Source organism: Gracilimonas sp. B-17 (genome assembly GCF_056857935.1).
The window spans coordinates 634,387-690,486 of sequence record NZ_JBSXOA010000011.1 but is presented as its reverse complement, the minus strand read 5'-3'; the positions used below and the strand labels follow the sequence as shown (position 1 = coordinate 690,486).

The window sequence follows — 56,100 nt, the reverse complement described above, 5'->3', positions numbered from 1 at the left end:
TCCCAGTTATTTTCCAGTGCATGATCTGCAGCAGCTGCCAGAAGGCCTACCTGCCGCATACCTCCCCCCCACATTTTTCGATAACGCCGGGCTTTGGTAATTTGATCTTTAGAGGACAGGAGCATGGAACCAACCGGAGCACCCAAGCCTTTAGAAAAACAAACAGAAATGGTATCCGCAATTTTCCCAAAGAATTCAGGCTCAATTTCAGTAGCTGTGATCGCATTCCAGATCCGGGCTCCATCCAGGTGGATATGAAGATCTTCTTCATCAGCAAATGCTTTGATCTCGCTCAATTCTTCTTTGGTATAGCAAACTCCTCCCCCTTTATTAGTAGTGTTTTCAAGACAAATGACCTTTGTTCTGGGCTCCCAATCAAAATGACCTCTTTTAGTGTGTTCCAGAAGAGAGGTATTCAGCTTTCCGTGTCTTCCCTGCAAAGTACGAACCTGAACGCCGGACAAAGCGGATGCAGCCCCTGTTTCATAATTGAAAACATGTCCCTTTTCATCGATCAGAATCTCGTCACCGGGCTCAGTTAATATCTTGATACCCAGCTGGTTACTCATAGTACCACTCGGAACGAATAAACCCGCTTCCATACCGAACATGCGGGCTACCTTTTCCTGAAATGCGTTGACTGTCACATCCTCACCGAATACATCATCCCCCACCTCCGCTTTCATTATTGCATCAAGCATATCAGGAGTTGGTCGTGTAATGGTATCGCTTCTCAGATCTATCATATTCTTATTTTGCTTTTTCAAATTGTTGAAATATAATCAATACCTATTGTTTTAATAAAAATTGCTCACCGCTGAAACGATAAAAAAAGCAAAACTCTTTACTTTCAGCCATTGCATTTTAAAATCAGAATAACCCGATCTTGAACATAGAAGCGAAATACGACATCATTATAGCGGGCGGTGGTTTGTCAGGGTTAAGCCTTGCCTGGTACCTTGCCCAGGGAGGTTACAGTGGTGAGGTTCTTATTGTCGACTCTACCTTCGCTCCAACCAACGACAAGACCTGGTGCTTCTGGACCCAAAAAGAACCCCCATTCAAGGAGATCATATACAAGAAGTGGAATAAAAGCTGGGTATCTGTACTAGACTATAGCACTTTTAGATACATGCATTCGTTTTCGTACTACTGTATACGCAGTGGTGATTTCAGGGAATATGTACTTAGAAAAATAAAGAAGCTTAAAAACTTTACGCTTCTGGAAGAGGACATTCTGGATCTGTCATCCAATAAGAGCAAAGCTTCATTGATCACTAAAAATGGTGACACCTATCTGGCCAATTATATTTTTCAAAGTATTTTGAAACCCAGAGACCTAAAAGATGAGGATATCAAATACCCTCTAAAACAACATTTTCTGGGGTGGGAGATCAAATCGATTGAGAATACATTCGACCCGGAAACTTTTACGATCATGGATTTTGATGATGAATTTTCACCCGGTGTCGGCTTTATGTATGTACTGCCATACACCCAGCAAAAAGCATTACTTGAGTTCACCGTTTTCTCTGATGAGCTTTTAAAGAAGAAGGTGTATAAACGAAAGATCCGGCATTATCTTTACCATAATTTTGGGTTAGATAAAGACCATTATGAGATCACACGCAAGGAATATGGAGTGATCCCGATGGAAGACCGCCCCCATCATCCGTATTATGAACAAAATATCATAAATCTTGGTAGTGTAGGAGGCCAAACAAAACCTAGTACCGGTTATACATTTACCAAAGTGCAAGACTACACCCAAAAAGCGGCTCAGCAACTAATTGATGGATTACCCCCATCTCCACCCTCACCTTCAAAATTCAAGTACCGCTACTACGATCTTCTTTTACTTCATATTTTATCGAACTCCACAGAACAAAGCTTGAAGGTTTTCAGGGCTCTGTTCAGAAACAATCAGTTTGATGAAATACTGGCATTTTTGGGAGAAAGCACCACTATTCAACAGGATCTTAGGATCATGTCCTCGGTACCATATATTCCCTTCTTTAAGGCCATATGGCATAACCTTTGATCAAATTCGTTGTAGTCTAATTCGGATATGGCGGATCGATCTCATATTCCCGCTTATCCATTAAGTGATATACCGCTCTCCAATGATGATATGCTAATTTATCCAACCAGCGAATAGTATCTAAGTTAGCCAGGATCTGAATTGAAGATCCCCCGGAAAGAGCTGCCCGCTCCAGGATCTCAACCCTTCGCTTTTTCCTCATTTCTGCCAGCTTTTCTGAAATTTCAGCTAAATGATCTGCCATTCCTGTTTCCTCATGATCTGATATCCATTTTTGAGTTCTTTCGAATGACAGCTGTAGAATTACAGACATTTGAGTTGCGACCGGATCTTTTGCGATATTCTTAATGAAATGAGTATCTCTACAAGCATCCATAAGTCGAACATTATGGTCGAGAGCATGTAAGGTGGCTACATATCGGTTATAATCTGAGGTATTATCAGTTCCAACCTTGATCTCGTTCAGAAACTGACTTATCTCAATTTTAGCGAGTTCTGCCTGATTCAAAAAATTGCGGTCGACAGACAAATTACTTTCCCCTAAAGCCTTTGACAAATATTCCAATAACCCACTCAACAAATCCTGTAAACTGAGATTTACAGTTTCAATGGCCACAGATGGTATTTGCTGAACCGATCTGTCGAGCCGATGGGTCATCTGATTGTTATCCTCGGGAAACCATTTCATTACCATACTGGTAAAGAACATTCGTAAAGGCATGATGATCACAATGCCAACAAAGTTGAATGATGTATGAAAAGCAGCAACCGCAATAGCCATCTGAGCCGGGTTACCCACAACGTTCAAATAATCAGTGAACCACAGGAAAATGGGCATTACCGTTATGGCTATTATCGCTATCACTAAACCGAATACGACGTAGATAACCCCGGTTCTTATAGCAGCTGTTGATGCCCCAATTATTGCGATGAGGGCTGTAACGGAAGTCCCAAAATTCTGCCCTATCACAAGAGAGGCGGCCTGAGGAAGATCGATCGCACCTGCAAAAAGAGCTGTTAATGTAGTAGCCACTGCGGCACTTGATGACTGCATAATCACGGTCATGATCACTCCTATTAAAATAAGCAGGGCCAAACCGGAAAAGCTATTTCCTGATATAGCTGTAAAATCTATACTATCCCTCAGCCCTTCCATTCCAATTTGCAGGGTATCAATACCCATGAAGATAAGACCAAAACCTGCTATGGCCAGACCGGCATGAGCGAGTTTACCGGATGATAGCAGTTTCATCAAGGCACCGGCCCCAATTACCGGCAAGGCAATGACTGAAATACTGTACCTGAGTCCAAGAGTTGCTACGATCCAACCGGTACTTGTGGTTCCAAGTTTAGCCCCGAGCAATACGCCTATAGTTTGTGGGAAGGTAATTAGGCCGGCACTGACAAAACCGATTGTGGCCAGCGTTGTAGCACTTGATGATTGAACCAAAAAGGTTATAAGGGTTCCTGAGCCAAGGGCTGTGAATGGACCTTTTACAAACCGGCTGAGCAATACCCGTAAAGCATCACCGGCCAGATTCTTTAATCCATCGGTCAGCAGGGTCATACCCAGTAAAAATAAACCAATTCCTCCAACCAACGTAAGTATCATAAAGCTGATGTTTTGTGGCTGCCCGATTCAACATAGCTAATGCTAATTAATAATGGTAGCCCTATTTGATCCACTTCGTAAATAGTCGAATAGAATGACCCGGCCTGAAAGTTTTACCTGAATAATTTCCGCGCAAATTTCGAAACGATATCCCTCTCTCTTCCATTTTAATTAATGAATTCAAATAAAGGCTAATAAGTCATGCAAAAAGAGACGCTTAAAACTTATACAACTGACCTTTTAACTTTGATCAAACACACTCATAAAGCTGTCAAAACGCAGCAAACATCCTCAAAGCTCAGTGATCCTAAAGCCAGTGACCTGTTGCATAATATTGATCTGACTCTTAGTGAACAGTTGGAACAACTAAATGAGAGGGATGACCTACTCAATGACGGAACTAAAAGTACGATCAAGAAATCCTTAGCAAGCTTTACCGGAGCGATCGCCGGTGCTATTGATACTCAGAGCAACGATGCCGTTTCTAAAATGCTTCGTGACGATTATACGGCACTCGGTATGATTGCCACCGGTTATACCATGTTGCATACAGCAGCCCTGGGGGCCGAAGATGAGAACCTTGCTAATTTTACTAAGGAAAGTCTGACCCAAATAGCAGCTCTCATCACACAGACAAGTGAGGTCATACCGCATGTTGTTGCAGATGAGTTAGATATCAGTGAAGTGGCAGAACAAGCTGAAACTAATACTCAGGAATGCTGGAACCCTGAAAACTACCTACAGGAAGCCTGATCAGAAATCAAGATATGGTAAACTAATTTATGCCCGGTTTGGCCGGGCATTTCTATTTTGTGAACAGATATTGAGATAGGATCGCCATTACGGCTGTCTCAGCTCGCAAACGGTGGGTCCCCAAAGTGATCAATTGTGATCTCCGGTCTTTGGCTATTTGTACCTCTCTTTCCGAAAAACCACCTTCAGGCCCCACCATAAATAGATTATTTGATTCGATCAATTCGGATGGTTCTTCTGCTTCAGCCTGCATATACGCCATGATCGGTTTATGATCTTCGTAATGGTCCAATACTTCATCGAGAGAGTCAATAAATACGACCTTTGGCAACCAAAAGCGTTTACTCTGCTTAAATGCACTTAGTGCGATCGTTTGGATCCGTTCTTTGTTTATCCTGGAGCGCTCTGAATGATCCGCATGAAAGATACAGACCTCCCATGCCCCCAGTTCAACGGCTTTTTCAACCGCAAATTCCAGACGATCCCGCTTTTTGATCGCTCCAAATGCAACCACTTTTTTAATGTCTGGCTGAGGTTCATGAATGGTTTCAGTGATTCGTCCGGTGATCTTAGTTTTATTGATCTCAGTCACTTCAGACTCGTAGATGTTACCCAGGCCATCAGATGCATATAGTGTATCACCAACCCTGGATCTCATGACTTTTGCGGCATGTTTTGCCTCTTGATCCTGTAATTCTAAAAAACCATTGACGATGGAAGCGGGTTCTGTGTAGAAAAGATTTTCAATTTCCATGATCTGATCTCCGCATATTGCGGTTATTATAATATTAAACTTATTACTCTGTTTTAGAACCTCTCCTATAATAAGCACCGGGTTCGAAAGAGGTCTCCCCTGTCTTCAGCATCAATTCAATATATGGGGCACATAATCCGCATCCGCAACTGCAGTACTTTTGCTCCTGAAGTTCCCTGACCGATTTTATATTGTTTTCCTTGACGTATGCCTTGATCTCACTGAAATCCTTATTGTGGCAGATACATTTTGATACGGAAAACTGATTCATCCTTCTCTGAAATGCTTACCCAGTTTCAGATCCTGTCCCTGATAATTACTGTCGATCTCATCTCCATATACAAAATCCGGTTGTTCTGCATTGGGCTCGAACTGCATGCTGAAAAGGGTTTGCCCATCCTCGATCATAAAAGGAACATCATGTGAACGCACTTCCAGTACAGCCCGTGCCCCCTTGTCCTCAACTGAACCGCCAAAACCACTATCAAAGAATCCGGCATAGTGTGTTCTGAGTTCTCCCGAACCGGTATCATAGGCCATCATCTCGCAAGCAAGGTGAGCCGGGATACGGATCCGTTCTTTGGAAGCAAAAATATAAAAAGCTTCCGGTTCAAGGATCAGCTGGTGATTGGGCTGAGCGTAGATCGGCTCCCAAAAATCGTTTACCTCGTAATATCCTATCTTATCAAGATCTATATAGTCATTGTGCTTTTTGGCTTTATAGCCAATGATCTCCCCTTTTTTTGCTTTCAGGTCTACACTCATGAACAAACCCTGATTCACTTTGATCTTTTCCATACTGACCGGAACCCGGTTTTCATCAAAAAGTAATGGATCTGAGGCATGGACCCGTAGAATATCCTGATCCGGGATCACTTCAAACCCATGCCGAACCCGAAGTTGATTGAGTCGCTGCCCTGTTTTCACTTTGATTGGAAATGACTTTGGAACCACCTCCAGGTATAGGTTTCCATTATATCCGGGTGTGATCTCCTCAAAGCGGTGCGAATAATCTGTGATCACACGTGTAAATACATCCAGGCGTCCCGTGGAACTCTTGGGGTTGGCCTTAGCTGAAAGGTTCTCGATGCTGCCAAGTTTGATCTCATTTTCCTTTTCATCGAATAAACTCTTCTGAACGGTATTGTTAGACTGCGGCAGTTCTAGTCTTTCGAGCAATGGTATGATATACACACAATTTTGTTCCAGGACGGCGCCCTTGGTTATCGGCACCTCATACATCTTCAGTTTGGATACCTTTTCCTCAACCGTTTCTGTTTCCGGCAGAAAGCTGCACCGCACCCGGTAAGCCACTTTACCCAATCTCAGATCAATGGAGTTTGGCTGAAACTGATCTTCCTCGATCGGATAATCAGGGTTCGACCTGATAATACCCATCTTATGAAGCATCTTTAACTTCTGAACCGGCAGTATTCCTTTGGTGCGCAGCTGAACTTCTTTCGGCATGTGTGACATCTGTGATTAACTACTTAATTTCAAAAGAAGATAACGAGGCAGGCTGAATATTCAATATTGAATAACAATAATCTGTCACTGAGATCATTATTTGATCCAATCAGCATACAACTCGGGTCTTCTGTCCCTGAAAAATAATCGTTTCGCATGAGATCTTTCGATGAGAGCAGTATCTATATCACAAAACAGGATCTCATCGGTTCCCTGCTTCGCTTTGGCGATCACGGATCCATCCGGATCACAAACAAACGACTCTCCGGCAAAGGTCAAGTTGGGTTCCTTCCCTACACGATTGCATAAGGCAGTATAATATCCGTTCTGAAAGGCAGCCGTTCTGACCTCAGCTTCATACAAACCCTCCGGCCACTCCCCCACAGACCCGGCCTGTGGAATAAATACTATATCAGCACCGGCTACCCCAAGGGCTCTCATATATTCAGGATAATGACGGTCATAGCAAATTGCCACACCGATATTTCCAAATTCCGTTTCGTAAACCGGAGCTCCGTTATTCCCAGGTTTGTAGTAATCTTTTTCATAAAAACAGGCGTAGTCCGTTATATGGATCATTCTGGTTATACCCAAAATGTTGCCATCGGTATCAATAACAGGTGAGCTGTCGTAAAGATCAGTCCCATCCTTTTCATATAAGTTCAAAACGATTACAACACCATACTTTTTGGCGAGAGATGAAAAGGCCTCGGTTATGGGGCCGGGAATCGTTTCTGCATTTGCAGCCGGATCCATTGGGTCTTCATACTGGGGGTAAAATGGTTCGAAGGCCAGTTCTGCAAAACATATGATATTAGCTCCTGCTTTAGCAGCCTTTTCAGCTGCTACTAAACCACGTTCAAGGTTGTTCTGCTTATCTTCTGTACATGATTGCTGAATCAATGCAATTTTCATTCCGAGGTATATTATTTAGTACTTAACTCAGCAGAATGATACTACAAATTGGAATCTTTAAGGGCTTCTTCTTCAGCTTTTTTTCGATCCCTGAGCTTTTTAAGTGCGTATCCACCGCCTGCAGCTGCAAGAAGTCCCAGACCGCCAACAGTCTGAATCTGAAAACCCACTTTCTGTTACTGTCACCAGACCCCGAATTTTAATTAATTGAGTAAATAACCAAGGCAATTCTGATAAAGAATCGCCTTTAATAAATAAGATTAAGAATTTCTAATCTTAGAACCGCCACTATTGTATAAATAAAAAAGGCTCCGAGAGGAGCCTTATGAAAAATCTTACTTTTTCTTCTTATGTCTGTTTTTTCTCAGACGCTTTTTACGCTTGTGCTTTGCAATTTTAGCGCGCTTTCTTTTTTTACCACTTGGCATAAATACTCACCTAAATGTGTTTTATAAATATTACTGTTGTTCGAACGGCATAAAAATAAGAAGAAATGGGGCGTTTTCTAAATCAATTTTCGACCATATGAGCTTCATTGACGGCTTCCTTGAAATCCTTCGACATTTTGAGGACGGGCGCAAATTGCTCCGGCACAATAACTTCTTCGTTAGTTTTAGGGTTTCTGGCCACTCTCTGAGCACGTTTAACGACCTTAAAACTACCGAAACCTCTAAGCTCAATATTTTCACCACGCTTCATGGCATCGATCACGGTTTCCATAAATCCGTTTACTACGGCTTCTGTTTCAACTTTTGTCAGGCCTACAGATGCTGAGATTACATCTACTATGTCTGCTTTAGTCATAATTAATAAGTTATTTAATAAAGTTATGATAACTGTTTCAAAATACTACAATGAAAACAAAGCTTCCGAGAAATCGTTCACATTCATTTCTTAAACATCTGTAAAAAATTCTGATACTCCTTCTGATTGCTTTTAATTAGCCAAATGTTATCCTTTAATATTCCCAAATGTTTTTTACTTTCTCACTGCCTCTTAAATACTCTTAACCAATAAAATTTAATTCATGGAAGTTTTTGAAAGTGTCGTCAACTGGTTGAACAATCTGGTTTGGTCAACCCCGCAACAATTCCCAATTATGGTTGTGGTACTACTGGGCTTTGGAATTTTTATTACCCTTCGGCTTGGATTTGTTCAATTGAGAAGATTTACTCATGGTATAAAATCAGTAATGGGTGTTTATGATAATCCTGATGATACCGGGGATGTCAATCACTTTCAGGCTCTCACCACCGCTCTTTCTGCTACGGTCGGTATCGGTAATATTGCCGGCGTAGCCATTGCGATCCACTATGGTGGACCCGGTGCCTTATTCTGGATGTGGGTCACAGCCTTCTTTGGTATGGCCATTAAATATACAGAGTGTACCCTGGCCGTTCAGTATCGCGTGAAGAACGACGATGGATCCGTATCAGGGGGTCCGATGTATTATATTGAGAAGGGTCTTGGGCCAAACTGGAAATGGCTGGCCGTATTCTTCGCCGCTATGGCCGTGATCTGTTCATTCCTGACAGGAAACGCCGTTCAGGCCAATACGGTAGCTGATACCATGTATAGTACTTTCCAGATCCCAAGTTGGGTATCAGGAATTGTGACCGCAACCTTTGTTGGTGTGGTTATCGTAGGAGGAATTAAGAGGATCGGTCAGGTTACCGCCCGACTCATGCCGTTGATGGCGATCATTTATGTGTTAGGAGCTTTGGTGATCCTATTCATTAATGCAGGTTCTGTTATTCCGGCATTTGGAACAATTATCACCTCTGCCTTCACACCGGAAGCCGGATTGTTTGGTGTGGGTTCCGGATTATTCCTTACCACCCTGGTTTGGGGTATTAAACGAGGATTATTCTCTAATGAGGCCGGACAGGGTTCAGCACCTATTGCTCACGGCGCGGCCAAAACGGAAGAACCGGTCCGTGAAGGTGTTGTGGCCCTTTTAGAGCCATTCATTGATACCATTCTGGTCTGTACCATGACCGGCCTGGTTATCGTAAGTACCGGAGTTTGGGAAGAACGCCACGATATGGTTTTTGATCCGTCTAACCGCGACAACGCTGTTGAGATCACAGACGGTTCCAACACTCTGATCATTGAAGACGGTGAACCGGTAAACGGCATCGTGATGCGTAATGATTTTGAAACTGATAAATTCTACGTTGACGAAGACCAATCTGAGCTATTCACAGGAACGCTGGTATTTGAAGGTGAAGGCGGACGATTTGTGGATGCTTCCGGAGCTGCGGTCCCAACTATTTATACAAAGATCATTGAGAACGGAGCACCGCTTACCTCCCTCGCATTTGAGAAAGGTCTGGCCCCTATCTTCCCTTACGGTAAACACATTGTAACCTTCTGTGTGCTCTTATTTGGTATTTCGACAGCTATTAGCTGGAGTTATTATGGTGACCGTTCTATTCAGTACCTGGCCGGCGATGGTGCTATACTACCTTACAAGGTCGTTTATCTGGGAATGCACTTTTTAGGAGCTATATTCCCTCTTGCCACTGTTTGGGCCATCGGTGATATTGCATTGGGATTAATGACCTTCCCGAACATCATCGCGCTATTTGCCCTTTCAGGCTCTGTAGCTGTTGCAAGTAAGACCTACTTCAAGAAAATGGACGAACTGGACGCTAAAAGCTAAGTAATAACAACGTATTCCATGGAAAACGTAATTGAAATAGATCATCCCGTAGTAAAGAGATATCTCACTATTCTGCGGGACAAATCTACTGAGACAGCAGCCTTTCGGCGAGCAATGGGAACTATAGGTACCGTGCTTGCCTATCAGGCGCTGACGGACCTTCCACTAAAGGAATGTGAAGTTGAAACTCCCATCAAAACAACCAAGGGCCATAAACCCGGGGCTGAGGTCTTTGTGATCCCAATACTAAGGGCAGGCCTGAGTTTAGTCGATGGTATCATCAGCTTTATGCCTGATGCCAAGGTTGGACACATTGGGGTTTATCGTGATGAAAAAACACATGAACCTGTTAACTACTATCACAACTTTCCGGGCGGATTAGAAGGAGCCTATACCCTGGTTGTTGACCCCATGCTTGCCACCGGCGGCACAGGGTCTCATGCCATCAAATTTCTAAAGGAAAACGGTGCCGATAATATTCGGTTCGTATCATTGATCTCTGCACCAGAGGGTATAGAACGTCTCAGAAACGACCATCCGGATGTACCAATCATTACCGCTGCCATAGATGAAAAACTTAACGATGATGCCTTTATCGTTCCGGGACTTGGCGACGCGGGAGACCGCTATTTTGGCACTCTTTAAGATCCGGTCCCTTCTTTTCCCGATCACCTGTATGTACTTAATTGTATCGTGCGGGGATCTTTCGGAATATGAAAATGAACAGGTCGGTCTGGCCTTGAGCGATTCCCTTTTTTCGACGACTGAAAGCTGGGGCGTGAATATGGAGATCCTTGAAGAAGAAAGACTGAAGCTAAGACTACAAGGCAGTTATACCGCTTCCATAAAGAATGAGACCCGAAATATTACAAAGATCAGTGGTCCGGTCTTTATTGAGATATTTGATGAGAACGGAAGATCTGAAACCAAGGTATATTCCGACAGCGCCGTCTATAAACCGGATGAATCCACTTTTGAATTGTTTGGAAATGTTGAGGTTCAGGCTCCTGAAAACAAGCGGTTGAATACAGAATACCTCATGTGGCGAAGAAATGAAGATATGGTAAATACGCCTGAGCCACTGACGATCGTTACCCCTACCGACAGTATCAGTGCCATAGGTCTGGAAGGTGATTCAGATCTAAGAAACTACACTCTAAAGGAAGTGACCGGAGAAACCGTCGTTAATTGAATAAGATCAGCTTAAAATATTTCTTGTTGGCATTCAGTATATGCACATTGGTGATACCTGAACTGGTATTTGCACAGAATGTGGTTCAGATTGAACGCGCCAGAGAGGTCAGGAATATCACTGAGGATGGAGAACCCATTCGAAAGATGTATGACGTACGGCTCAGAACCGGCAATATTGAAATGGTTTGTGACAGCGCCTGGCAGTTTTTGAACCAAAATGAATTACGGGCCTTCGGTAATATAGAGATCGAAACGCCCGATGAGATCATCTGGGCTGACACCCTTTATTATTTTACGGATCAGGAATTCAGTCAGCTACGTGGTCGGGTGGTGATCCTTCAGGACAGTACCACGCTTTTCGGTGAGCAAGTGGATTATAACTTCCTGACCAAAGTCGCAGATTTTGAAGACGGTATTCGCCTGGAAGATGAAGGCGGTACTCTCATTGCTAATACCGGCAGGTATTTTCAGATCCAGGACAGCGCTATTTTCAGGGGAGACGTTCAAGTGGCCGATACCTCTCAATATGCTGAGGGGGATAGCTTATTTATCAACAGAAACACAGAATTCCTGCAGCTACACTCGAATATCTTTGTTCAGGACAGTACCAATAATGCCTTGCTGACCGGTGACTACCTGGAAGCCGATTCAACCGGCCGGCGTTATGTGCAGGGCAATTCCTATCTGCGCCGGATAAGCACTGATTCCACCGATACCACGCATATCAACTCCAGGGATCTGCTGATGCTGGACCGGGATTCAACCGATATAATACGGGCTATGCAGAACGTAAGAGTGTGGTCGCCTGATTTCTCATCCGTATCTGACACCCTTATCTACACATCACAAACTGAGATCTTCGAACTTATTTCAAATCCTACCGCCTGGCACGAGAATATACAGCTCAACGGTCCCTACATTCAGGTGCAAATGGATAGTAATGCGGTCAGGTATTTGACCTCCTATAAGAATACCATCACGGTTCAAAAAGACAGTACCACCGGCAGATACAATCAAATTAAGGGTGATACGCTGAATGTGGATTTTAAGGAAGGTCAGATATCCCGGATCAAGATCTACCCTAACAGTCAGGTTCTATATCATACCCAAAATGAGGAAGGAGAGCCGGATGGAGCCGTGGAATATACTTCACCTCAAACTATCATGTATTTTGAGGAAGGCGATCTGGTCCGAGTTAAAGCACTGAAGAATAACGGTTATTTCTTTGAAGAATTTCCGGGCCTGGCAGACCGAAAACTGGATGGTTTCAAATGGCAGCCTGAATTAAGGCCACTCAGGCCTGAGGTTACTGCTGAACCGCGTTTTCCTCCTGTACCTCTCGAGCGACCGTTCGAACTTCCGAGGCGGTATTTGGATTACATAAGTCAAGAAACTGAAGAGTAATAACTTAAAACGCACGGCATGAGCAACTGGACACTCAAATCCATCCCGCCGCACGACTGGTTTATATGCCTCGATGTGGAATCATATTTTGATCATGAACACGAACCGGAGAAGATCTTCGAGGAGGGATTCACCCGCCCTATTCCCATCGGTGATACGGATGTGATCGTCACGGTTTTCTTTAACGGTGATCCGGAAGATCCTGAATTCCATATTGAGTCTCAGGAAAGTCTGACCAAAGATGAAATTGACTTAGCAAATCAAAGTCTGGCAAAGATTCTGGGTACCGAAATGGATCTTCGCCCGCTTTATGATCAGGCCAAAGATGATGCCGTTCTTGGCGATAAACTGATGGATCTCTATGGATTGAAACGCATGACCCGGGCCAATCTTTTTGAAGATATTCTATACCGTATCGTGCAGATGCAGATGAACCACAAGCCTACTGCCAAGAAGATGATGTTTCAGATCAGGGAGGCTTACGGTACGGCCCTGATGCTGGGAAAGCAGTCTCTGCCCGCCTGGCCGCGACCCCATCAGCTCATGAAGGCGGATCCGGCCAATATTCGAAAACTGGGTCCTACCCTTCGCAAGGGACAATACCTGGTTGGGCTGGCCAATGATATTGTAGCCGGCAATGTGGATATGGATCATCTGATGGATTGTGACCCACAGGAATTCTATGATATCATCACGGATATCAAAGGGATCGGGCCCACCTCCGGGCAGGATCTGATGATGATGCGGGGGCGAACCGACGCCGTATTTCCATCCAATAAGAAGTCCGGTGAGGAAAAAGGCCTTCGGAGATGGATCATTTATTCCTATGGAGAAGATCCTCATAACACCTCAGAAGAACGCTTTCAGGAACTGATCAGTAACTGGAAAGGCTACGAAGCTGCCGCCCTTGAATTCCTGTACGTGAATTATGTGCTGAAGGAAAAGGAAGAAAAAGCTAAGAAGTAGTAGTGCTGCAATATTGACCTTTTTGGAAGCTGGAGCTTCCGGGACTTCATTTTAAAGAGTACCAAATTTAATCTACAATAGGATTGGAATATAGAGCAAAGGTCACGTCATCTAAGCGCACTCCCAGGTGATCCTCATCAATATGAGTGAGCATGCTTTCACCGGGAAGTTCAACTATGGCCTCTATCTCTCCTTCAGTATTCACAACCAGCCATCTGACCGAATCACCCTTGATATTTGATCTAAGCCAGAATCGTCCCTGATGATACATCATCTTATCTGCCGGGGATTTATATTCAGGAAGAGCTTCCTCAACCGTTATCCACTGTTCAGGAAAATTGTAAGAAGCTTCCATAGAATCTTTTTCTACACGAGTGATCTTCTCTGTCGGTAAGTCAACAGGCGTAGTATTCAGTGTATCAAGATCAGCATTTAATTCAGCAATCCTGTCTGTTCCGGTATCAAAAGTAAATATTGAGGCATTATTGATATCAGAAGCTATGATATTTCCTGAAGCATAGGGTACTTTTGCAGCTCCCATTATATTTCCATCTATTTTTAATAACGCATAAGGTTGAGCAGTTAAAGCCATTTTCTGACCATATGTATTGCTCTCTGAGTTGTACCCGACCAATACGATTTCCCTTTCTTTGCTTTCATCCCACAAATATTCTGAGGATGACATTTGCAACAGGTATTCATTTTCACCTTCCACCGGATAAACTTTCAGAATTCCATGAGATTCAAATTTCTTAGGGATGATATCACGGATGTGTTCAAAATTTTCATCATAGATCAGGATCTTATCATTGCTTTGGTCATAAGTAAAAATGTTCCCTGATATCCCCTTTGTAAAATAGAAAGCATCCAGTATCTCCCCCGGTCCCCTTCCCGATCTAATGTTCTTAACCAATTCTCCGTCCTCGTTAAGAACCACGATCGTTGGTAATTCACGATCGGCAAAAGCAATATTCCCGTTATCCAAAACCACGCTCTCGTAGCCCAGATGGGAAAAGTACAGATCTCCCACGTGATCGATCGACCAGATCTTCTCAGGAGTCAATGCATCGATCTCTTCTATATTTGGGGCTTTAGATTCTGATTCCTGATCCGTACACCCGATCATCAGACACATTAATAGTATGGCGATCCCGAAACACTGCCCTGTTTGACTCATAGCCGAAATTGATCTTTATTTTAGTCAAAATTTTAGACTCTCAACCTACAGCCTCTTTTCCCGAAAATCCATTATGAATTTGAGAAGGATTCGAGATGCCGTGATCGGGAATATCCACCAGACCATCACTGTTTCCATGGTTTGCTTGAGCGGATGCTGCATGGCTAAAAAGACGAGATAGGTCATGTAGGCTCCATAGTAGAAGGAAAAACAAGCTAAGAAGTAGGCCACTAGCTGGAAGCCGGAGCTTGGTCACGAGTATACATCGATTATGAGTGATGAGCCCGTAGCTATACTATTACGCCCCTTCAAGGCTTGCTTTATTATGATATCATTGCCCTCAGGGCTGTGCCCTGAGTTCAGGTAGTGCGCCCTTTCAGGGCTAAGAATTGGACCGATTGATGGCGCTTAACCTTTATGAATCAATTTTTGCGAAAATGTAACGCCATTTCAGATTTCATTCGATTTGAAATTCTCTAACTTAGTCCGCGATTGACTTTTTATGTGGTTCCCTTTGGTTTTTAGGTGAAAAAATGAATCAAGCTGATCGTTTATACCTTTGGGTATTGTCGTATGAATTGGTACAGCCCTGAAGGGGCCTTTTACCTTAACATCGGGTAAAGCCCGATGCCTATATACCATCCCAAGTCCCAAGCCCTGAAAGGGCGGCATAGTTAAGATGCTGTTGATCAAACACTCTAATCCCACACATACTGTTCATCATAATCCACGTTATATTTCTTCAAGAATGCCTTATACTCTTCCTGGAAGGTTTTCTTTCTATGATGCTCTTTTTGATTTGAAATATAACTTATAACAACATCCACTTCGGATGGATTTACTGAAAACGCACCATATCCGCTCTGCCAATAGAATTGTCCAAGTTCATCAGACTTAGACTTCATCCATTTTGAAGAGTGGGATTTAAGTTCTTCCACTAACTTAACCAGTGCAATTTTCTTTGATAGCCTGCATAATATATGGATATGATCTGTGTATCCTCCGATCTTGATCGGTGGAGATTCGAGTCGTTTACAAATGCTACCCAGGTAAGCATAAAATTCTTTTCTATATCGGTCTTTATCAAAGGCTGACGATGTTTCGTGCCGAATATGATGTGAACGTAGTTTTGTACAAGTGATTGACCCATTGTTTTTTATATTTCAACCCTTCAAGGCTTACTGTTTTTTGTATCCCTCTGTCTCAGGGCTATGCCCTAAGTAAAAATATGCAGCCCTATTGGGCTTAGTACAAACTGCCCTCCCCTAAATATTGCACATCTTAAAGATAGTGGTGTTACACACCTATTAGGATATCAGTCGTATTTGATCTTTTAGAGTATACTCTTTCCGAATCAAAGTTAAAAGTTCCCAGCCATTTAGGTGTGCTCTACCCTAAAATCGATTGAAGCGCGATGACTAATAACCACTCCACAGGCCTTAGAGTAGTTTCATCCAGGTGTACCCTCATTTAAATTTAAACTCAATGTTTTGTTATTAACCTACAGCCTCTTTTCCCGAAAATCCAAGATGAATTTAAGTATGATGAGACATGCCGTGATCGGGAATATCCACCAGACCATCACTGTTTCCATGGTTTGCTTTAGCGGATGCTGCATGGCTAAAAAGACGAGATAGGTCATGTAGGCTCCATAGTAGAACAAAAACCCAACAGCTTCCTTCCTTCCAAGTTCCTTACCCGGCCAGAACAATGGCAAGCAGGCGATAGCCACGATCAACATGATCGGCAGGTCCAGGTTGATGGCCTCCTGAGACACATCAATAGCGCCGGGTGCGATCAGGACGGTGAGGCTCAGAGTTAGCAGAATATTATACAGGTTACTGCCCATGACGTTGGCCACAGCGGTATCGGAATCCCCATGCCTTACGGCTGCCACTGAGGTAGCCACCTCAGGCAGGGAGGTCCCTATCGATACGATCGTCAATCCAATGATAAGCTCAGAGATTCCAAGTATGCCTGCGATCTCAACTGCCGATGCCACCATCCATCGCGATCCCATCACGATCAACACCAAACCACCCAGCAGCATTAAGATATATTTGCCGTAAAAAAGAGTGGTTACAGGTTCGTCCACATCTGTTTGATCTGCAGGTCCATTCAGTTTGTTATTGATCCGGTCCTTTCGGATCTGAAAATACATGAATATGGAATACAGGACCAGGGCTCCAAGTATGATCCCCCCATCCAATGGGCTCAATAACCCATCCATGGCCAATACAAACAGCAGGGTACTGGCTATTATGACCATAGGTACATCTACCCTGATGATACGATTCGTGATCTTTAGCGGATTGACCAGGCCGGCGATCCCCAGAATGAGCAGAATGTTAGCGATGTTACTTCCCAGAATATTACCAAGAACCAGGTCCGGCTTTCCGTCCACGGCAGCCTGTAAGCTGATGGCAAGCTCCGGGGCTCCGGTGGCAAAAGCGACCACCGTTAAACCCATAACAACCGGAGATACACTCCAGGCTGCTCCAAATTTATCAACCGCCCTCAAGAAAAGTTCAGCTCCTCCTATCAGAACCGCCAAACCAAGAATAAATAAAAATACAGTCATCACTGATCGTTTCTGAAAATTTTCAAAGTTCCAAAACTATCACATTTTAGGCTGGAAATGAATAATAAATCGATTCCCTGTAAAACTTTATTGAGTTTTAAGGTAAAAGCTGATGTTTTCATTCAATTATATATATTGGGCTCTTTATATGAACCAAATATTTACGAGATGAACTTAAGATCGCTACTATTAACGCTCCTTTTCACCCTGCTTACCGCTTCTGCAGGCTACGCCCAGCGTACCATCATTCACGCCGGCACCCTCATTGACGGCCGTTCGGATGAAGCCCGCGAACAAGTCAGCATCATCATTGAAAATGACATGATCACCGGCATTGAAAATGGATATATCAATGCCTCCCGCAATGACGAGATCATTGATCTGAAGTCTAAAACGGTTCTTCCCGGACTTATTGACCTTCATGTTCACCTTGAAAGTGAGACCAACCCCATGAAATACATGGAAGCCTTTACTTTCAACGAAGCTGATTTCGCCATGCGTTCCACGGCTTATGCCAAACGAACACTGATGGCCGGTTTTACCACCGTTCGTGAACTGGGTGGCTCAGGTGTGAATATCGCGCTCCGAAACGCTATCGATCAAGGTTTTGTGGATGGCCCGAGAGTGATCACCGTAGGAAAGAGTCTGGCCACTACCGGTGGGCATGCGGATCCTACCAACGGCTGGAAGAATACCCTTATGGGAGCTCCAGGCCCTGAAGATGGAGTGATCAATGGCATAGCCGAAGCCCGCGAAGCCGTACGACAGCGATATAAGAATGGTGCCGATCATATCAAGATCACGGCAACCGGAGGTGTTTTGAGTGTAGCCAAATCGGGTGATGCCCCACAGTTCTTCGAGGACGAGCTGGATGCCATCGTGAAGACCGCGAATGAATACGGCATGCATGTAGCGGCTCATGCTCACGGCGCAGAAGGTATGAAACGAGCCGTTGAAGCCGGTGTATTGACCATTGAGCATGGAACACACATGACTGAGGAGATCATGGACCTTATGATAGAGAATGGCACCTATTATGTGCCAACTATCTCTGCAGGTAAATGGGTGGCAGAAAAAGCTGAGGTGGAAGGCTACTACCCGGCCCTGGTGGTTCCCAAAGCCAAAGAGATCGGACCCAAGATCCAAAGTACATTTGAAAAAGCCTATAAACATGGTGTCAAGATCGCCTTTGGAACAGATGCCGGCGTATTCCCTCATGGTATCAACGGACGTGAATTCCGCTACATGACCGAAGTTGGAATGCCGGTAATGGAAGCCATTCAAAGTGCCACCATAACGGCTGCTACCGTGTTGGGAATGGAAGATCGGATCGGAACCGTGGAAGCCGGAAAATATGCCGATCTCATCGCCACAGATAAAAATCCATTAAATGATGTAACAACACTCGAGTCAGTTCCTTTTGTAATGAAAGGAGGCAAGGTTTATAAGAATTAACCCGGGCCCGAATTATCAGGCAAAGAAGTTAATACATGCCATCACAATTTTCAGTTAAACAGCGACTCATCAAGAAACTGCAATGGACCTTCCAGGTGGAAGGAATGAATGCCGTCATGTTCTTCGGCATTCTGATCTTCATCAATGCGGCCTATGACTTTAAGGATCTGATCTTTATGTCGTACGGACTGCTCCTGATGAGTTTCATCCTGCTTCAGGGCACCTATTACTGGTGGAAAAAGCTCTCGGTCCTGGAAGATAAACCCATTTTTCAGAACCGGACCTTGAACCGGTTCCAGAATTTCAGGCAAAAGAACAAGATCGCCATAGCGTTGATACCGGTGGTGATATTGGTGCAATGGTATGTATCCGGGCGATCCCTTGGAAGTGATAACCTGATCGGCTGGGCCCTGTTTGCAAATACGTTTGCTGTACTTGAACACATTAACTATTATCATATTCAGCTGATGTACGATAACCGCTATGACCTGCGGTATCTGTTCCGGCACAGAAAATTAAAGGAAGCATCTTTACGAAAAGATCTCCGGGAACAACAAATCTAAGTCCTCACTCTTTTATTATCTCGTTGCTTCCCACTTACCTATTTGGTCAACAAGGCACCATCTGTTTGATAAATCAGCTGAAAACTGACGTTTGAGTAAGGGTTCTCCCTACTGAAATAATCCCATAAAACTCCTATCTACAGTTATGTGAAAACCTGCTCTTTTTAAAATTATGAGCATTTAGGTGATACAGATTCATAAATCAAAGTGTGGGGTGGAAGACATGAAAATGAAAGTCAGATTTTACAGACTATTTGTTATTGGTTCATTGGGGTTTTTTATCACATGTGGGGTAGCTTTTTATTCACCCTGCAGCGCACAATCCCTTGACCCGAATGTGAAAGAGGCTTATTTGTTAAGACTGGATGGAAAAGCAGACTCTGCCAAAGTACTTCTGGAATCAATTTTAGTTGAAGATTCCACAAATGCCGCTGCATGGTATGAATTGGCCAGAACCAAACATCATATTGGATTAGCGCATCCGGCTCAACTTTTCGGAGGCTTGATTCAGGACATTCAAAAACATATTGATCGGGCTGTGGAGACTGATCCTCAAAATGTGATCTATTCCTATTACAAAGCCATAATAGATCACACTATTTTATACATGAATTTAAATATGGGTAAGGAGGATGTAAGCCGTTCTTTTACAAAAACGATTGATTCCTACCAGAATCTGTTGACCATGAAGCCTGATTATTATGAAGCAAAATTAGCGATGGTTGAACTTTATGCATTGCTTCCCGAAAACATGGGAGGTGATAAAGCACTGGCTAAAAAGTATACCCATGAACTGGAGAAAGCTGATGTAGTTTTTGGAGCGAAAGCAAGAGAACTCATAATGCCGGATAATTCAGACTACATCCTGTTCTGGCAACATGTAAAAGAGAATAATGCAGCAAATGCTGATATATACGAAGCACTGGGAAAAGCATACCTGCGTAAAGACCAACCAGATATGGCAGTCAGTTGGTTTGAGCAGGCCATCAGCCTGAACCCGGATTACCATATTCTGTATGTGGATCTGGGAAATTATTACCTGATGCAGGCCATGCAAAACATCAAGTCCTTAAGTTCGGTGAGTGCTCAGATCGAGTACGCTTTAACATCATACATTAACTCAAAACCTGAACCTATTATTCCTCTTAAGGCCTATGTTATCGGCAAAATGTCCATGATCAAACTGCGGACTGGAAATGCTAAACGGGGGACCGAGTTACAATCAAAAGCCATGGCTTTAGACCCTAACTTTTCTAAAGCATTTGGGATCCCTTCTCAGATTTTATTCGATCCTCCGGATAAGATCTCACATGCATTCACTTATTTTTTCAGGCCGTATTAGATCAAATTTAACGAGGAAAACCACTCCCTGCTGATCACCAATTTTCAGAAGTACCCGGATCAAAGTGATTTACACTGTTATTAAATACGTTTGCTGTACTTGAACACATTAACTATTATCATACTCAGCTGATGTACGATAACCGCTATGACCTGCGGTATCTGTTCCGGCACAGGAAATTAAAGGAAGCATCTTTACGAAAAGATCTCCGGGAACAACAAATCTAAGACAAGCAATATGAGCATACTTCGAATCATACTGGCCATCATCCTCCCTCCCCTTGGCGTTTTCATGACCATTGGTATCAAACCCCATTTCTGGCTCAATATACTGCTGACCATCCTGGGTTTTGTACCCGGCATCGTTCACGCCGTCTGGATCATCGCCAAGAACGACTGATCAGGAAATTACGCTCTTCAGCCCCGGTTTGTTTATTAACAGGTCGGGGTTTTTTGTTTGGATGATGTATGATGTAAAGGTGAACTGCGATGCATTTCCTAGAAAGGGTCATGCTGATCCGCCACCCGGCGGAGAAGCATCTTCAAAGGTTTGAGCCAGATCATAGCTGTGCAGGTCCTTCTCCGCCGGGTGGCGGATCAGCATGACCCTCATATTTTATTTTGGATCCCAAATCTCAAATCTCAAATCTCAAGTCTCCCCGTGAATTTATTCACATACGGGTCACGGCAAAACTTTGTATTTCATTTCTTCCTAAAAAATAGCATACTGCTACTAATCCCTACTCAAAAAGCTTGATGCTATGATTGCAAAAGATCAGGTTCGTGAAGAAGTAACCATCCGATTTGCCGGGGATTCCGGTGACGGCATGCAGCTTACCGGTTCGCTTTTCACTAATACCACCGCCCTTTTGGGTAACGACCTTAGAACCCTCCCTGAATTCCCCGCTGAAATACGCGCACCGGCCGGCACGGTTCCCGGAGTTTCCTCCTTTCAGCTTCATTTCGGAAGTACTGAGATCATGACGCCCGGCGATGTATGCGATATCCTTGTGGTTATGAACTCAGCAGCCTTGAAAGCCAACCTGTCGCTGCTGAAAAATGGAGGGACCATCATAGCCAATACCGACGGGTTTGATAAAAAGAATTTGAACCTGGCCAAATACCCTGAAGGGGTTAATCCACTGGAAGACGGCTCCCTGGATGCCTATCGTTTGTATGAAGTGGACGTTAGCAGCATGACCAAAGAGGCTCTGTCAGATACAGACCTGTCCTATAAGGAAGTGGACCGTTGCAAGAACATGTTCGTGCTTGGCCTGCTGTTCTGGATGTATAACCGTCCGATGGAGCCAACCATCAAGTTTCTTCAAAAGAAATTCGGGGATGAGCCACGCATTGCAGAGGCTAACGTCAAGGTTCTGAAGACCGGCTACCACTATGGAGAAACGGCTGAGATCTTCACCTCCCGTTATACCGTGGAAGAAGCGGACTTAAAACCGGGCACCTACCGAAATATTACCGGAAACGAATCTACCGTACTGGGATTGGTTGCCGCTACCAAAAAAAGCGGACTTCCCCTGTTCTTTGGATCTTATCCCATTACCCCGGCTTCAGATATTTTGCACGGACTTTCCCGCCACAAGAATTTCGGGGTTACCACCTTTCAGGCAGAAGACGAGATCGCAGCGGTTTCCTCTGCCATAGGCGCTGCCTTTGGCGGACATATAGGTGTTACCAGTTCTTCCGGTCCGGGTATCGCCCTGAAAGGTGAAGCTATGGGATTGGCGGTCATGCTGGAGCTCCCTTTGGTTGTCTTGAATATTCAACGCGCCGGGCCTTCAACGGGTATGCCGACCAAAACCGAACAGGCCGATCTTCTGCAGGCTATGTACGGCCGTAACGGTGAAAGCCCGATGGTGATCGTAGCTCCGAAGACGCCGGCGGATTGCTTCAACATGGCCTTTGAGGCCTGCCGTATTGCCCTGGAACATATGATCCCGGTCATGTACATGTCGGACGGATACCTGGCCAATGGGTCGGAACCATGGAAGTTTCCTCAGGAAAAAGACCTGAAGGATATCAAGGTTCGGTTTGAACCGCCCCGTGAGAATGCAGAAGAGCCCTTCCTGCCCTATCTGCGGGATGAAAATCACGTTCGTTCATGGGCCATTCCGGGAACCAAAGGTATTGAGCACCGGGTTGGCGGACTCGAAAAAGAAGATGAGACCGGCAATGTATCCTACGATCCGGACAACCATGAGAAGATGGTGAAACTGCGTGAAGCCAAGCGAAATAAAGTGGCTGATTTCATACCTCTTCAGGAGATCGATCAGGGGAATACCTCCGGTGATGTCCTTGTACTCGGGTGGGGATCGACCTATGGCAGTATCCGGACGGCGGTGGGACAGCTTAGGCGCGAGGGAATGGATATATCCCATGCCCATCTGAATTATATCAGTCCTTTCCCACGGAACCTTGAGGAACTGCTGAGGGGCTTTGAAACGGTGATCGTTCCCGAGATCAATAACGGACAGCTGGTGCGGCTGATCAGGGATGAATTCCTGATCCCTGCCAAACCGATCAACAAGATCAAGGGCCGGCCTTTTGGCGTGCAGGAACTCAAGGATGCGATCCTGAACGTCCTGCCCGACAAACAATCAGTTACAGAATCTTAAACGAGTCGCTATCATGGCTATCAAAACGAATACAGACGAGTTTAAAAACGGAAATGGTAACGGCATACCTGAATACAGCTCCAAGGATTTTTCTTCGGATCAGGATGTAAGATGGTGCCCCGGATGCGGTGATTACACCATCCTGAAGCAGGTACAAAATGTGATGCCGGACATCGGAGTCCTCAAAAAAGATATCGTATTCATATCCGGTATCGGCTGTGCGGCCCGTTTCCCCTATTACATGGATACCTTTGGCATGCACTCCATTCACGGAAGAGCCCCGGCCATTGCCACCGGACTGAAAGTTTCCCGCCCGGAGCTCAGCGTCTGGATCATCACCGGTGACGGCGACTCCCTATCCATTGGAGCCAACCATTTTGTGCAGCTTCTGCGCCGTAATGTGGACGTGAACCTGCTGTTGTTCAACAATCAGATCTATGGGTTGACCAAGGGACAGTATTCCCCAACCGCGCCGGAAGGCACCGTCTCAAAATCGACGCCCTTTGGGTCTATTGACCACCCCTTCAATCCCCTGCAGCTGAGTATGGGAGCTGATGGCACCTTTATAGCCCGGGCCATGGACCGTGACCCCAAGCACCTTCAGAAAATGCTGCTGCGGGCCAGCGAACACAAAGGCACTTCCATGCTGGAGATCCTGCAAAACTGTATCGTTTTCAATGACGGAGCCTTTGAATTATTTACGGATAAGAAATCCCGGCCCCGTGAGACCATCTACCTGGAGCATGGTGAACCGCTGATCTTCGGAGCGGAAAATGAGAAAGGCCTGCGCCTGGACGGACTCACTCCCGAGGTAGTAGAAATGGGCAGTGAGTATTCCAAAGACGACCTATGGGTGCATGATGAAAAGGACAAGACCAAAGCCGGTCTGCTCACCCGATTCTTTGAGCATCCGCACAACGGAGATCACCTGAAATTCCCAAGGCCCTTTGGCGTGTTGTATGATGTGGAACGCCCCACCTATGATGAAGGCGTCACTATACAAAATGCCGAAGCCCTCAAACGCAATAAGCCGGATCTGGATGCCTTACTGCAGGGACCGGAAACCTGGGAGGTTAACTAAGTCCCGGGAATTCTTATGGCTTAAACTGTCATTGACACACATTGATATGGCCCATTGAAGATCGTACTCACCATATTAGCCGTAGTTTTACTACAGGGCACTGCTGTCAGCCAGGACGTAGATCCGATCTCACAAAGTCATACAGGGTACCTGGAAGGGGCTGATGATGCGAAGATCTATTACCGGGTCATCGGTGAAGGAAGGGATTCAGTCGTCGTCATTCATGGCGGACCCGGTGCGGGCATGAACTCGATCATGCCCTCTGTTGAGCCCCTGGCAAACCATTACGTTTTGATCTTTTATGATCAGCGTGGCGGAGGGCGCTCTGCCCTGCCTGCCGATACCACCAAACTGAAACCGGAGTATTTTGTTGAAGACCTGGAGGCGGTTCGTAGGTTTTTTGAGCTGGGAAAGATGAAGGTGATCGCCCATTCCTTTGGGGCCGTTCTGTTAGCTAAATACGCGACCAAATACCCTGAACACCTGAACAAGGTCATATTACATGGCGCCACCGGGCCGGATCTTCAGCAGGAACTTGTCCTGAGAAGAGACAAAGCCGCTCATACCCCACCTTCTGCCGATACGGTATTTACCAACCGTGCAAACCGGTTGCTTATGAAGCTTTTGCGGGGTACGGCCTCTGATCCGGTCTCCACCTGCCGGGAATATGAGGACCTGAACAAAAAAATATCCCTGGCCGCCGGTGATTCCTCCGGCTACCGGGGCACCACCTGCAGCGCTCCCCCCGAGTCTGTGAGGTATTACTATCGGTATACCGCCCAGTTAGCTCCCCGCTACTACAACGGATGGGACTTTACCGACCGCCTGAATGATGTTAAAGCCCCTGTTCTGGTGATCTATGGCAAAGAGGATCCATGGATGATTCCTGCCCAGCGGGCGTGGGTGACTTCCTACCCCAACAGCCGGCTGTTACTCGTTCCGGATGCCGGTAAAGCAGCCTTTTCTGATCATCCGGGCTTTGTATTCCCCGCTATAGATACCTTTCTGAGGGGCTTCTGGCCTGAAGCATCTGTGGAATGAGAACTTCATAATTTCCTTGCGCCTGATTGGTCCGAAAAAAACACACGTCAGCGTTGCATAAAAGACACGTGATTTTGTCATCAAACACACGTCATTTTTTGTTTAAACACGTGTGACCGATTCACTCAACACGTGTGATCATCTTAACCATGATTCGATTAAAAATATGGGGTGACGTCTACCTTTCCTTGCAAATAACCCATAAGGTGTTATCTTAGGGTTACTTAGACGGATGTTATACGACGACTTTATCAGACCAAGATGACGTATGATATCCGAAAAATAACGAATTTGAAGGGGTACCTTTGAAGATTATACGAAGTATCATAAGATAGGCCCTGTCGCATATTAATATGTTAGGTACAATTCATACAGAATTTTGGAAATAAGATCTGATTTTAAAGAAGCAAAATTACTTTTTGAAAGGTTACTCCTATATGGTGAACAGTTTAAAAGATTTCAAGATGAATGGGTTCACTATAAACTTGAAGAGGATTATAAAACAGTATATGATCTAGCTGTCGAAAAGCGATTTATACTTGAGCGTATTTATTCTGAGGGAAGGCAGTTTGGCATTAACATGTCTACTTGGCTAGTAAGTTTTAATGATATATCCAGATTCCCAACCTTAAAAGATTTCGTCGATTTTCTTGAAAATAATTGGCTTCAACATATTGGAAGTATTGAAAAAATTATTTCTGAGGTTGAAGAAGTGTCAAAGACATTGGAGTATACACCATATGCTATACGAGAAATGACTGAGCTTCATAGGAAGCAATTGAATCTATTTCGTAAACTTTTTATATGGGTTGAACAGATTAAAGAGACCAGTTTATATCAAGCTGAATTAAGAGCGTCTGAGAAGTCTGATCAGAAAATTGAACAAAACATTACAACACCACCTCCTATGAAAAATGTATTCTTATGTCATGCAAGTGAAGATAAAAAGAGATTTGTCGAGCCATTAATTGATGAGCTGGAAAAAAACCATATTACTTATTGGTACGACAAAGCAGAAATAAAATGGGGAGATTCTATCGTAGGAAAAATTAATAATGGGCTAAGAACTTCTAATTATGCCATTATTTTCCTTTCAAAAGATTTTATTTCAAAAAAATGGACAAATAGAGAGCTAGAATCAGTTCTTTCTATTGAGACAGACACCGGACAAACTAAGGTATTGCCATTGATGATAGGTGACAAAGCAGAAATAAGTCATATCAAGATTAATTATCCAATTCTTAGTTCAAAAAAATATCTAGAGTGGAATGATGGAATAAATAAAATATTGAAAGAACTGAGGAATCGATTAAAATAAGTAATTACATCTAACAAGTGTTTCAATCGAACTCGGACATTGTTAGGATCCTTAATTTTAAATCCTAGACTCACCACTTAAACGCTGGATCTTTATGCATACCAAACTATTGATCAACTATGAAAAGATTCCTTAAGAAGAAGCATAAATTTGGTGAGTGGTTAGAGATGTCGAAAATTGCCGAAAAGAGTGTTTTTAGATTGCTTGTTGGTAATGCTCAAGGTACATGTTTCGTAATATCAGTTGGCGAAGATGAAGAAAAAGAACTTTATGAAACTACATTTATTACCGCTTTGCATATTGTTGAGGGAATAAAACAATCTGACGAACCAGAGTTATTTGATGCTTCTGGAAAGCGACTCTATGATAAAGTAAATCATGAGGCTACTATTGCTAAGTTTGGTGATCCCTTAGACGACACTGCCGTTATTGTATTTAAAAGTAAAGAGCCGGTAATTTCTAAGTCCATGTTACTTCCACTACGAGATAAAGAATTGAACCTCAGTAGAGCAACCGAAATTGGCTGGTTAGGTTATCCGAGCTTTGCTAGCCCAAATTTATGCTTCTTTCATGGTTTTGTTTCTACTTATGACAAAACACAAAAAAGGTATTTGTTAAATGGTGCTGCAAATCAAGGAGTTAGTGGTGGGCCTGCCTTCACTCAAAATGGAGAACTGGTTGGGTTAATTTCGGCTTATTCTTTTGATCGTAATAATAATATGCCTGGATTGGTCTCTGTTGTATCTCTAGATAAAGTATTGAAAACCCTAAGTGAAGATAAAAACACAGAATTTATATAAGGATGGACCCAATTCATTTTGATTTAAATGCCAAAAAAAAGATTCAATATAGAGATAGCTATGTTGCATTTTTAGATGTACTTGGTTTTAAAAATTTAGTATTTAGCAAAAAACAATGTGATAAGTCAAAACTTGAGCAATATTTTGGTATTGTAAATGAAGCCATAAAATATCTAAAAGAGATTCCTGCTAAAAGTGAAATTGGGTCTATAATAATAAGTGATTCAATTATACTCTCTGTCAACAAAAGTGGAAATGAAAATGATGTAAATATTTTAAGACATCTGTGTGTAGCAGTAGGACTTATTCAAATGCATCTTGCGCTAAAAAATATCTGGCTTAGAGGGGCGATATCTAGTGGTAAGGCATCTTTTGATTCAGTTAATAATCAAATCGTTGGACCTGCATATATCAACGCATTTTTATTGGAAGAAAACCTTGCTATAAATCCAAGAGTTATCTTGGATAGTAAAATTATGAATGAACTTAATTTTTCAAGTTCTGCGGAATTTATAGATAATATCAATAAGTCAGATCTTGGAGGGTTAAATTTTTCCAATTGGGGCTCAAAAATACTATTTGAATGGACTTACCCGGATGGCAAACCAGTCACCACATTAGAGAATGATGTCCCACTATTTATTGACTATTTGTCACCTATTGCCGAAAAGAATGGAGAAGACTTAATTCATCTTATAGAAAACGTTGAAAATAGTATCTATAAGCAAACCGGTACTTACAAAAAATACAGATGGGTTGTCGATTACTTAAAATCCGTATTCCATCGTGAAGTGATAAACGACAATTTAATTGTAGGTGAACCAGATTATAGATTAAATAACTTGTAAGAATAACAAGGCTTTTTAATTCGGTGAAATACGGCGAACTTTTATGTGTAGCATCAATTTTGCTACTTCGACCACATCATAACCCCCCGTGCCTTTTAAACACTGGGCCTTTACTGACATTCTTTTAAGATTTACTCATAATTCAGGAAAAAATATGGATTTGATATCTGCAACAATAGTCATACTGACATTAGGATTAAGTGTAATAGCTTGGATTGCAAAAATTAGATGGAGTCAAGAATACAAAGAGGCAAAGGAAGCACAAATTAATTTTTTAAGGGAGCAAGTAAATCAATACAAAGAATTAAACTCTCCACAGTTAATAGAATACTTTAAATCTTCTAAGTTAGAATTCGAAAAGAATCAAAAGGATCTCAGAAAAAAACTAGAAACAGAAAGAAAAAAACTAAGAGTACTTGAAGAAACTGGTAGTGACAAAGAAAGAATAGAGGAGTTAACTCAGGAAAATGAAATCTTACAATCAGAACTATTGCATAGAGTTAAGAATAACCTCGCTATAATAGCTGGTTTAATAGAGTTACAATCTCTTTATTCAAATGATGAATCTTTTCAAATACAAATGAAGGAGATTCAAGCTCGAGTTCGATCAATTGCTATGGTTCATGAACTTATATATGATTCGAATAATTTTTCTTCCATCGATTTCAACTCTTATCTGACTGAAATTGGGAAAATTCATAATCAAAAGCTTCTAGTGAGTAACAAAGTAGATGTTTTGCTTGATCTAAATATGATGATTCCATTTTCAATGTTGCTAAATGAGGTTTTATCAATACTAAGAAATAAAGGTATTGATGTAATTGATGTTTTAATAGGTAATCCAGATAATAAAATATTGATTGAATTATCTCCTGAGAAAAATTCAGATATCAATGATATTTTTAATTCAAAAAGTGAATTTTCAAATCAGTTAATTTCCGAATTTGCAGCACAATTAGATGCTGAAATAAAGATTGAAAACTCAATTTCTATAATCTTTGATATTAATAAGAGGAAGTTTTTTGAATAAATAATTCCGCCACTAACAAATCGTTTTAAGTGGCCTTATCAAGGATTCTGAACCTAAATTTCAACAACTTGGACTTGGCTCGCCGTTTATATGCCAAATCGTAATATCTCCTTGAAACCCCATTGCGAATCGATCGTATGTACCCTCTCCTATCATATTATATTTTCTGATCTAAACCATCTATATGCGTTCTACCTTTTTTGTATTTCCTCTTCGTGTTGCCCTGCCTTTTTTCGGTTTTGCTCAACAAGACAGCTTTAATAGAATTTCTCCCGCTGAGGCCGGGTTCAACCCGGACAGCCTGCATACATTGAGTGACTTTCTCCTCGTCACGGTGCTCTGCTCCGTGATGCCCAATGGAGGCTCCGCCTCATACAACAAATAGTTTATGACTCAATCTGATCTTATACTTTTAAACTTTACGGAAATTAGGAGAAAGAGCATTAAGCTCTGGAAAGGACTTCCTGAAAACTATTACCACTGGAAACCTGACGAAGATGCAATGACTGCGATAGAAATGATCAGGCACGTTTTAGAAGCCGATCATGGGTGGAATATCATCATCAATAACGGGAGTATGGCAAACTATAAAACGCCCTGGGAAGATCGCCCATTTATTAGTGTGACTGACGAACTTGAATTTGCCGAGCCCTTTAGAAATACATTTTTAGAAAGTATCCGACAATTTTCGGGTACAGAATTAAACGAAACTGAGATCATTCATCCCGGAAATGGAGACAAGAAGATCCTTGGAAAATATTTACTAAGGATCGGGTATCACGAATCTGTTCACGCAGGACAATTCCTTTCGTATTTAAGAGCCATGGGAATTGATCGCCCGGTGATATGGGACTGAGCTAAAAATAAACTACAGCCAGCATTGGCGTAGTCATTCGTTTATCCTCGTCATGGTGCTCTGCACTGTGATGCCGGATGGAGGCTCTGCCTCACACAACAAGTAGTTTTCTAAATGACTGAAACGGAACGTATAGAGCAGTGGTTTGTGGTATAGATGACTTCTGTGGTCGTATTTTAGTATAGTTGGAGGCTGAGCCTCCTGCAGAGCATTCCGGGGCAGAGCCGCCGGAACGAGGGTAAATGGATAAATAGTGACATGCGATCTATCCCCAATCCTATTTTTAGGTCGATATACAAACAAAGCATCATGAAGACACAGCTCTCCCCTGCCTTGCTTGGTATGAAGATTTCAAGTACTATTTAATTTATCACCAACTTCGGGGTGAGCATTCTACCCTTTTAATGCAAGGTCCTTTATAAATATCAGAAAATGAAGTTTAGTCATATTGGTATTCCCACAACAGAACATTTCGAAGATGAGATCGACCTGCCCCACTTAAAAATGACGGTCTCGGATCATGAGAACAATCCATATGGGATCCAGTGGCAAAGATTCTGGGATGATGCCCCATATCCTGAATTGGTCAAAACCATACCTCATGTGGCATTTGAAGTTGAAGATCTAGCTGCTGAAATAGAAGGAAAAAAGATACTCATTGCACCAAACTCACCCAGTGAGGGACTGATCGTCGCTTTTATAGAAGTTAGTGGTGCCCCCGTTGAACTGATGGAATACAAATAATTAAATGACATTAAGAAGATGAGACAAAATATCTTTCAACATATCGTACTAATAGTATTCATGGTCTCCTGTGGTAATATCGATCGATCTGACTCAGACCACTTAGGCAAATTCAATACAGACCGGGATCTCTACCTTGCCCATTTTGACCTGAAGACCGATGTGGATGATATTCATTCGGTAGCCGCAGTGGCTACCATGCTGGCTGATGAACGCTTTGAGAAGGTCAGCTATCATGCCGTGGCCGGGACCTATGGCACCCAGGGCGGTGCATATGTGCCCGCCAATGATCTGTTTGATATGGCCTTTGGTTCCCATTGGTCCGATGCGCATACAAATTACGATCAGGCCCTGGAGGAAGTCCGGTCGCTTGCCACACGGGTCATTCAAAACGGCGGGAAGATCTGGATCGCTGAAGGCGGGCAATCCGACTTTTCCGCAGCCCTGATCCGCGATCTCCATCACGAACTGCCGGAGGCTGATCTCAAGAACGCGGTGCATATCGTTCAGCATGCCGACTGGAATGAGGAGGTCACCACCCCTGAAGACCTGGAGTATGTCAGGACGGCGGCCACCTACCACCGCATACCCGACGGCAATACCACCGGTAACGACACCCCGGGGTTTCGCAGTGATCAGCTCATCGATTGGCGACAAAGCATCAATGACCCCCGTCTGATATCAATTTGGGAGAAGGCTATAGAATTAGCCAATACCTACAACGGAGAGGACGACCGCTACCTGAATGAATCCATCCTGAAGGGCGGCCTGGATTTCTCAGACGCCTCCGAAACCTGCTGGATATTCGGGTTCAACGACCTGGAAGATTCAAACGCCTTCTTTCAGGAGTTCTCTGATGAGCCTTCGAACTGAACAGATAATCCTCCATGATGCCTGTACCTACTATCCGCAGATCACTCTAACGGTTAACAGAAAGATCTTAACTACAACATATTATGCATGAAACAGTACACAGGATGTGGCGTGAATATCTGCACACGACAGACAGCCAGGATCTTGATCCTGTATCTGGGTCAAAGATCCCTGCCTGGCATTTTTGTGATAATAAAGCAGACGCTGACGAATGTGCCCGCCTGGTTATGATCGGTAAAAAACGAGCTACCTCCCCTTCACTTTGGGAATTACAAATAAATTTGCAGAAAATTCCAAAGATTGGCGATCTAAATGTGATCACAAATTGGAAAGGTATTGCTCAGTGTATTATTCAGACCACTTCTGTCGAAATTGTACCTTTCAACGAAGTAACCTCAGTATATGCGGGTTTGGAGGGTGAAGGTGATGGTTCACTGAGCTATTGGCGCAAGGTCCATCAGGCATACTACGAAAGAGTGCTTGAAGGAAGTGATCATTCATTCCAACAAGACATGCCGGTGGTCTGTGAACAATTTGAAAAGGTTTTTCCGCTTTTATAGTACCTTTTTTGCTATATCCTATTAACTAAATAACCCTGAGTAATGTACCTATACATTATAATAGTGCCGGCCAATGTGGTTATTGCCATTAATCCTCGTCACGGTGCTCTGCACCATGATGCAGGATGGAGGCTCTGTCTCACCCTCCAAGGGTTTTATCTTGATAACTGAACCGGAACGTACAGAGCGGTGGTTCGGGGTATAGATGACTTATGTGGTCGTAATTTAGTATAGTTGGATGCGGAGCCTCCTGCAGAGCATTCCGGGGCAGAGCCGCCGGAACGAGGGTAGTTGTGAATGGGAGAAGCATCTTCAAAGTGTTATGACAGCTTCATCGTTGTGTAGGTCCTTCGGGGGTACCCTCAGGATGACCGGTGACGGGGATTTGCAGATCTGGTTAAACAGAATTCCGATTGACCGATTGACCGATGGACCGAACTGCGAATTTTTTTCTATGCTGATACAAATGCAGGGTGAGAAAGGAAAATTGGTGGCGGATCAGAATGATCATCTACCTGAAGCAAGTAAAATCCCTGTGTCTTAAAATGCATGATCAGTTTAGATCATTATACACACAGCGACCATCTGCACGATCCGCTTCATCCGCGTTCAATTCCCTAGTTACCTTCAACCTGTTCACCCACCGCTGATCGGTCATTCTGGGATTCGTAGATCATGGTTAATAGAATTGCGATCGATCGATGGACCGATAGACCGAACTGCGAATGAGGGCAGATTTGCGGAACCGGATGCCCTATAGAGGCGTTGGAGCCGGAGCCTCCTCGAGGGCATTCCGGGGCAGAGCCGCCGGAACGAGGGAAACAAGGCCAAATCCTTTAGCATAGAAAAACAGCGACCATCCGCACGATCCGCTTCATCCGCGTTCTATTTCATTGCCGTCTTCAAACAGTTCGTCCATCGCTGATCGGTCATTCGGTGATTCGCAGATCGATGTTTATCCTACCCTCCCCCTCCCTTGAGGAATTAATTGCAGATCCCATCGGGTTTTCCAATATTGGATCAAACAGTCCTTAACAAATGCCCGACTCCCAAAAATTCATAGCTGTCGTTTCTATAGTAGTGGGTGTTGTCCTATGCTTGCTGGGGATAGCGAGTATCGGAATGTATGTCTATTCGGTCATTGACGCCCTGGATCAAGCCGATCAGTCTGTAATCTTTTGGTATCTCGTTTTTGTTTTGATCGGCATCACGCTGGTTGGTTTGGGTATTTATTTTATCTGGATAGGTTATAGATCAAGCAAAGAAGAAAGCTATACCCGATCAGCGAAATACTCTTTAGTCGGACTCGGCGCTATTACCATCCTGTTGATACTTTCCGGAACGTTCAGTGAATGGTCGGCCGACATGGCAAGACTAGAAAGAATAAAACAGGAAGAAGTACTGAGATCCCTGTCGGCCGGAATGCACCACATCGAACGGGTAGAAATTGATGGATCTGATCAAAGGGGTTTCAGTTTTTCAGTTCATATTTCAGAAGGAGCAAAAGGCAGTTACCGCTTAAAAACTTCCATTTATGACGGACAGACCCTATTTCTGGAACAAGCTAAACAGATCGAGCTCGATAGTTCTAAAACCAAGATAAGCCGCTATGTCAGCTTCGAACAGCTTTTCCAAAAATGCTTTGGTGAATTCCGGGGAGCAAATATCTACGTGTGTACAGACAATACGGGGGCAACCTCTTTCTTAACACTGGAATCGCAGCTGATCCTGAACGAAGACCAACCGCAGGCAAACACCAATATAATGAACCATGCAAGCCTGACCTCCACCGGAAAAACTAAATTTTCCATCGATACCTTTACTAAAGACATGGAGGTAAAGGTAACCGATTTTCAGCCTATAGATCGCTGAAAATACGTTAGGATGTTGAAAGTGAGATGTCCTTTCTAATCAAGAATTTTGGTTACCCCATAGCCCAACCTTTGGAAACCAACAGAGGCTATTTGTCCTCCTCATGTTGCTCTGCTCCGTCATGCCCTATGGAGACTCCGCCTCATTCAACAAGTAGTTTTCAAAATGAGTGAACCGGAATGTACTGGGTAGTGATTCAGGGTATAGATGACTTATGTGGTCGTATTTTTGTATAGCTGGAGGCAGAGCCTCCTGCAGGCATTCCGGGGCAGAGCCGCCGGAACGAGGGATATATTTTAGCATAGAAAAACAGCGACCATCTGCACGATCCGCTTCATCCGCGTTCAATTCCCTTGCCTTTTTCAATCTATTCGTCCATCGCTGATCGGTCATTCGGTGATTCGCAGATCAAGGCTAAGAGAATTACGAGCGATCGATGGACCGATAGACCGAACTGCGAATGAGGGCAGATTAACAAACCAAAACTGTAAACATACTTTACGACAAGACCTAGATCTTATATGTTTTTTAAACCGATACGGCTTCCCGGTTGTATTTATCGCGATACTCAAGGGGGGTTAAGCCGGTAATTTTTCGGAAGAGATTACGAAATGATTTGGTGTCAGAATACCCCACTTCATACATCACTTCAGTTACGTTTTTCCGCGTTCTTTCGAGATCTTTTTTGGCGGCTTCAATTTTGACCCGCTGCATATATTCTGTTACTGTATTGGTGGTAGCCTTTTTGAATCTCCGCTCCAGTGTACGCCGGCTCAAAGCGAGTTCATCGGCCAGTTCATCCACCCTGATCATCTGCTCATAATTCTTCTCAATATATTCCTGTGCCGCCTTTATCTTCTCATCCCCATGCTCTTTCTGTCCTTCAAACATGATAAACGGCGATTGACTATTACGATCTATATCAATGGAAAACGCTTTGGAAATATGGACGGCCACTTCCCTTCCGGCATTTTTCTCAATCAGGTAAAGCAATAAATTCAAAAAGGCATACGCTCCCCCACTGGTGTAAATACCGTCTTCCTCGGTCATAATTTTTTCATCCACCATATTAATTTTCGGGTATAACTTTCTGAAGTTGTTGGCATGCATCCAGTGCGTAGCACATTGCTTGCCATCCAGTAAACCGGTTTCAGCCAGAAAAAAAGCCGCTACACATAAACTCACAACCTCTGCTCCATTTTTATATTGATGAATAATCCAGGGAATGAATTTCTGGTTTTGAGATCTCGCTATTTTTGGTTCATCGTGAATGGCCGGGATGATGATCATATCTGTCTTCTTCACATCCTGCATTAAGGTGTCCGGGCTGATTGAAAATATACCATGAGTAAGTTGGGTTTCTTTTTCGAGACCTACCAATTGAATGTCAAAAACCGGTTTTCTGCCCATTTTTTGTAAAACAGCATTCACCATTGAAAATATTTGGTGGGTTCCACCAACATTTACAACGCTTACATGACCTCGTGGAATAAGTATCGATACATGTTTCATGGATTTGGAAATTGGTTAATTATTAATAGTGAGTACCCCATTTACCAGCAACAAATAACAATTAACCAAAACCCGGTGTCGCAATCAACCTGTAAGAATGGCGGAAATACACCGTACAATGTTAAAAAGCAGACAGTATGTTAGTCGAAATTCAAACTTACAGATAACAAATGGATCAATTACTGCTCATACAATTCGAACTACATCAGAAATTATATAACAATGTGCTGGAAGGGTTTACCGATGCAGAAACTAATACACGGCCTTGTGGAGATGAAAACGTGAACCATGTTAAATACCTGGCAGGACATTTATTGAATTCCCAATACGGATTGATGATGATCGCAGGACTATCACCGGAAATAAAATGGAATGACCTTTTTGCTGTCATGGGAGGATCGAAAGCCAAAGATAATTTTGACTATCCGGCCATTGAGGAGATACGAGAGGAATGGAATAATTGGTACGAGCCCACTTTTAAAGGATTAAAGCAGTTATCCGATCATGATCTTGAACAGCCTCCTTCACCTCCTTTTGATCAGGTAGCAGCTACCAAGGGAGAACTTTGGGCCTTCATCAACCATCATCAGGCATATCATATCGGGCAGATCAGTATTCTTAGAAGGGCGTTCGGAAAGGAACCGATGAGCTATGAGTAACCCATTTTACAGTGAACAGTACTCAATCCACAAAATTAAATATATATGAAACCAAGAACGTCAACATTCATTCAGAATCGCCGGGTCTGGGCTAATATTCCCGTAAAAAATTTAGAAAGAACAAGGGACTTTTACTCAAGTTTAGGGTTTATGATCAATGGAGAAAGAGATAATGAACAATTGATCAGTTTTTTTATAGGTAAGGATGACTTTGTGGTTCATTTTTTTAAGGAAGAAATATTTGAACAAGCTTCGGCCGGAAAAGCTGCTGACCTAAAGAAAGGAAACGAGGTGATGTTCACAATTGGAGCCAACAGCCGTGAAGAAGTTGATACCTGGGCAGAACAAGTAACAGAAGCGGGTGGCACTCTGTTTTCAAAACCTGCAGAAATTGGAAAAGAAGGATGGTATGGTTGCGGCTTTACCGACCCTGAAGGACACAAATGGAATGTATTTTATATGTAAGAGAACCTTCCCGAAACTTAAAATTTATCAAATTATGAAATCAGTAAACCCCTACCTCAACTTTAACAGACATACAGAAGAAGCCTTCACATTTTACCAATCCGTATTTGGCGGAGAGTTGGATATTAGTCGCTATGGAGACCTTGAAGACGATATGGGCGCCACCGGTGATGACCTGAAACTGGTAGCCAATGCATCTCTGCCTCTTACAGCAGATATCAAACTTTTTGGTTCAGATACCCTCGAGTTTATGGGGCAAAAACCTGAAGCCGGAAACAATTTTTACATTAACCTCGAAACTGAAAGTAAAGAAGAGACCGAGCGTTTATTCGAAAGGTTATCAGAAGAGGGGAAAATCGAAATGCCGTTACAAAATACAGGTTGGGCAGAATTATTCGGAATGGTCAAAGACCAATTCGACATCCAGTGGATGGTCTACTATACCGGATAGAACCTTTGCGATCTTCGCGCCTTTGCTATTTTAAACTTATCCAAAGAGAACCCATTAATACCTAAATAACAACAGGAGAAAATCATGACTAAAGAATTATGGATTAACCTGCCGGTAAAAGATGTGCCCCGAGCACGGAAATTCTATAAACAGATCGGATTCAAACTCAATCCCAATCATCCTGAGAATGATCAGATGGCCGCATTCCTGGTAGGTGAAAAAGAAATAGGGCTCATGTTATTTCCCGAAGAACAGTTCAGGGAGTTCAGTAACGATGATATTCCCGATCCCGGAAACGGTACCTCCTCCCTGTTTTCCTTTGATGCAGAAAGCCCTGAAGAGGTGGATGAAATAGCCAAAAAAGCAAAAGCAGCCGGTGGAACCATTTATGGGGAACCTGCAGAAAAAGACGGCTGGATGTATGGTTGTGGATTCATAGACCTTGATGGACACCGATGGAGCATTTTGTACATGGATATGAGTAAAATGCCCCAAGGTTGACTTTTAAAAATGGTTAAAGTGTATAAAACCAATGTATGTGAGTTCGCTGAGGCGAAGAACATTTTAAAAGATATCCGTGATCAGCTGCCCGGAAGTGATCCAAGTTTTGACCTTGAAGATCGCGATAATGTACTTCGGATCGAACGGACTTCCGGGGAAATAGAAGAACCGGAAATTCGGGAAATTCTATCTAATCACGGATATTCCTTAGAAATACTCCCTTAACTGTAGTCCAATATGAGAAAAATAATCTACGCACAAAGTGTCTCCCTGGATGGATATATCGAAGATCAAAAAGGTACGATAAACTGGACAACTCCATCTGAAGAGCTGCACCGTCATTTTAATAACCGCGAGCTGAAAGTGGATACTCATTTATATGGTCGAAAACTCTATAAGATCATGCAGTATTGGGAAGACCCTGATCAGGATCTCGATTACATGAAAGAATATGCCCGGCTTTGGCAGAAGCAAAAGAAGATCGTATTCTCAACAACAATGGATCAGGTGAAAAATGGGTATGAACTCAGGAACTCGGTGAACCCTGATGAGATAAAAAAATGGAAACAATTATCCGGTAAAAACATGATCGTTGGGGGGGCTTCATTGGCTTCATCGTTTATGGAGCACGGATTGGTGGATGAAATTCACTTATACATCCCCCCTGTTCTTTTAGGGGGTGGTAAACCGATGTTTCCCGCACTCAAAAAAACAGATCTGGAACTTATGGATAGTAAGACCTTCCCGGACGGTGTCGTAATGCTTAAATATCAAGTAAAACCTGCAACATCATGAAAACCAAAAACCAGGAATTACTGGAAAAGCTGAATGAAGCTTTTTCAAGAAACGATTCGGATCACATTATTCAACAAGTTACAGATAATATAAGATGGACGGCGGTCGGTGATTTCACTGTAGAAGGAAAAGAAACTTTCGCGGCCAAGCTCAAAGAGATGGAAAGTCCCCAACCCTATTCTTTAGAAATTCACAAGATCATCACCCATGGAAAAGATGCGGCAGTCAATGGAATAATGACCTCTAAAAACGGAAAGCAATATGCTTTTTGTGATGTGTACAAATTCAGTGGTTTCAAGGATCCAAAGATCAGTGAGATGACTTCATATGTTATTAAGCTTCGTTAATGGTTATTCGGGAACCCTTATAACCATTAACAAATAACCGATCTCTCTCAAAATTTTATAGCCTCTATTGACATATTATGTTCATTACATTATTTTACCAATCGGTTAATTAACTAAACAGTTAAATAAGAACTTATTCATGCCAGCAGATCAACTTAGTAATACCTTTCACGCTTTAGCGGACCCGACTCGTCGGGCCATTCTATCAAGTTTAACCACCGGAGAGAAAACTGTTTCTGACCTGGCTAAACCTTTTGAGATGAGTATGCCGGCCATCACCAAGCATTTGAAAGTGCTGGAGAAGGCCAAGCTAATAGAACGCAGCAAACAGGCGCAATACCGCCCCTGCCACCTTCAACCCGGTCCATTGAAAGACATTGATGAATGGATGGAACAATACCGGAAATTCTTCGAAGCAAGCTTTGACCGGCTGGATGATTATCTGAAAGAAATACAAACCAAGGAGAATAAATAAGATGAAAACTCAAGTACAAAAGGAAGACAAGAAACTAATTCTCACCCGTGAATTTGATGCACCGCCCGAGTTATTATTTGAAGTATGGAGCAATTGCACACACCTGAAACATTGGTGGGGCCCCAAAGAGTGGCCCATGAAAGAGTGCGATATGGATTTTCAGGAAGGTGGGGAATGGCATTACTGCCTGCGGGGACCCAATCCGGATGATGTTTCATGGGGGCTGGCCAAATACAAAGCCATCAACAAGCCGGACAGTATTCTGTATATGGACTATTTCTCTGATAAAGACCGAAATATCGATCCGGATATGCCCGGAATGGAAGTCTATGTGGAGTTCAAAGCTCACAACGGAAAAACCCTGCAAGTCAATACAACCACTTTTGGCAGTAATGAAGAGCGTGATAAGATCCACGATATGGGTGTTGCGCAAGGTATGGAAAGTTCTTCCCTCCGACTGGATGATTATCTATCCCAATTAAAAACCAACAATAAATAGTAAAGCTACCATGAAAAAGAAATTCCAACTTGTAATCAGTCTACTAACAGGCTTGATGTTCATAAATGCAGGGTTAAACAAAATATTCAATTACATTCCCATTCCCGATGATTTGCCGGAGCAATTAGTAAGCATGAACTCCGCAATGGCAGACATCGGGTGGCTACTGCCCCTTACAGCGGTGGCTGAAATAATTGGTGGTGCTTTGTTCATGACCCCTCGGTTCAGGGCTCTTGGAGCTATTACACTTTTCCCGGTAATGATTGGCATACTTTTAATTCACCTGACGGTTGCTCCTTCCGGATTACCGATCGCGGTGATCATATTCCTTATTCTTGTGTGGGGTATGTATGAAGACCGCAAAAAGATCCTCCCTTTGATTCAAAAGAGCACTTGAACCTTGATTTGAGCAGGCCAAATATAACTTTCGGATCTCGTATTGGCCCTTGAGTTCATCGTTCATACACACCTCAGGCTTCATAAAATGCATTCATATTGAACACCCAGGTAACCATTCATTTTAACCGTTAATCCTATGAGCACGCAAAAAATCACCCCTCATCTTTGGTTTGATGATCAAGCCGAAAAAGCTGCCGAATTCTATGTTTCTGTTTTTGGAGAAAATTCGGGTATTGATGACAGAACCTACTTCACCGATGCAGGAAAAGAGATCCATGGGCGGGATGCCGGAAGCGTGATGAGTGTTGACTTTCACCTGCGTGGACAATCGTTCGTGGCGCTGAATGGCGGGCCTCATTTCAAATTCAATGAAGCCGTTTCACTGATGATCACCTGTAAAGACCAGGAAGAGATCGATTATTTTTGGGAAAAGCTCTCTGCCGATCCCGGTGCTGAACAATGTGGTTGGGTGAAGGATAAGTTCGGCCTTTCCTGGCAGGTTGTTCCGGAAGGTATGAATGAGATGTTTAAAGACGATCCCGAAAAAGCCAACCGGGCAATGAATGCAATGCTGCAAATGAAGAAACTGGATATCCAAAAGCTAAAAAATGCCTTCGAAGGAGTATAAATATGAAAGACCGAACTATACACATCTCCCGTGAATTTGAAGCTCCCCGATCACTCGTCTTTGAGGCTTTCACCCAAGCCGAACATATCGGTAAATGGTGGGGACCTAACGGATTTACAACCACTACCAAAAGCATTGAATTCGAAGTGGGTGGTGAATGGATCTTCACCATGCATGGTCCCGACGGTACTGATTATCCAAATCGTGTCGTCTATACAGAGATCAAAAAGCCGGAATTACTGAAGTATGATCATTTTGCCGGCTATGTTGATGACGGAAAAGAACCTCATTTCAAACAGACCATCACTTTTAAAGAAGAGAATGGAAAAACCACCGTTGAATTAAACCTGCTGTTCCCAACGGCTGCCCTGAGAGAAGAAGCTGCAAAATTTGGAGCGGTAGAAGGCGGACACCAAACGCTGGGTAGGCTGGCTGAATTTCTCAACACTTAAATTGAATTGCGAATAACGAACGAACGACTGACCGATTTGTGATTTACTAATTACCAATCCATCATTAACGAATAATCAAACCAGCATGCCTTCTATCAATCCTTACCTCAACTTCCAAGGCAATACCGAAGATGCTTTCAATTTATCCTCGTCATGGTGCTCGGCACCGTGACGCCCTATTGAGGTTCCGCCTCACACAACAAATAGTTTTCTAAATGACTCAACCGAAACGTAGAGAGCAGTGGTTCAGGGAATCCATGACTTACCTACTGGTTTTAAGCTTTTCGTTCATTATTTATCAAATCAACATTCATTCGGGTACATCTTATGCGCAGTGTCGTTTTAGGGCTTACTAAACCACCGCCGCTTTATTGTACCTGTTCCTATACTCTACCGGTGACAGGCTTGTAACTTCTTTAAATACACTGCGAAAAGCGCTGGCATCTGAATAGCCCACCTCATACATCACTTCGCTGACGGTCTTCCTGCTCGCTTCCAAGAGCTTTTTGGCCGCCTCTACTTTTACCCGTTGCATATATTCGAAAGGCGTATTTCCGGTAGCTTCAATAAACCTTCGGTCGAATTGCCGCCGACTGACCGCAAATCGGGAAGCTAACTGTTTGACTGTTATTTTTTCCTGCACATTACGTTCAATATAGTTTTGTGCATCTTTCACGATTTCGTCCTCGTGTAACTTCTGTCCTTTAAATATGATAAATGCTGACTGGTTTTGCCGGTCCATCTCAATTTGAAATACTTTGGAACAGTAAATAGCGGTTTGACGGTCGTAATATTTCTCAACTAGGTAAACCATCAAATTCAGGAAGGAATAGGCTCCGCCATTCGTATAAATTCCGTCTTCATCCGTAATTAATTTATCCGTTTGTAAATCCACCTCCGGAAACATGCTCCTGAAATTCTCTGCAACGGACCAATGGGTAGAGCAGCTTTTCCCTCCCAGCAAACCCGATGATGCCAGCAAAAAGGCGCCCGTGCAGATACTTGCCACTTCGGCACCTTCTTTATACTGTTTTCTGATCCATTCAATCAGCTCCTGGTTTCCCTTTACCGCTTTGTGATAATTATGGTTTAAAGAAGGAATAATGATGAGATCGGTTTCAGATATCCCCGAAATATCGACCTGTGGCTTCACCGAAAATAAATTACCATAGAATTCCACCTCTTTTGAAACACCAGCCAACTCAATTTCAAACAATGATTCCTTGTCGCTTTCTTTCCAATACGCATTGGCTCTTGTAAATATGTTGTAAGGACCTACTATGCTCTCCAGATTATTCTGCCCCTCAGGTACGACGATCGTAAGGTGTTTCATGGTCCAATGGTTTTTGGAGCAATATAGAAACCACATCGTGTCTAAATCAACCAGTTATAAAGTCTAATTTACACCCTGTCAAAGTAGTATGTAGACGTTATGTTGAGATACGAACTTTAAAATACCGAACAGAAGCCACCGTCAACACTAAAAATAAAGCTCATGCAAAAAGAGATTTTACTTCAAATGCTAGAACAGAGCCGGAAGGACTGTTTTAACATTTTAGAAAACATAAATCCAGATAACGCCGATTTTCGCTTAACAAAGCAGACCGCATCCGTCGGTTTCATTTATAGACATATTGGTGAAGCGACCAATTTAATGGCTCAATTTTTTGGATATGAAACAGACGTAGAAGGAACTACGATGGGACAATCAGATACTGGAAAAGATTATGATCTTGAAACAAGTCGTATGCTTGTTGAAGAAGGCTATACTATGCTTGAAAAGTTGGTCAATGAAACATCTGGTAATGAATGGTTTGAAAACATAGACACAAGTTGGTTCGGGAAACTTTCAAGAATCAACCTTTTGGCAATTACCCTTCATCACAATGCCCATCACTGCGGACAAATAGCGTCGGCTATCGTGAAGGGAAAGAAGTATTGAAAGCCGCCTTCATTGAAAAATTTCAACCTCTGCCCTCGTCATGGTACTCCGCTCCGTAATGCCCCATCGAGGCTCCGCCTCACACTAACCAAGTGGCCGGGCTGAGGCAGAGCCTCTGTATTGTGTTCCGCAGCAGAGTGGCGGTACAAGTGCCAATTCCCCCCTCTTTATTTAACACTTCATCATTGGATGTCCCGTGTTGGGTGTTGGATACTCTTTCCCCATGACCATCCGCCAGATCCGCCTCATCCGTGTTCCATTCCTTTGTGTTTTTAGACGTAAAAATTTATTTGCGTAACCAAGATGTTACATATATATTTGTAACCAATCAGTTACATTTTAATTTTTCCTTATGCCTCAAGATGTATTCCAAGCCATAGCCGACCCTACCCGACGTGAGATCATAGATCTGTTAGCGGGACAATCCATGCCGGTCAATGATGTGGCAGAGCAGTTTGACATGAGTCGGCCGGCCGTTTCCAAGCACATAAAGATCCTAAATGAATGTGGGCTAGTGGTCATCCGGAAAGAAGGCCGCAAGCGGTATTGCAGGGCAGATACCCAAAAACTGCAGGAAGTGATCGAATGGGCCTACCGCTACCGGAAATTCTGGAATGAGAAGCTGGATGCGCTGGAGGTGGCTTTATCTGAAGGTCAACAATAATTCAAACCCTAAGACTATGAAATACATCATTTTAATAACCATAAGCCTGGTTTTTGCGTTAACGCTGAATCAATCAACTAATGCACAAGATATGAACTCAAAGATCACCACATTCCTGATGTTTGAAGGCCATGCCGAAGAAGCTATGACATTTTACACATCCCTGTTTGATGATTCAGAAATTATTCGGCTCAAAAAATACGGTCCCGACGGACAGTTCGGACCAAAGGCAGAAGGCACCGTACAACATGCCTTGTTTACTTTGAAAGGGAAGCAATACATGGCGATAGACAGTTTTGGGCATGATTTCACCTTTACGCCTTCTATATCGTTGTTTGTTCAATGCGAATCGGAAGAAGAACTGGAACATCTGTTTGAAAAGCTAAGCGAAGGCGGCACCGTGGCGATGCCTCTCGATAATTATGGATTCAGTACTAGATTCGGTTGGGTTCAGGATCGTTATGGGGTTTCCTGGCAGTTAAATTATGGTGAGTTAGATCATGAATAATCAATCCAACAACAAGAAACATCGGATCTATACCACAAGCTTTGCAAGCGTTTATCCGCATTATGTTACCAAGGCCGAAAAAAAAGACCGAACTAAAGAAGAAGTAGATGAGATCATCCGCTGGCTGACAGGATATAGTCAGAGCAAGCTTGAAACCATCCTTGAGGATAAGACAGACTTCGAGACCTTTTTTATGGAAGCTCCAAAACTGAACCCTTCCAGAAGATCGATCAAAGGTGTGATCTGCGGGATACGGGTGGAGGAAATTGAAGAATCAACCATGAAAGAAATTCGCTACCTGGATAAGCTGATCGACGAGTTGGCACGGGGAAAAGCAATGGATAAAATTTTTCGGGAATCATAATATTCAGGCAGAAAACAATGCAGAAGTTTAGTAACAAGCCAAAGACAAGTCTCCCCTTGAGGGGAGATTTTTTTCATCACGCATTACCATTTAGGTCAAACACCATGAACATACAACACGGCATCTTTCCCGAACCCGGAACCATTCAATTCGAACGACTGCTTCCGGGGCCGCCTGAGCGCATATGGGATTATCTGACCAAATCTGAACTGAAAGCCAAGTGGCTTTCAGCCGGTAATGTAGAACCGAAAGTAGGCGGTAAAGTGGAGTTTAGATTTCAGCATAAAAACCTTTCTGAAAAGGACGATCCCATCCCGGAAAAGTACAAAGCCATGGAAGATGGCACTTATTTTGAAGGCCGGGTGACAGAATGGGATCCTTATGATAAACTCAGCTATACCTGGGGTGAAGAAACCGGAGAGGAATCTGAAGTGACCTATGAACTCATCCCAAAGAAAAACGGCAAGGTACTGTTCCGGTTAACCCACCGCAGATTGGGCGATGATCCAAATACCCTCATTAGTGTAGGCGCCGGCTGGCATACGCATTTGGGTATTTTAGCAGACCGATTGGAAGGTAACGAACCACAAGGATTTTGGAGTGTACATGTGCCACTTGAGAAGGAATACGAGAAGTTGATCAGGGAATAGATATCTTAAGTAGCCGTAATTTTGTATAGTTGGAGGCGGAGCCTCCTGCAGGGCATTCCGGGGCAGAGCCGCCGGAACGAGGGTAAATTTGTTAGTAAGGATCAAATTTTACTACATTAATTAAATCATAACTCCCGCGCCGATAAAAAATCCACGGCCTAACTTGATGTACCTGTACTTTTTAATACTATTAGCCAATTTACTCATTGCCATTCCTGTCTTTCTTGTTCTCAGGTGGTCTTTAGCTAAGACCGATATTAGAACGAGGATCCGAAAAATCTTGCAGATCTCAGGTTCAGTCGTTTTAGCTCCTGCTATTTTTATCGGACTATTATACGGTTTGTTGTTTGCCCTGCATTATCATCCCGAGAAGGAATTTGACAGACAGCAGTGGATAAAAGAACCCCGGGAGCGGTATGAGATGAGTCAGGATATCATTGAGAGCCGAATGCTGATCGGTAAACCCAAGAGAGAAATTGAGCTGCTGCTAGGTGGTGAGTGTGAAATATACATTGACAGTTGTCCGTATATCCTCGGCTTTCCACCGGGTATATTTAATATAGATCCCATTGCGCTCATCATCACATTTGAGAATGGCAAAGTGGTAAAAAGTACACGAAAGTATCATGTGAGCTATAACAAGATTCAGCTTTGCCAAAAAATACCGAAAACGGGTGCAACTTAAATACCGGACTATAGTAAAGCTTTACCGATCACCTAATTTATTACCTCTATTTGATGACCAATACTCCTGATCCCAACCAGACCTTTCCCCTCGAGAATTATGACAATCTTTGTTTTCTGAAGAACATCATAAGCAACCCTAACATCATAGTTGGGGATTATACCTATTACGATGATTTTGAGGACGTGAAGAACTTTGAAAAAAACGTTAAGTATCATTTTGATTTTATAGGCGATAAATTGAAGATCGGCAAGTTTTGCATGATCGCCTCCGATGTGGTGTTTATCATGAATGGGGCCAATCATTTGAGCAATTCTATCAGTTCCTATCCCTTCGCGATCTTCGGTAAAGCCTGGTCGGATGCAATGGCCGGAAAAGCGTATCCCAATAAAGGGGATACTGAAATTGGCAATGATGTCTGGCTGGGTTATCGTTCTACCATCATGCCCGGTGTTACCATAGGCGACGGGGCGATCGTTGCTTCCAATTCAACCGTCGTGAAAGATGTTGAACCGTATTCAATCGTTGGCGGAAATCCTGCCAAACCCATTAGAAAACGGTTTCCTGAAGCTACCATTGAACAACTGCTTAGGCTTAAATGGTGGGACTGGGATATTGAAAAGATCACGCGAAATGTTCAACACCTTACCAGTGGAAATATCGAAGATATAGTGGATTGAACACCCTAAATGCCCTGTTTCTAGCGGATCAAACGGTAGCGTTCTCTTTTTTTGCCTCAATGCTATACTTGGCATAGGGCTTCGCCATCAGTCTCTCTTTACTGATCGCATTTCCTGTCACTTTGCAGATCCCATAATTGCCGGTATCAATACGGTTCAATGCCATATTGATCTCTTCCTGCTTTTCCTTCTCTTTCTCGATCATGATGTAATACTTCTCCCTCTCATCCTCTGAGGTTCCGATGTTGCCCTGGTGGTGAGCGGATGAGGAGTTTGTATCATCCATATTGCTTTCCAGTTCCTCTAATCGGTTCTCATACTGCTCCACCTTCTTCTCACTGTCCTTTTGTTCTTTATTGAGCGTCTCTTCAAACTGCTCAAGTTCTTCGTCAGAAAATGGAGAGTTGTGAATGGGCGTCTCTTGCTTGTTCATAAGTAAAGTTTCTCTTTGATTCTATTTCACTTACATAACGTATTGAGACCGATCAGCATTTCATGGGGGGTGTCATGCTGATCGTATGAAACAGATTAACGATTGACCGATGGACCGATAGACCGAACTGCGAATTTTGTTCCATGCTGATACAAATGCTGGCTGAGAAAGGTAACCGGTTGGCGGACCATAATGATCATCTACCTGCAGCGAATAAAATCCTTGTGTCTTAAAATACACTATCAGTACCAATTTTTATAAACAGCGATTATCCGCACGATCCGCTTCATCCGCGTTCTATTCCCTTGCCTTTTTCAACCTGTTCGCCCATCGCTGATCGGTCGTTCGGTGATTCGCAGATCATGATGAAGAGAATTACGATTAATTGAATATAAAACCCTAAAAGAGTCATGCTGAGGATACTTCCGAAGCATCTTCAAAGGGTTTTTACAGCTTCATGGCTGTGCTGATCCTTCTCCGCCAGCTGGCGGATCAGGATGACCGAGTGATCGGGTTTCGTGTTCCAGGTTCCGGTTTTTAAAATGGTAACCTCATAGCCCAACCTCCGGAAACCGACAGAGCCTGTCGCACTCTCCGGGCGGAGGTTCTTTTTCTGATTCTTTTGACCCCGGGTTGAAACCCGGGGCTACTGTTATTTGACCTCTTCATGGGGCAGAGCCGCCGGAACGAGGGATATACCTATAGCATAACAAACAGCGACCATCCGCACGATCCGCTTCATCCGCGTTCTATTCCCTTGCCTTTTTCAACCTGTTCGCCCATCGCTGATCTTATGGCACAGAATTGCGATTATTTGATTTTAAAACCCTAAAAAGGTCATGCTGAGGATACTTCCGAAGCATCTTCAAAGGGTTTTTACAGCTTCATGGCTGTTCTGATCCTTCTCCGCCAGCTGGCGGATCAGGATGACCAAGTTCGGGGATTCGCAGGTCGTATGAAACAGAACTACGATTGACCGATGGACCGATAGACCGAACTGCGAATGTGGGGACTTCAAGGTCTCAAACTTTTTTTGACCACTGAGGCAACCATTTCACTTCATCAGCTGTATTGGCAATTAGAGACGATCATGCATACAGCCAAATAATTTTAATTCTAAACTGATTGAATATGAAATTCAGATACTCTACTTCGCTATTGACACTCATTTTTGTTGCTGTGGGACTCACGCTTGCGGGTTGCAGCAGCAGTTCAGGAACCGATACAAATAACAATAACGACGATCCGCCAACCAACGGCGGCGGTGGTGCTTCCGGTCAGGAAGTTGAAATGGTCGGGACATCCTTTAGTCCCGGGACTATTGAAGTGGAAGTCGGGACAACTGTAACCTGGGTGAACAGCAGCAGTGTTACTCATACGGTCACCAGTGGTTCAAACGGCGAAAGTGATGGCACTTTTGACAGTGGAAACGTAGCACCGGGAGAGGAATTTTCGTACACCTTTAATGAAGTCGGTGAATTTGACTATTTCTGTATACCCCACTACAGCGGGGGAATGGTTGGAACCGTCACCGTAGTGGATAGTGGTGATGGCAGCTAAAACCCTGTTCGTCCTGTGCCTGGTTTTATTGTTAGATGCCCCCCAAGCGCACTCCCAGCCTGATTCGGTGTATTACACTGAATCGGGCTATGTGGAGTTTGCCTCTCAGGTTCCCCTGCATTCATTTACCGGTGAATCCGAGAAGCTGACCGGTATGATCGATGCTGAAGAGAACCTCATAGATTTCTATGTGGATCTGAAAACCCTTGAGACAGGAATTGGAAAACGGGACAGGGATATGTACAAAACATTGAACACGGATGAATACCCTTTTGCTGAATTCACAGGTTCATTGGATTCCCCTGTTCCACCCTCTTTGATAAGCACGGATACCCTTAGCGTATCTGTTTCCGGTGATTTTACGATCAATGGCATATCCAACCCAATGACCATCGAAGGTATTCTGGTGCCCGTTCAGGATGGGTTGAAGCTGGAATCAGAATTTAAGATCAACCTCAAAGACCACCAGATCGAACCACCGGGCATATTATTCTATCGGGTCGACGAGATTCAGGATGTCACCCTCGAAGCCACCCTAAAACTCACCCCAAGACAGCAATTAGTTAATAATAACTGAAAACCAAGGGCATGATTTACCAGATCATACAGCATCCATCAACACATTTGAAGACAACCTGCGTACTGCTCGTTATCATACTTTTTCCAAGCCTGGTTTTTGCTCAACTGGCAAGAGAACGAACCGTTAAAGATCCGGAAGTGGAAAAAACGTTTTTTTCTACGATGAATATCGGGATCAGCACGGTGGAGAACGTAGATAAAAATAACCTGAAAAGCTCTGTAAAGCATACTTTTGGATTGGTAAGTGGCGGTGTGGATCAGTTCTTTGGGTTGGATAACGGAGCCAACACCAAGATCTCTCTGGATTATGGGATCACTGACCGTTTTTCAGTGGGTATTGGTCGCATGACCTTTAACAAAGTTGTTGACATCAGAAGTAAATTTAATGTGTTGAACCAAACCGGATCAGGCAGTACACCGGTAAGCATTGCAGTTAAAGGTTCGGTGAGTATCACTACCCTTTCGGGTCTCGGATATTCCTTTAATGACCGGTTGAGTTACTTTGGTTCGGTCATGGTTGCCCGAAAATTTGATGCACTGAGTATTCAGCTAAATCCCATGATCACCTATTTCAATCGACCGTTTTCAGGCAATGAACAAACGCTGGCAGGGCTCGGACTCTCAGGCAGTTACGAATTGAATGATCGCTACGCCCTGAGCGCAGAATATCTGCCGGTTATAAGCAACCGTAATCCCGGTACTCAGGATGCCTTCGCCATTGGCCTTAATATTGATACCGGAGGACACGTTTTTCAGCTCTTTCTCAGCAGTTCTCAGTGGCATAATGAACCATTTATTATGGCTAATAACAGCGACTCGTTCTGGGAGGGTGACTTCAGGTTTGGGTTTAACATTCACCGGGTCTTTGGACTTTAGGACTAGTAAAGTTTTTTCATTTAATTGAAAAGAATTGATCACAATTAATTTTCCCTTTGTTCTCAGAAATAATCAAAGGATGTAGGAAGCAAAACAGAGATAGCCAGAAAGAGCTATACAAGATGTTCTATGCCTATGGCATGAGCATTACCCTGAGGTATGCCAATTCCCGAAATGAAGGCGCAGCCATTCTGAACGACTCATTCATGAAGGTATTCGAAAACATAGATCAGTTTGATACAGAGAGGGATTTCAAGCCCTGGTTTCGAAGGATCGTGATCAATACGGCGATCAATGAATACCACAAGAATAAAAAGAGAATGGAGAAGGTTGAACCGATCACTGAAAGACACGATCTGTTAACAGATAACAAAATTATGAGCGGTATATCCTACGATGAGATCATTGAACTCATTCAAAAACTTTCGCCGATTTACCGCACGGTTTTCAATCTCTATGTAATAGAAGGATATAAGCACAGGGAGATCGCAGAAATGCTTGAGATCTCTGTTGGCACCTCGAAATCAAATTTATCCAAGGCCAAAAGTAACCTAAGAGAGTTACTTGAAAAGAATTTAGTGTAATACGGAAATATGTCAGACAATAAACATAACGACCCCTTAGAGGATCTTTTCAAAGAGAAGGTCAATGATCCTGATATAGCTTATCAGGAAAGCGACTGGCTGGCTCTTGAAAAGAAATTGGATGAAAAGGCAGCCCTTGTAGCCCGCCAGAAAAGGATCAGGCTGGCGGCAGCAGCTGCTATTATTTTCATGTCTCTGATCGGGTATTTTACCTATCAAAACTATAACAGCATCAATTCACTGAATGAGAGGCTGGAAGATCAGATCACACAAAATGATGCTCCGGAACTTCAACCGGAAGTTCCTCAGGATCAACCTCAGTCTGTCCCTGATTCGGAAACCTCAGAAGAATCTGAAGATATCTATCCTGTTGAACCGACTGAACCACTGAATGATCCCATTGCTCAGGTGACGGAGAAAGAAGGTGAACCCACAGAAAGTGATATAGAAACCACTGAAGTAGAAATCTTTAATGAACAAAATGTGGTATTCAACCCTGACCTGAAAGACCGTTTAGTATCTGTTTCAGATTTCGATGCAGAATCAACCCTCCCTTCATTATCAAGGGGATCACAAATACCTGATATTCCATTATATGCCACAGCATCTGCAAGTGGCGGCCGTGCCGGGATCGTAAATTCAGGGAATCGTATTAGTGACGAACAAGCGCTGAATACAGGTTCCAGGTTAAATATTGGTATTGTAGTATCACCGGACCTTAGTACAGCAGGAGGCATTCGTCAATTTGAACAGCCGGGATATAAGTTCGGTATAAGAACCGGTTATGATCTGACACCCAACATATCTATCGAAACGGGTATTATACGTTCCAGTGTACGATACAGTGCCGGTATTAGTAGCTATGATCTACCGGGTTATCAGAATAACCCCAGCAACCTGAGCAGTATCTATGCTGAATGTATCATCCTGGATATTCCTCTGAATGTAACTTTTAATTTCTGGAACCTCTCAAATTCCCGTTTCTTTGCTTCTGCCGGATTATCATCCTACGTCATGCTTAGTGAGGATTATACCTTCAGTTATGACTACACTTATTACGGTCAGGAGACAAATTATTCGGAGCGATCCGGCAAAACACACTTGTTCAGCAACTCAAGTCTTTCCATCGGTTATGAATACGATATTCACAAGAACTGGAGTCTTAGTGCTGAGCCATTTATCAAGATCCCCCTTAAAGAAGTGGGTTGGGGCAATGCCAGGCTGTATACCCTGGGTACGTTCGTTACACTTAACTACCGATTATGATAAGACAGCTAACCAGAGATCTTCCGTGCTTCAGGTCATTTTCCATTCCGGCTTTGAAGAACTTTTTCTTCTGGCAGCCCTGAAAATTTGATCCCATTCACTTCCGCAACCCGCTGATAGGTTTTATACCGGTTTCGGATCTCTTTCACATATTGAACAGTTTCGATACCCCGGCAATAACCATGGCGAGCTTGTTCAAAATACCGGGGATCCATCAGTTTCAAAAGGCCATCTTCCACGTTTTCCCATTTGTTGGGGTCTCTGTTTTGTTCCATCGCCAGCCGACGGGCATCGATCAGATGTCCGGTCCCAACATTATAGCTTGCGAGTGCAAAGGAAAGCTGGTTCACACTGTCCAGATAGGCATAATGCTCGAGATGGGATTGAAAGATCAGTGCTCCTTCCTGAACATTCGTTAAAGGATCATACAGGTCCTCATAGGCATTGACTGAAAAACGTGGTAATATTTGCATTAAACCCACAGCTCCTGCAAAACTTTTAGCCTCATTGTTAAAACCCGATTCCTGAACGATCATAGAGGCTAAAAGCATCCAGTCCATATCCAATGAATCGGCTACGGACCGAACCAGTCCTTCATAGGATGATGTCAGTCCTATACTGGAATAATATTTCTCAGGTTTGTAATAATCCTCCACATATGGACTTTTATTATGATATCTGTAACGTAACTGATTTAGAAAGGCAGATCGTAAAAGTTGTCTGTTATTTTCTGATAACCTGAAATGGTCTTCCAGAAAACGGTTCATTTCCTTCTGTAGTCCCGCCGAATTTTTTCGAACCGCCCATGCAATCGTATCATTTAAGGCTATTACCGGTCCCTCATGTAATCCCTGAATGTATTTTGAACCAACACGAAATACATCCTCATCCATGGCCGTAGCCAGAATCCGGCCTTCAGAAATTTTGGTAAGTATAGATTTGGTGTCTTCTTTATCAGATAACACATTGAAGTTCAGATCATACCGCCCCGTTTGCAATCTTTCAATATTCTGCAGATCCATATGATCTCCACTCAAGGTGATCGGAATACCGGAACCTGAAAATTCCTTCAGTGACTCGGGTTTACTATCCAGGTGTTCTGAATAGACCAATATCTTGTTTGACAAACGGTATGGACTACTGAAATTAACGTATCGTCTGCGCTGATCGGTAACGGTGTAATTTGCGGCAATCACATCCCCAACACCATAGTTCAGCAGATCGTCAGGGCGTTCTCCCTCCCCTGCAAAAACCACCTCAAGATGTAATCCGTGTTTCTCTGCAAACTGATTCAGTAGTTCATACTCAAAACCTGCTTCAAAGCCATGTCGAAGAAAATAATTATTGACATCATAGGTGGTGATCATCCTCAATACACCACTTTTCTTTATATCAACAAAGTCTCGCTGTACCGGTAGAACCTTGTTTCCAAAATATTCTTCCACAAAACGCTCCACATCTTCATTATTTATACAAGCCGTGAGCAAAAAGCATAAAGGGAACAGGAACAGGACCATGAGCCTTGATATTCTCGTTGATCGCATAGTCTATGGGTTTGATTGATTTACTAATTCAAATCAAATAACGAGAGAATGTTCCCCGAATTGGCGATGAATGAACACTTTCTTCTGCCTTATTGGGACTAATGGTGGCTCGCAGGTTTAATGAATGTATTGCGACTCAACGACGGACCGATAGATCAAATGATGATCTATTATATGATCAACAGACACAAAAATGGCCGGTGTTCATTCCGGCCATTCTTTAATGAGGTCTCGTATGTCATGGGTTATAGGTAACCCATATTCTTTTTAGCGTAATCCGTTTGGCAGTCCCTTGCAGATACGGCTTACGGCATCGTGGCTGTGCAGGCTTTCCATATGCACACAACGTACCACGAAATCACGGATGCTGTTATAGCTGTCTAATTCGTCATAGAGCAACCGGGCAGCATCTTCCACAAATTTCTGATACGCTCCATTCATTTCCGCAAAAGCCTGTTCATCTTCGCGTTTTACCATCACTTGCGTCTCGGTCTTCAGGGCATTGCGACAGATCTGAACCAGGTCCTCCACAAAGAATTCATCCTTGAGCGCCACGGTGATATTAGCCACACTGCGCTGACTGTGTGGAATACTGGCGACCCCTCTCGTCTCACGCGCATGTTCGGCCAGTTCATAGCTGCATGGGCAGGCACTGCTGTACTCAAAATCGAGGTGCATGTATTTCTGGAACTGACCGTAGTTATCCAGTCTGCCTTCCAGTTGAACTTTATAATATTGATAGCCTTTCATATCAGAACGCAGGCTATCCATCAATAGCGGGTAATTAAAGGTGATCCGAAGGAATGATTCCTGGCTGTCAAGATCTTCCTTGTAGGCTTTTAAAATCTCCTCAAGTCGGTCGAGGTGAAAAACCTTGTCCTGGAACTTGTAGAAGGTCCGCATGATGCGGCTCATGTTGATCCCCTTCTTATCTATTTCAAGGCTCACATAGCCATCTACGGAAGCCTCAAGCGTCACTGGCTCCCCTTCTCTCCTTCTGAACTTCAGTGGCAGCTTGAAGTTTGAGATCCCAACCTGCTGGATCGGTACATTAGCTCCTTCAATAAGTGAAGCCGGCCCATTCTGAAGGTCCGGTAAAGATTTTTTGTATTCAGGAGTTACCGTGAAGGTCGGATCATATATACGTTGTATGTCATTTGAAATCATAGTTCTTTGTTACTTACTGCTAATTGTATAATGAATAGTCTGTTAGATTCCCAGATAAGGACAATATTCAGCCACGTTTCGTTCGGTCTCATATAATTTGACCTTGTACAGCTTCCCCCCGTTGGTGCAGGCTGCTTCCACATCGGCCCGGAGCTGATCAAAGAAAACACGTACCAAATTTTCTGAGGTTGGAATGATCCCCTTCAGAAAGGGTACATCCATATTCAGATTGCGGTGGTCACAGGGATCCAGGATCTTCTCCTTGATGATGGATTTTAGATTACCCAGGTCGATAACGTATCCCGTTTCAGGATCCGGTTCACCTGCCACCGTTACCTCTATCACATAGTTGTGGCCATGCCAGTTAGGATAGTTACATTTGCCGAAGGTATCTTCATTCCATTCCTTGCTCTTATCAGTATTATGGAGTCGGTGTGCGGCATTAAAGTGTGCTCTTCTTGTTACAAATATCAAAATCAGACTGTTTTTAAGTTTTCAGATGCTTTAACGTTGAAAAATTAAAAACAGTTCTGCAAGTGGAAAGTTTTTTACAGTGAACAGTAAACAGTGATCAATTAGCAGTGTTTTTACTTATAGCTGGTTTTCTGCTTGTTTGCGAAGCGTACCAGGGAGAGCATGACCGGCACTTCGATGAGAACGCCAACCACGGTTACCAAAGCCGCACCGGATTGAAGTCCGAACAGAGCGATAGCCACAGCAACCGCCAGTTCAAAGAAATTACTGGCTCCGATCATGGAACCGGGCGCACAAACCTGATAGGGTAAACCGATCATTTTGCCACCATACCACGCCAGTGCAAAGATGAAGTAGGTTTGAATGGTCAGCGGAATGGCGATCAACAGAATATCCA

General features: G+C 43.4%; 65 protein-coding genes and 2 pseudogenes (2 of these 67 cut by a window edge). 47 read left to right on the top strand and 20 right to left on the bottom strand.

The window, feature by feature from the left end; translation table 11 throughout:
* Positions 1-767, bottom strand: partial view of a threonine aldolase family protein gene (locus tag AC13FX_RS07965; RefSeq protein WP_482880017.1) — the 5' portion only. 277 nt of this gene lie to the left of the window's left edge; 767 of the gene's 1,044 nt are visible here — the first part of the coding sequence; its start codon is at positions 765-767; its stop codon lies beyond the left edge, outside the window.
* A 119-nt stretch (positions 768-886) separates the two neighbouring features.
* On the opposite strand from AC13FX_RS07965, the gene AC13FX_RS07960 reads away from it, so the two are divergent.
* The gene (locus AC13FX_RS07960; RefSeq protein WP_482880016.1) at positions 887-2,041 is read left to right on the top strand and encodes a lycopene cyclase family protein; all 1,155 of its coding nucleotides are present in this window, start codon (positions 887-889) and stop codon (positions 2,039-2,041) included.
* A 16-nt stretch (positions 2,042-2,057) separates the two neighbouring features.
* Here AC13FX_RS07960 and AC13FX_RS07955 read toward each other — a convergent pair whose 3' ends face one another.
* Positions 2,058-3,653: a Na/Pi cotransporter family protein gene (locus AC13FX_RS07955; protein ID WP_482880015.1), complete on the bottom strand. Its 1,596-nt coding sequence runs from the start codon at positions 3,651-3,653 to the stop codon at positions 2,058-2,060.
* 201 nt (positions 3,654-3,854) lie between these two features.
* Between AC13FX_RS07955 and AC13FX_RS07950 the strand changes: the two genes are divergently transcribed.
* Positions 3,855-4,406, top strand: a complete 552-nt coding sequence (locus AC13FX_RS07950; RefSeq protein ID WP_482880014.1) for a hypothetical protein — start codon at positions 3,855-3,857, stop codon at positions 4,404-4,406.
* Positions 4,407-4,458: 52 nt separating this feature from the next.
* On the opposite strand, the gene AC13FX_RS07945 is transcribed toward AC13FX_RS07950, so the two are convergent.
* The 6 genes from AC13FX_RS07945 to AC13FX_RS07920 form a co-directional block, all read right to left on the bottom strand.
* Complete coding sequence (locus tag AC13FX_RS07945; protein WP_482880013.1) at positions 4,459-5,160, bottom strand: RsmE family RNA methyltransferase; 702 nt, start codon at positions 5,158-5,160, stop codon at positions 4,459-4,461.
* Between the two features lie 43 nt (positions 5,161-5,203).
* Positions 5,204-5,431: a hypothetical protein gene (locus AC13FX_RS07940; protein WP_482880012.1), complete on the bottom strand. Its 228-nt coding sequence runs from the start codon at positions 5,429-5,431 to the stop codon at positions 5,204-5,206.
* Positions 5,428-6,627 carry a 2'-deoxycytidine 5'-triphosphate deaminase gene (locus tag AC13FX_RS07935; RefSeq protein ID WP_482880011.1) on the bottom strand — a complete coding sequence of 400 codons (1,200 nt, stop codon included), beginning with the start codon at positions 6,625-6,627 and terminating at the stop codon, positions 5,428-5,430. Before AC13FX_RS07935 ends, AC13FX_RS07940 begins: the two co-directional genes overlap by 4 nt.
* 96 nt (positions 6,628-6,723) lie before the next feature.
* Entirely contained in the window at positions 6,724-7,542 is an 819-nt protein-coding gene (locus tag AC13FX_RS07930; protein WP_482880010.1) for a nitrilase-related carbon-nitrogen hydrolase, read from the bottom strand.
* A 41-nt stretch (positions 7,543-7,583) separates the two neighbouring features.
* Positions 7,584-7,712, bottom strand: coding sequence for a PID-CTERM protein-sorting domain-containing protein (locus tag AC13FX_RS07925; RefSeq protein WP_482880009.1), 129 nt, complete (start codon positions 7,710-7,712; stop codon positions 7,584-7,586).
* A 340-nt stretch (positions 7,713-8,052) separates the two neighbouring features.
* Complete coding sequence (locus AC13FX_RS07920) at positions 8,053-8,346, bottom strand: HU family DNA-binding protein (RefSeq protein WP_482880008.1); 294 nt, start codon at positions 8,344-8,346, stop codon at positions 8,053-8,055.
* Between the two features lie 223 nt (positions 8,347-8,569).
* Here AC13FX_RS07920 and AC13FX_RS07915 point away from each other — a divergent pair, with 223 nt between their 5' ends.
* Genes AC13FX_RS07915 through AC13FX_RS07895 form a run of 5 tightly spaced genes read left to right on the top strand, consistent with a single transcriptional unit; the run spans position 8,570 to position 13,771 of the window.
* Positions 8,570-10,207, top strand: coding sequence for an alanine/glycine:cation symporter family protein (locus tag AC13FX_RS07915; protein ID WP_482880007.1), 1,638 nt, complete (start codon positions 8,570-8,572; stop codon positions 10,205-10,207).
* An 18-nt stretch (positions 10,208-10,225) separates the two neighbouring features.
* Complete coding sequence (gene upp, locus AC13FX_RS07910; RefSeq protein WP_482880006.1) at positions 10,226-10,852, top strand: uracil phosphoribosyltransferase; 627 nt, start codon at positions 10,226-10,228, stop codon at positions 10,850-10,852.
* Complete coding sequence (gene lptC, locus AC13FX_RS07905; protein WP_482880005.1) at positions 10,776-11,399, top strand: LPS export ABC transporter periplasmic protein LptC; 624 nt, start codon at positions 10,776-10,778, stop codon at positions 11,397-11,399. Before upp ends, lptC begins: the two co-directional genes overlap by 77 nt.
* Complete coding sequence (locus AC13FX_RS07900; RefSeq protein WP_482880004.1) at positions 11,396-12,805, top strand: OstA-like protein; 1,410 nt, start codon at positions 11,396-11,398, stop codon at positions 12,803-12,805. Before lptC ends, AC13FX_RS07900 begins: the two co-directional genes overlap by 4 nt.
* Positions 12,806-12,823: 18 nt before the next feature.
* On the top strand, positions 12,824-13,771 hold the full coding sequence (locus tag AC13FX_RS07895) for a DNA-3-methyladenine glycosylase family protein (protein ID WP_482880003.1): 948 nt from the start codon (positions 12,824-12,826) through the stop codon (positions 13,769-13,771).
* Between the two features lie 67 nt (positions 13,772-13,838).
* Here AC13FX_RS07895 and AC13FX_RS07890 read toward each other — a convergent pair whose 3' ends face one another.
* From AC13FX_RS07890 to AC13FX_RS07875, 4 genes and pseudogenes are all read right to left on the bottom strand, one after another.
* Complete coding sequence (locus tag AC13FX_RS07890) at positions 13,839-14,948, bottom strand: hypothetical protein (RefSeq protein WP_482880002.1); 1,110 nt, start codon at positions 14,946-14,948, stop codon at positions 13,839-13,841.
* Between the two features lie 45 nt (positions 14,949-14,993).
* A complete protein-coding gene (locus tag AC13FX_RS07885) occupies positions 14,994-15,179 on the bottom strand; it encodes a hypothetical protein (protein WP_482880001.1) in 186 nt (61 codons plus the stop codon).
* 467 nt (positions 15,180-15,646) lie between these two features.
* Positions 15,647-16,098, bottom strand: a pseudogene (gene tnpA, locus AC13FX_RS07880) (IS200/IS605 family transposase).
* 351 nt (positions 16,099-16,449) lie between these two features.
* Positions 16,450-17,529, bottom strand: coding sequence for a calcium/sodium antiporter (locus AC13FX_RS07875; protein ID WP_482880000.1), 1,080 nt, complete (start codon positions 17,527-17,529; stop codon positions 16,450-16,452).
* A 168-nt stretch (positions 17,530-17,697) separates the two neighbouring features.
* Between AC13FX_RS07875 and AC13FX_RS07870 the strand changes: the two genes are divergently transcribed.
* The 16 genes and pseudogenes from AC13FX_RS07870 (at position 17,698) to AC13FX_RS07795 (ending at position 34,544) form a co-directional block, all read left to right on the top strand.
* Entirely contained in the window at positions 17,698-18,984 is a 1,287-nt protein-coding gene (locus AC13FX_RS07870) for an amidohydrolase family protein (RefSeq protein ID WP_482880157.1), read from the top strand.
* 35 nt (positions 18,985-19,019) lie between these two features.
* Positions 19,020-19,547 (top strand): hypothetical protein, encoded by a 528-nt coding sequence (locus AC13FX_RS07865; RefSeq protein WP_482879999.1) that lies wholly within the window; start codon positions 19,020-19,022, stop codon positions 19,545-19,547.
* 223 nt (positions 19,548-19,770) lie between these two features.
* Positions 19,771-20,541, top strand: a pseudogene (locus AC13FX_RS07860) (tetratricopeptide repeat protein); the annotation flags it as partial.
* 585 nt (positions 20,542-21,126) lie between these two features.
* Positions 21,127-21,288 (top strand): YqaE/Pmp3 family membrane protein, encoded by a 162-nt coding sequence (locus AC13FX_RS07855; RefSeq protein WP_482879998.1) that lies wholly within the window; start codon positions 21,127-21,129, stop codon positions 21,286-21,288.
* Positions 21,289-21,649: 361 nt separating this feature from the next.
* A complete protein-coding gene (locus AC13FX_RS07850) occupies positions 21,650-23,521 on the top strand; it encodes a 2-oxoacid:acceptor oxidoreductase subunit alpha (protein WP_482879997.1) in 1,872 nt (623 codons plus the stop codon).
* 13 nt (positions 23,522-23,534) lie between these two features.
* A complete protein-coding gene (locus tag AC13FX_RS07845) occupies positions 23,535-24,602 on the top strand; it encodes a 2-oxoacid:ferredoxin oxidoreductase subunit beta (RefSeq protein ID WP_482879996.1) in 1,068 nt (355 codons plus the stop codon).
* A 54-nt stretch (positions 24,603-24,656) separates the two neighbouring features.
* Positions 24,657-25,643 (top strand): alpha/beta fold hydrolase, encoded by a 987-nt coding sequence (locus tag AC13FX_RS07840; protein WP_482879995.1) that lies wholly within the window; start codon positions 24,657-24,659, stop codon positions 25,641-25,643.
* A 379-nt stretch (positions 25,644-26,022) separates the two neighbouring features.
* A complete protein-coding gene (locus tag AC13FX_RS07835) occupies positions 26,023-26,961 on the top strand; it encodes a toll/interleukin-1 receptor domain-containing protein (RefSeq protein ID WP_482879994.1) in 939 nt (312 codons plus the stop codon).
* A 119-nt stretch (positions 26,962-27,080) separates the two neighbouring features.
* Complete coding sequence (locus AC13FX_RS07830; RefSeq protein WP_482879993.1) at positions 27,081-27,761, top strand: S1 family peptidase; 681 nt, start codon at positions 27,081-27,083, stop codon at positions 27,759-27,761.
* Between the two features lie 2 nt (positions 27,762-27,763).
* Positions 27,764-28,609: a hypothetical protein gene (locus AC13FX_RS07825; protein ID WP_482879992.1), complete on the top strand. Its 846-nt coding sequence runs from the start codon at positions 27,764-27,766 to the stop codon at positions 28,607-28,609.
* A 154-nt stretch (positions 28,610-28,763) separates the two neighbouring features.
* Positions 28,764-29,639, top strand: a complete 876-nt coding sequence (locus tag AC13FX_RS07820) for a histidine kinase dimerization/phosphoacceptor domain -containing protein (protein WP_482879991.1) — start codon at positions 28,764-28,766, stop codon at positions 29,637-29,639.
* 388 nt (positions 29,640-30,027) lie between these two features.
* Entirely contained in the window at positions 30,028-30,495 is a 468-nt protein-coding gene (locus AC13FX_RS07815) for a DinB family protein (RefSeq protein WP_482879990.1), read from the top strand.
* Between the two features lie 432 nt (positions 30,496-30,927).
* A complete protein-coding gene (locus tag AC13FX_RS07810) occupies positions 30,928-31,239 on the top strand; it encodes a VOC family protein (protein ID WP_482879989.1) in 312 nt (103 codons plus the stop codon).
* An 18-nt stretch (positions 31,240-31,257) separates the two neighbouring features.
* Positions 31,258-32,112, top strand: coding sequence for a hypothetical protein (locus tag AC13FX_RS07805; RefSeq protein ID WP_482879988.1), 855 nt, complete (start codon positions 31,258-31,260; stop codon positions 32,110-32,112).
* 83 nt (positions 32,113-32,195) lie between these two features.
* Entirely contained in the window at positions 32,196-32,672 is a 477-nt protein-coding gene (locus AC13FX_RS07800; protein ID WP_482879987.1) for an ASCH domain-containing protein, read from the top strand.
* A gap of 1,038 nt (positions 32,673-33,710) precedes the next feature.
* Entirely contained in the window at positions 33,711-34,544 is an 834-nt protein-coding gene (locus AC13FX_RS07795; protein WP_482879986.1) for a hypothetical protein, read from the top strand.
* A 126-nt stretch (positions 34,545-34,670) separates the two neighbouring features.
* Here AC13FX_RS07795 and AC13FX_RS07790 read toward each other — a convergent pair whose 3' ends face one another.
* On the bottom strand, positions 34,671-34,937 hold the full coding sequence (locus AC13FX_RS07790; RefSeq protein WP_482879985.1) for a hypothetical protein: 267 nt from the start codon (positions 34,935-34,937) through the stop codon (positions 34,671-34,673).
* Positions 34,938-35,072: 135 nt separating this feature from the next.
* Positions 35,073-36,056: a GlxA family transcriptional regulator gene (locus tag AC13FX_RS07785; protein WP_482879984.1), complete on the bottom strand. Its 984-nt coding sequence runs from the start codon at positions 36,054-36,056 to the stop codon at positions 35,073-35,075.
* Between the two features lie 170 nt (positions 36,057-36,226).
* On the opposite strand from AC13FX_RS07785, the gene AC13FX_RS07780 reads away from it, so the two are divergent.
* The 12 genes from AC13FX_RS07780 to AC13FX_RS07725 all read left to right on the top strand — a co-directional run bounded on the left by AC13FX_RS07780 (position 36,227) and on the right by AC13FX_RS07725 (position 41,727).
* Entirely contained in the window at positions 36,227-36,715 is a 489-nt protein-coding gene (locus AC13FX_RS07780) for a DinB family protein (RefSeq protein ID WP_482879983.1), read from the top strand.
* A gap of 45 nt (positions 36,716-36,760) precedes the next feature.
* Positions 36,761-37,180: a VOC family protein gene (locus tag AC13FX_RS07775; RefSeq protein ID WP_482879982.1), complete on the top strand. Its 420-nt coding sequence runs from the start codon at positions 36,761-36,763 to the stop codon at positions 37,178-37,180.
* 34 nt (positions 37,181-37,214) lie between these two features.
* Positions 37,215-37,631, top strand: coding sequence for a VOC family protein (locus tag AC13FX_RS07770; RefSeq protein ID WP_482879981.1), 417 nt, complete (start codon positions 37,215-37,217; stop codon positions 37,629-37,631).
* Between the two features lie 84 nt (positions 37,632-37,715).
* Complete coding sequence (locus AC13FX_RS07765; protein ID WP_482879980.1) at positions 37,716-38,132, top strand: VOC family protein; 417 nt, start codon at positions 37,716-37,718, stop codon at positions 38,130-38,132.
* 18 nt (positions 38,133-38,150) lie between these two features.
* Positions 38,151-38,357, top strand: coding sequence for a hypothetical protein (locus AC13FX_RS07760; RefSeq protein WP_482879979.1), 207 nt, complete (start codon positions 38,151-38,153; stop codon positions 38,355-38,357).
* A 12-nt stretch (positions 38,358-38,369) separates the two neighbouring features.
* On the top strand, positions 38,370-38,927 hold the full coding sequence (locus tag AC13FX_RS07755; RefSeq protein ID WP_482879978.1) for a dihydrofolate reductase family protein: 558 nt from the start codon (positions 38,370-38,372) through the stop codon (positions 38,925-38,927).
* The gene (locus tag AC13FX_RS07750) at positions 38,924-39,274 is read left to right on the top strand and encodes a nuclear transport factor 2 family protein (RefSeq protein WP_482879977.1); all 351 of its coding nucleotides are present in this window, start codon (positions 38,924-38,926) and stop codon (positions 39,272-39,274) included. The genes AC13FX_RS07755 and AC13FX_RS07750 overlap by 4 nt, the downstream gene beginning before the upstream one ends.
* A gap of 139 nt (positions 39,275-39,413) precedes the next feature.
* On the top strand, positions 39,414-39,749 hold the full coding sequence (locus tag AC13FX_RS07745) for an ArsR/SmtB family transcription factor (protein WP_482879976.1): 336 nt from the start codon (positions 39,414-39,416) through the stop codon (positions 39,747-39,749).
* Position 39,750: 1 nt separating this feature from the next.
* Entirely contained in the window at positions 39,751-40,248 is a 498-nt protein-coding gene (locus AC13FX_RS07740) for an SRPBCC domain-containing protein (RefSeq protein WP_482879974.1), read from the top strand.
* Positions 40,249-40,258: 10 nt separating this feature from the next.
* On the top strand, positions 40,259-40,645 hold the full coding sequence (locus AC13FX_RS07735) for a DoxX family membrane protein (RefSeq protein WP_482879973.1): 387 nt from the start codon (positions 40,259-40,261) through the stop codon (positions 40,643-40,645).
* 138 nt (positions 40,646-40,783) lie between these two features.
* Entirely contained in the window at positions 40,784-41,275 is a 492-nt protein-coding gene (locus AC13FX_RS07730) for a VOC family protein (protein WP_482879972.1), read from the top strand.
* Positions 41,276-41,277: 2 nt separating this feature from the next.
* Entirely contained in the window at positions 41,278-41,727 is a 450-nt protein-coding gene (locus tag AC13FX_RS07725; RefSeq protein ID WP_482879971.1) for an SRPBCC family protein, read from the top strand.
* A 352-nt stretch (positions 41,728-42,079) separates the two neighbouring features.
* Here AC13FX_RS07725 and AC13FX_RS07720 read toward each other — a convergent pair whose 3' ends face one another.
* The gene (locus tag AC13FX_RS07720) at positions 42,080-43,060 is read right to left on the bottom strand and encodes a GlxA family transcriptional regulator (protein ID WP_482879970.1); all 981 of its coding nucleotides are present in this window, start codon (positions 43,058-43,060) and stop codon (positions 42,080-42,082) included.
* Between the two features lie 162 nt (positions 43,061-43,222).
* Between AC13FX_RS07720 and AC13FX_RS07715 the strand changes: the two genes are divergently transcribed.
* From AC13FX_RS07715 to AC13FX_RS07685, 7 genes are all read left to right on the top strand, one after another.
* Positions 43,223-43,669: a DinB family protein gene (locus AC13FX_RS07715; protein ID WP_482879969.1), complete on the top strand. Its 447-nt coding sequence runs from the start codon at positions 43,223-43,225 to the stop codon at positions 43,667-43,669.
* A 352-nt stretch (positions 43,670-44,021) separates the two neighbouring features.
* Positions 44,022-44,333, top strand: coding sequence for an ArsR/SmtB family transcription factor (locus AC13FX_RS07710; RefSeq protein WP_482879968.1), 312 nt, complete (start codon positions 44,022-44,024; stop codon positions 44,331-44,333).
* A 91-nt stretch (positions 44,334-44,424) separates the two neighbouring features.
* The gene (locus AC13FX_RS07705; protein WP_482880156.1) at positions 44,425-44,841 is read left to right on the top strand and encodes a VOC family protein; all 417 of its coding nucleotides are present in this window, start codon (positions 44,425-44,427) and stop codon (positions 44,839-44,841) included.
* Positions 44,834-45,205, top strand: a complete 372-nt coding sequence (locus AC13FX_RS07700) for a DUF2200 domain-containing protein (protein WP_482879967.1) — start codon at positions 44,834-44,836, stop codon at positions 45,203-45,205. The genes AC13FX_RS07705 and AC13FX_RS07700 overlap by 8 nt, the downstream gene beginning before the upstream one ends.
* A 104-nt stretch (positions 45,206-45,309) precedes the next feature.
* A complete protein-coding gene (locus AC13FX_RS07695) occupies positions 45,310-45,855 on the top strand; it encodes an SRPBCC family protein (RefSeq protein WP_482879965.1) in 546 nt (181 codons plus the stop codon).
* Between the two features lie 166 nt (positions 45,856-46,021).
* On the top strand, positions 46,022-46,540 hold the full coding sequence (locus AC13FX_RS07690; protein ID WP_482879964.1) for a hypothetical protein: 519 nt from the start codon (positions 46,022-46,024) through the stop codon (positions 46,538-46,540).
* A 53-nt stretch (positions 46,541-46,593) separates the two neighbouring features.
* Complete coding sequence (locus AC13FX_RS07685) at positions 46,594-47,220, top strand: CatB-related O-acetyltransferase (protein ID WP_482879963.1); 627 nt, start codon at positions 46,594-46,596, stop codon at positions 47,218-47,220.
* Positions 47,221-47,248: 28 nt separating this feature from the next.
* Here the strand turns inward: AC13FX_RS07685 and AC13FX_RS07680 are convergent, their stop codons facing one another.
* On the bottom strand, positions 47,249-47,653 hold the full coding sequence (locus tag AC13FX_RS07680) for a TraR/DksA family transcriptional regulator (protein ID WP_482879962.1): 405 nt from the start codon (positions 47,651-47,653) through the stop codon (positions 47,249-47,251).
* A gap of 1,131 nt (positions 47,654-48,784) precedes the next feature.
* On the opposite strand from AC13FX_RS07680, the gene AC13FX_RS07675 reads away from it, so the two are divergent.
* The 5 genes from AC13FX_RS07675 to AC13FX_RS07655 are packed head-to-tail and all read left to right on the top strand — an operon-like array spanning position 48,785 to position 52,518.
* Entirely contained in the window at positions 48,785-49,213 is a 429-nt protein-coding gene (locus AC13FX_RS07675) for a cupredoxin domain-containing protein (protein WP_482879960.1), read from the top strand.
* Positions 49,203-49,790, top strand: coding sequence for a YceI family protein (locus tag AC13FX_RS07670; protein WP_482879959.1), 588 nt, complete (start codon positions 49,203-49,205; stop codon positions 49,788-49,790). The genes AC13FX_RS07675 and AC13FX_RS07670 overlap by 11 nt, the downstream gene beginning before the upstream one ends.
* Before the next feature lie 11 nt (positions 49,791-49,801).
* Positions 49,802-50,668: a DUF5777 family beta-barrel protein gene (locus AC13FX_RS07665; RefSeq protein ID WP_482879958.1), complete on the top strand. Its 867-nt coding sequence runs from the start codon at positions 49,802-49,804 to the stop codon at positions 50,666-50,668.
* A gap of 56 nt (positions 50,669-50,724) precedes the next feature.
* Complete coding sequence (locus AC13FX_RS07660; protein WP_482879957.1) at positions 50,725-51,252, top strand: RNA polymerase sigma factor; 528 nt, start codon at positions 50,725-50,727, stop codon at positions 51,250-51,252.
* Between the two features lie 9 nt (positions 51,253-51,261).
* A complete protein-coding gene (locus AC13FX_RS07655) occupies positions 51,262-52,518 on the top strand; it encodes a porin family protein (RefSeq protein WP_482879955.1) in 1,257 nt (418 codons plus the stop codon).
* Between the two features lie 35 nt (positions 52,519-52,553).
* On the opposite strand, the gene AC13FX_RS07650 is transcribed toward AC13FX_RS07655, so the two are convergent.
* From AC13FX_RS07650 to arsB, 4 genes are all read right to left on the bottom strand, one after another.
* On the bottom strand, positions 52,554-54,062 hold the full coding sequence (locus tag AC13FX_RS07650) for an MltF family protein (RefSeq protein ID WP_482879954.1): 1,509 nt from the start codon (positions 54,060-54,062) through the stop codon (positions 52,554-52,556).
* 267 nt (positions 54,063-54,329) lie between these two features.
* Positions 54,330-55,229 carry a GTP cyclohydrolase FolE2 gene (folE2, locus tag AC13FX_RS07645; RefSeq protein ID WP_482879953.1) on the bottom strand — a complete coding sequence of 300 codons (900 nt, stop codon included), beginning with the start codon at positions 55,227-55,229 and terminating at the stop codon, positions 54,330-54,332.
* A gap of 42 nt (positions 55,230-55,271) precedes the next feature.
* Complete coding sequence (locus AC13FX_RS07640) at positions 55,272-55,703, bottom strand: 6-pyruvoyl trahydropterin synthase family protein (protein WP_482879952.1); 432 nt, start codon at positions 55,701-55,703, stop codon at positions 55,272-55,274.
* Positions 55,704-55,816: 113 nt separating this feature from the next.
* On the bottom strand, positions 55,817-56,100 hold the end of the coding sequence (gene arsB, locus AC13FX_RS07635; RefSeq protein WP_482879951.1) for an ACR3 family arsenite efflux transporter. The gene runs 751 nt beyond the window's last position; only the last 284 of its 1,035 coding nucleotides appear in the window; the start codon falls outside the window, past its right edge; the stop codon is at positions 55,817-55,819.

What these genes read in the sequence shown, in the direction of transcription:
- AC13FX_RS07710 (WP_482879968.1), top strand. Translation starts at nt 44,022, where the DNA reads ATGCCTCAAGATGTATTCCAAGCCATAGCCGACCCTACCCGACGTGAG.
- AC13FX_RS07945 (WP_482880013.1), bottom strand. Translation starts at nt 5,160, where the DNA reads ATGGAAATTGAAAATCTTTTCTACACAGAACCCGCTTCCATCGTCAAT.
- AC13FX_RS07735 (WP_482879973.1), top strand. Translation starts at nt 40,259, where the DNA reads ATGAAAAAGAAATTCCAACTTGTAATCAGTCTACTAACAGGCTTGATG.
- AC13FX_RS07700 (WP_482879967.1), top strand. Translation starts at nt 44,834, where the DNA reads ATGAATAATCAATCCAACAACAAGAAACATCGGATCTATACCACAAGC.
- AC13FX_RS07930 (WP_482880010.1), bottom strand. Translation starts at nt 7,542, where the DNA reads ATGAAAATTGCATTGATTCAGCAATCATGTACAGAAGATAAGCAGAAC.
- AC13FX_RS07690 (WP_482879964.1), top strand. Translation starts at nt 46,022, where the DNA reads ATGTACCTGTACTTTTTAATACTATTAGCCAATTTACTCATTGCCATT.
- AC13FX_RS07915 (WP_482880007.1), top strand. Translation starts at nt 8,570, where the DNA reads ATGGAAGTTTTTGAAAGTGTCGTCAACTGGTTGAACAATCTGGTTTGG.
- AC13FX_RS07875 (WP_482880000.1), bottom strand. Translation starts at nt 17,529, where the DNA reads ATGACTGTATTTTTATTTATTCTTGGTTTGGCGGTTCTGATAGGAGGA.
- AC13FX_RS07810 (WP_482879989.1), top strand. Translation starts at nt 30,928, where the DNA reads ATGAAGTTTAGTCATATTGGTATTCCCACAACAGAACATTTCGAAGAT.
- AC13FX_RS07830 (WP_482879993.1), top strand. Translation starts at nt 27,081, where the DNA reads ATGAAAAGATTCCTTAAGAAGAAGCATAAATTTGGTGAGTGGTTAGAG.
- AC13FX_RS07950 (WP_482880014.1), top strand. Translation starts at nt 3,855, where the DNA reads ATGCAAAAAGAGACGCTTAAAACTTATACAACTGACCTTTTAACTTTG.
- AC13FX_RS07750 (WP_482879977.1), top strand. Translation starts at nt 38,924, where the DNA reads ATGAAAACCAAAAACCAGGAATTACTGGAAAAGCTGAATGAAGCTTTT.
- AC13FX_RS07680 (WP_482879962.1), bottom strand. Translation starts at nt 47,653, where the DNA reads ATGAACAAGCAAGAGACGCCCATTCACAACTCTCCATTTTCTGACGAA.
- AC13FX_RS07655 (WP_482879955.1), top strand. Translation starts at nt 51,262, where the DNA reads ATGTCAGACAATAAACATAACGACCCCTTAGAGGATCTTTTCAAAGAG.
- AC13FX_RS07720 (WP_482879970.1), bottom strand. Translation starts at nt 43,060, where the DNA reads ATGAAACACCTTACGATCGTCGTACCTGAGGGGCAGAATAATCTGGAG.
- AC13FX_RS07765 (WP_482879980.1), top strand. Translation starts at nt 37,716, where the DNA reads ATGACTAAAGAATTATGGATTAACCTGCCGGTAAAAGATGTGCCCCGA.
- AC13FX_RS07805 (WP_482879988.1), top strand. Translation starts at nt 31,258, where the DNA reads ATGAGACAAAATATCTTTCAACATATCGTACTAATAGTATTCATGGTC.
- AC13FX_RS07675 (WP_482879960.1), top strand. Translation starts at nt 48,785, where the DNA reads ATGAAATTCAGATACTCTACTTCGCTATTGACACTCATTTTTGTTGCT.
- folE2 (WP_482879953.1), bottom strand. Translation starts at nt 55,229, where the DNA reads ATGATTTCAAATGACATACAACGTATATATGATCCGACCTTCACGGTA.
- AC13FX_RS07940 (WP_482880012.1), bottom strand. Translation starts at nt 5,431, where the DNA reads ATGAATCAGTTTTCCGTATCAAAATGTATCTGCCACAATAAGGATTTC.
- AC13FX_RS07775 (WP_482879982.1), top strand. Translation starts at nt 36,761, where the DNA reads ATGAAACCAAGAACGTCAACATTCATTCAGAATCGCCGGGTCTGGGCT.
- lptC (WP_482880005.1), top strand. Translation starts at nt 10,776, where the DNA reads ATGAAAAACTTAACGATGATGCCTTTATCGTTCCGGGACTTGGCGACG.
- AC13FX_RS07825 (WP_482879992.1), top strand. Translation starts at nt 27,764, where the DNA reads ATGGACCCAATTCATTTTGATTTAAATGCCAAAAAAAAGATTCAATAT.
- AC13FX_RS07755 (WP_482879978.1), top strand. Translation starts at nt 38,370, where the DNA reads ATGAGAAAAATAATCTACGCACAAAGTGTCTCCCTGGATGGATATATC.
- upp (WP_482880006.1), top strand. Translation starts at nt 10,226, where the DNA reads ATGGAAAACGTAATTGAAATAGATCATCCCGTAGTAAAGAGATATCTC.
- AC13FX_RS07815 (WP_482879990.1), top strand. Translation starts at nt 30,028, where the DNA reads ATGACTCAATCTGATCTTATACTTTTAAACTTTACGGAAATTAGGAGA.
- AC13FX_RS07850 (WP_482879997.1), top strand. Translation starts at nt 21,650, where the DNA reads ATGATTGCAAAAGATCAGGTTCGTGAAGAAGTAACCATCCGATTTGCC.
- AC13FX_RS07785 (WP_482879984.1), bottom strand. Translation starts at nt 36,056, where the DNA reads ATGAAACATGTATCGATACTTATTCCACGAGGTCATGTAAGCGTTGTA.
- AC13FX_RS07665 (WP_482879958.1), top strand. Translation starts at nt 49,802, where the DNA reads ATGATTTACCAGATCATACAGCATCCATCAACACATTTGAAGACAACC.
- AC13FX_RS07845 (WP_482879996.1), top strand. Translation starts at nt 23,535, where the DNA reads ATGGCTATCAAAACGAATACAGACGAGTTTAAAAACGGAAATGGTAAC.
- AC13FX_RS07745 (WP_482879976.1), top strand. Translation starts at nt 39,414, where the DNA reads ATGCCAGCAGATCAACTTAGTAATACCTTTCACGCTTTAGCGGACCCG.
- AC13FX_RS07740 (WP_482879974.1), top strand. Translation starts at nt 39,751, where the DNA reads ATGAAAACTCAAGTACAAAAGGAAGACAAGAAACTAATTCTCACCCGT.
- AC13FX_RS07685 (WP_482879963.1), top strand. Translation starts at nt 46,594, where the DNA reads ATGACCAATACTCCTGATCCCAACCAGACCTTTCCCCTCGAGAATTAT.
- AC13FX_RS07725 (WP_482879971.1), top strand. Translation starts at nt 41,278, where the DNA reads ATGAAAGACCGAACTATACACATCTCCCGTGAATTTGAAGCTCCCCGA.
- AC13FX_RS07790 (WP_482879985.1), bottom strand. Translation starts at nt 34,937, where the DNA reads ATGACCGATCAGCGATGGACGAATAGATTGAAAAAGGCAAGGGAATTG.
- AC13FX_RS07795 (WP_482879986.1), top strand. Translation starts at nt 33,711, where the DNA reads ATGCCCGACTCCCAAAAATTCATAGCTGTCGTTTCTATAGTAGTGGGT.
- AC13FX_RS07865 (WP_482879999.1), top strand. Translation starts at nt 19,020, where the DNA reads ATGCCATCACAATTTTCAGTTAAACAGCGACTCATCAAGAAACTGCAA.
- AC13FX_RS07770 (WP_482879981.1), top strand. Translation starts at nt 37,215, where the DNA reads ATGAAATCAGTAAACCCCTACCTCAACTTTAACAGACATACAGAAGAA.
- AC13FX_RS07715 (WP_482879969.1), top strand. Translation starts at nt 43,223, where the DNA reads ATGCAAAAAGAGATTTTACTTCAAATGCTAGAACAGAGCCGGAAGGAC.
- AC13FX_RS07890 (WP_482880002.1), bottom strand. Translation starts at nt 14,948, where the DNA reads ATGAGTCAAACAGGGCAGTGTTTCGGGATCGCCATACTATTAATGTGT.
- AC13FX_RS07800 (WP_482879987.1), top strand. Translation starts at nt 32,196, where the DNA reads ATGCATGAAACAGTACACAGGATGTGGCGTGAATATCTGCACACGACA.
- AC13FX_RS07670 (WP_482879959.1), top strand. Translation starts at nt 49,203, where the DNA reads ATGGCAGCTAAAACCCTGTTCGTCCTGTGCCTGGTTTTATTGTTAGAT.
- AC13FX_RS07895 (WP_482880003.1), top strand. Translation starts at nt 12,824, where the DNA reads ATGAGCAACTGGACACTCAAATCCATCCCGCCGCACGACTGGTTTATA.
- AC13FX_RS07920 (WP_482880008.1), bottom strand. Translation starts at nt 8,346, where the DNA reads ATGACTAAAGCAGACATAGTAGATGTAATCTCAGCATCTGTAGGCCTG.
- AC13FX_RS07730 (WP_482879972.1), top strand. Translation starts at nt 40,784, where the DNA reads ATGAGCACGCAAAAAATCACCCCTCATCTTTGGTTTGATGATCAAGCC.
- AC13FX_RS07695 (WP_482879965.1), top strand. Translation starts at nt 45,310, where the DNA reads ATGAACATACAACACGGCATCTTTCCCGAACCCGGAACCATTCAATTC.
- AC13FX_RS07955 (WP_482880015.1), bottom strand. Translation starts at nt 3,653, where the DNA reads ATGATACTTACGTTGGTTGGAGGAATTGGTTTATTTTTACTGGGTATG.
- AC13FX_RS07855 (WP_482879998.1), top strand. Translation starts at nt 21,127, where the DNA reads ATGAGCATACTTCGAATCATACTGGCCATCATCCTCCCTCCCCTTGGC.
- AC13FX_RS07935 (WP_482880011.1), bottom strand. Translation starts at nt 6,627, where the DNA reads ATGCCGAAAGAAGTTCAGCTGCGCACCAAAGGAATACTGCCGGTTCAG.
- AC13FX_RS07820 (WP_482879991.1), top strand. Translation starts at nt 28,764, where the DNA reads ATGGATTTGATATCTGCAACAATAGTCATACTGACATTAGGATTAAGT.
- AC13FX_RS07870 (WP_482880157.1), top strand. Translation starts at nt 17,698, where the DNA reads ATGAACTTAAGATCGCTACTATTAACGCTCCTTTTCACCCTGCTTACC.
- AC13FX_RS07780 (WP_482879983.1), top strand. Translation starts at nt 36,227, where the DNA reads ATGGATCAATTACTGCTCATACAATTCGAACTACATCAGAAATTATAT.
- AC13FX_RS07650 (WP_482879954.1), bottom strand. Translation starts at nt 54,062, where the DNA reads ATGCGATCAACGAGAATATCAAGGCTCATGGTCCTGTTCCTGTTCCCT.
- AC13FX_RS07705 (WP_482880156.1), top strand. Translation starts at nt 44,425, where the DNA reads ATGAACTCAAAGATCACCACATTCCTGATGTTTGAAGGCCATGCCGAA.